54 protein-coding genes (2 of these 54 only partly in view) are annotated in these 55,715 nt (G+C 68.2%); 21 read left to right on the forward strand and 33 right to left on the reverse strand.

Features of this window, described 5'->3' with window-relative positions; genetic code table 11:
- Together AB0P21_RS15085 and AB0P21_RS15090 are read left to right on the forward strand one after the other, a co-directional pair.
- Positions 1–869, forward strand: partial view of an MsnO8 family LLM class oxidoreductase gene (locus AB0P21_RS15085; protein ID WP_363696975.1) — the 3' portion only. Its footprint begins 211 nt before the window's first position; 869 of the gene's 1,080 nt are visible here — the last part of the coding sequence; its start codon lies beyond the left edge, outside the window; its stop codon occupies positions 867–869.
- A gap of 55 nt (positions 870–924) precedes the next feature.
- On the forward strand, positions 925–2,385 hold the full coding sequence (locus AB0P21_RS15090) for an NAD-dependent succinate-semialdehyde dehydrogenase (RefSeq protein ID WP_363696977.1): 1,461 nt from the start codon (positions 925–927) through the stop codon (positions 2,383–2,385).
- Positions 2,386–2,415: 30 nt separating this feature from the next.
- Here AB0P21_RS15090 and AB0P21_RS15095 read toward each other — a convergent pair whose 3' ends face one another.
- Genes AB0P21_RS15095 through AB0P21_RS15110 form a run of 4 tightly spaced genes read right to left on the reverse strand, consistent with a single transcriptional unit; the run spans position 2,416 to position 6,415 of the window.
- Positions 2,416–3,642, reverse strand: a complete 1,227-nt coding sequence (locus AB0P21_RS15095) for a glutathionylspermidine synthase family protein (protein ID WP_363696979.1) — start codon at positions 3,640–3,642, stop codon at positions 2,416–2,418.
- Positions 3,642–4,043, reverse strand: coding sequence for a hypothetical protein (locus AB0P21_RS15100; RefSeq protein ID WP_363696981.1), 402 nt, complete (start codon positions 4,041–4,043; stop codon positions 3,642–3,644). Before AB0P21_RS15100 ends, AB0P21_RS15095 begins: the two co-directional genes overlap by 1 nt.
- A gap of 23 nt (positions 4,044–4,066) precedes the next feature.
- The gene (locus AB0P21_RS15105) at positions 4,067–5,428 is read right to left on the reverse strand and encodes an APC family permease (RefSeq protein WP_363696983.1); all 1,362 of its coding nucleotides are present in this window, start codon (positions 5,426–5,428) and stop codon (positions 4,067–4,069) included.
- A gap of 51 nt (positions 5,429–5,479) precedes the next feature.
- Positions 5,480–6,415: a polysaccharide deacetylase family protein gene (locus tag AB0P21_RS15110; RefSeq protein ID WP_363696985.1), complete on the reverse strand. Its 936-nt coding sequence runs from the start codon at positions 6,413–6,415 to the stop codon at positions 5,480–5,482.
- A gap of 57 nt (positions 6,416–6,472) precedes the next feature.
- Between AB0P21_RS15110 and AB0P21_RS15115 the strand changes: the two genes are divergently transcribed.
- Together AB0P21_RS15115 and AB0P21_RS15120 are read left to right on the forward strand one after the other, a co-directional pair.
- Positions 6,473–6,751, forward strand: a complete 279-nt coding sequence (locus AB0P21_RS15115) for a ribbon-helix-helix protein, CopG family (protein ID WP_363696987.1) — start codon at positions 6,473–6,475, stop codon at positions 6,749–6,751.
- Positions 6,751–7,161 (forward strand): type II toxin-antitoxin system VapC family toxin, encoded by a 411-nt coding sequence (locus tag AB0P21_RS15120; RefSeq protein WP_363696989.1) that lies wholly within the window; start codon positions 6,751–6,753, stop codon positions 7,159–7,161. The genes AB0P21_RS15115 and AB0P21_RS15120 overlap by 1 nt, the downstream gene beginning before the upstream one ends.
- On the opposite strand, the gene AB0P21_RS15125 is transcribed toward AB0P21_RS15120, so the two are convergent.
- The 5 genes from AB0P21_RS15125 to AB0P21_RS15145 form a co-directional block, all read right to left on the reverse strand.
- A complete protein-coding gene (locus tag AB0P21_RS15125; RefSeq protein WP_363696991.1) occupies positions 7,162–7,917 on the reverse strand; it encodes a 3D domain-containing protein in 756 nt (251 codons plus the stop codon).
- A 67-nt stretch (positions 7,918–7,984) separates the two neighbouring features.
- The gene (locus AB0P21_RS15130) at positions 7,985–10,483 is read right to left on the reverse strand and encodes a glycoside hydrolase family 2 protein (protein ID WP_363696993.1); all 2,499 of its coding nucleotides are present in this window, start codon (positions 10,481–10,483) and stop codon (positions 7,985–7,987) included.
- A 54-nt stretch (positions 10,484–10,537) separates the two neighbouring features.
- A complete protein-coding gene (locus AB0P21_RS15135; protein ID WP_363696996.1) occupies positions 10,538–11,149 on the reverse strand; it encodes an SGNH/GDSL hydrolase family protein in 612 nt (203 codons plus the stop codon).
- Between the two features lie 13 nt (positions 11,150–11,162).
- Complete coding sequence (locus AB0P21_RS15140) at positions 11,163–12,260, reverse strand: Gfo/Idh/MocA family oxidoreductase (protein WP_363696998.1); 1,098 nt, start codon at positions 12,258–12,260, stop codon at positions 11,163–11,165.
- Positions 12,257–13,003, reverse strand: a complete 747-nt coding sequence (locus AB0P21_RS15145) for a sugar phosphate isomerase/epimerase (RefSeq protein WP_363696999.1) — start codon at positions 13,001–13,003, stop codon at positions 12,257–12,259. Before AB0P21_RS15145 ends, AB0P21_RS15140 begins: the two co-directional genes overlap by 4 nt.
- Before the next feature lie 248 nt (positions 13,004–13,251).
- Between AB0P21_RS15145 and AB0P21_RS15150 the strand changes: the two genes are divergently transcribed.
- On the forward strand, positions 13,252–13,602 hold the full coding sequence (locus AB0P21_RS15150) for a DUF4279 domain-containing protein (RefSeq protein WP_363697001.1): 351 nt from the start codon (positions 13,252–13,254) through the stop codon (positions 13,600–13,602).
- A gap of 450 nt (positions 13,603–14,052) precedes the next feature.
- On the forward strand, positions 14,053–15,066 hold the full coding sequence (locus AB0P21_RS15155; RefSeq protein WP_363697003.1) for a LacI family DNA-binding transcriptional regulator: 1,014 nt from the start codon (positions 14,053–14,055) through the stop codon (positions 15,064–15,066).
- Between the two features lie 80 nt (positions 15,067–15,146).
- On the opposite strand, the gene AB0P21_RS15160 is transcribed toward AB0P21_RS15155, so the two are convergent.
- From AB0P21_RS15160 to AB0P21_RS15170, 3 genes are all read right to left on the reverse strand, one after another.
- The gene (locus tag AB0P21_RS15160; RefSeq protein ID WP_363697004.1) at positions 15,147–17,252 is read right to left on the reverse strand and encodes a molybdopterin-dependent oxidoreductase; all 2,106 of its coding nucleotides are present in this window, start codon (positions 17,250–17,252) and stop codon (positions 15,147–15,149) included.
- A 32-nt stretch (positions 17,253–17,284) separates the two neighbouring features.
- Positions 17,285–17,803 carry an AAA family ATPase gene (locus tag AB0P21_RS15165; protein ID WP_363697006.1) on the reverse strand — a complete coding sequence of 173 codons (519 nt, stop codon included), beginning with the start codon at positions 17,801–17,803 and terminating at the stop codon, positions 17,285–17,287.
- A gap of 73 nt (positions 17,804–17,876) precedes the next feature.
- A complete protein-coding gene (locus AB0P21_RS15170; RefSeq protein WP_363697008.1) occupies positions 17,877–18,476 on the reverse strand; it encodes a TetR family transcriptional regulator C-terminal domain-containing protein in 600 nt (199 codons plus the stop codon).
- Between the two features lie 75 nt (positions 18,477–18,551).
- Here AB0P21_RS15170 and AB0P21_RS15175 point away from each other — a divergent pair, with 75 nt between their 5' ends.
- From AB0P21_RS15175 to AB0P21_RS15185, 3 genes are read left to right on the forward strand one after another with little or no spacing between them, the layout of a single operon-like run.
- Positions 18,552–19,106, forward strand: coding sequence for a 2TM domain-containing protein (locus AB0P21_RS15175; RefSeq protein ID WP_363697010.1), 555 nt, complete (start codon positions 18,552–18,554; stop codon positions 19,104–19,106).
- Complete coding sequence (locus AB0P21_RS15180) at positions 19,103–19,750, forward strand: Pr6Pr family membrane protein (protein WP_363697012.1); 648 nt, start codon at positions 19,103–19,105, stop codon at positions 19,748–19,750. The genes AB0P21_RS15175 and AB0P21_RS15180 overlap by 4 nt, the downstream gene beginning before the upstream one ends.
- A gap of 7 nt (positions 19,751–19,757) precedes the next feature.
- Complete coding sequence (locus tag AB0P21_RS15185) at positions 19,758–20,405, forward strand: class I SAM-dependent methyltransferase (RefSeq protein WP_363697014.1); 648 nt, start codon at positions 19,758–19,760, stop codon at positions 20,403–20,405.
- 52 nt (positions 20,406–20,457) lie between these two features.
- Here the strand turns inward: AB0P21_RS15185 and AB0P21_RS15190 are convergent, their stop codons facing one another.
- Positions 20,458–21,120 carry a transglycosylase family protein gene (locus AB0P21_RS15190; protein WP_363697016.1) on the reverse strand — a complete coding sequence of 221 codons (663 nt, stop codon included), beginning with the start codon at positions 21,118–21,120 and terminating at the stop codon, positions 20,458–20,460.
- Between the two features lie 573 nt (positions 21,121–21,693).
- On the opposite strand from AB0P21_RS15190, the gene AB0P21_RS15195 reads away from it, so the two are divergent.
- On the forward strand, positions 21,694–22,293 hold the full coding sequence (locus AB0P21_RS15195) for a response regulator transcription factor (RefSeq protein WP_363697018.1): 600 nt from the start codon (positions 21,694–21,696) through the stop codon (positions 22,291–22,293).
- Here the strand turns inward: AB0P21_RS15195 and AB0P21_RS15200 are convergent.
- The 10 genes from AB0P21_RS15200 to AB0P21_RS15245 form a co-directional block, all read right to left on the reverse strand.
- Positions 22,272–23,987 (reverse strand): ABC transporter ATP-binding protein, encoded by a 1,716-nt coding sequence (locus AB0P21_RS15200; RefSeq protein ID WP_363697020.1) that lies wholly within the window; start codon positions 23,985–23,987, stop codon positions 22,272–22,274. The two genes, AB0P21_RS15195 and AB0P21_RS15200, sit on opposite strands and share 22 nt — an antisense overlap.
- On the reverse strand, positions 23,984–25,660 hold the full coding sequence (locus AB0P21_RS15205; protein WP_363697022.1) for an ABC transporter ATP-binding protein: 1,677 nt from the start codon (positions 25,658–25,660) through the stop codon (positions 23,984–23,986). Before AB0P21_RS15205 ends, AB0P21_RS15200 begins: the two co-directional genes overlap by 4 nt.
- Positions 25,657–27,624, reverse strand: coding sequence for a prolyl oligopeptidase family serine peptidase (locus AB0P21_RS15210; protein WP_363697023.1), 1,968 nt, complete (start codon positions 27,622–27,624; stop codon positions 25,657–25,659). The genes AB0P21_RS15205 and AB0P21_RS15210 overlap by 4 nt, the downstream gene beginning before the upstream one ends.
- A gap of 295 nt (positions 27,625–27,919) precedes the next feature.
- Positions 27,920–28,060: a SapB/AmfS family lanthipeptide gene (locus tag AB0P21_RS15215; RefSeq protein WP_270135876.1), complete on the reverse strand. Its 141-nt coding sequence runs from the start codon at positions 28,058–28,060 to the stop codon at positions 27,920–27,922.
- Positions 28,061–28,064: 4 nt separating this feature from the next.
- Entirely contained in the window at positions 28,065–30,632 is a 2,568-nt protein-coding gene (lanKC, locus tag AB0P21_RS15220) for a class III lanthionine synthetase LanKC (RefSeq protein WP_363697025.1), read from the reverse strand.
- Between the two features lie 241 nt (positions 30,633–30,873).
- On the reverse strand, positions 30,874–31,842 hold the full coding sequence (locus AB0P21_RS15225) for a hypothetical protein (protein WP_363697027.1): 969 nt from the start codon (positions 31,840–31,842) through the stop codon (positions 30,874–30,876).
- Positions 31,843–31,917: 75 nt separating this feature from the next.
- Complete coding sequence (locus tag AB0P21_RS15230) at positions 31,918–32,982, reverse strand: ATP-binding cassette domain-containing protein (protein WP_363697028.1); 1,065 nt, start codon at positions 32,980–32,982, stop codon at positions 31,918–31,920.
- Entirely contained in the window at positions 32,979–33,785 is an 807-nt protein-coding gene (modB, locus tag AB0P21_RS15235; RefSeq protein ID WP_363697030.1) for a molybdate ABC transporter permease subunit, read from the reverse strand. Before modB ends, AB0P21_RS15230 begins: the two co-directional genes overlap by 4 nt.
- A gap of 13 nt (positions 33,786–33,798) precedes the next feature.
- Entirely contained in the window at positions 33,799–34,578 is a 780-nt protein-coding gene (gene modA / locus AB0P21_RS15240; protein ID WP_363697031.1) for a molybdate ABC transporter substrate-binding protein, read from the reverse strand.
- Positions 34,578–34,973, reverse strand: a complete 396-nt coding sequence (locus tag AB0P21_RS15245) for a helix-turn-helix transcriptional regulator (RefSeq protein WP_363697032.1) — start codon at positions 34,971–34,973, stop codon at positions 34,578–34,580. Before AB0P21_RS15245 ends, modA begins: the two co-directional genes overlap by 1 nt.
- Positions 34,974–35,084: 111 nt before the next feature.
- On the opposite strand from AB0P21_RS15245, the gene AB0P21_RS15250 reads away from it, so the two are divergent.
- Positions 35,085–37,016, forward strand: a complete 1,932-nt coding sequence (locus AB0P21_RS15250) for an acyl-CoA dehydrogenase (protein WP_363697033.1) — start codon at positions 35,085–35,087, stop codon at positions 37,014–37,016.
- Positions 37,009–37,626 (forward strand): hypothetical protein, encoded by a 618-nt coding sequence (locus AB0P21_RS15255; protein WP_363697035.1) that lies wholly within the window; start codon positions 37,009–37,011, stop codon positions 37,624–37,626. Before AB0P21_RS15250 ends, AB0P21_RS15255 begins: the two co-directional genes overlap by 8 nt.
- A gap of 512 nt (positions 37,627–38,138) precedes the next feature.
- Here AB0P21_RS15255 and AB0P21_RS15260 read toward each other — a convergent pair.
- Positions 38,139–40,685, reverse strand: coding sequence for a bifunctional FO biosynthesis protein CofGH (locus AB0P21_RS15260; protein ID WP_363697037.1), 2,547 nt, complete (start codon positions 40,683–40,685; stop codon positions 38,139–38,141).
- Positions 40,686–40,775: 90 nt separating this feature from the next.
- On the opposite strand from AB0P21_RS15260, the gene AB0P21_RS15265 reads away from it, so the two are divergent.
- A complete protein-coding gene (locus tag AB0P21_RS15265) occupies positions 40,776–41,315 on the forward strand; it encodes a TetR family transcriptional regulator (protein ID WP_363698424.1) in 540 nt (179 codons plus the stop codon).
- Here AB0P21_RS15265 and AB0P21_RS15270 read toward each other — a convergent pair.
- The gene (locus AB0P21_RS15270) at positions 41,308–41,898 is read right to left on the reverse strand and encodes a TetR/AcrR family transcriptional regulator (RefSeq protein ID WP_363697038.1); all 591 of its coding nucleotides are present in this window, start codon (positions 41,896–41,898) and stop codon (positions 41,308–41,310) included. The two genes, AB0P21_RS15265 and AB0P21_RS15270, sit on opposite strands and share 8 nt — an antisense overlap.
- Positions 41,899–41,997: 99 nt before the next feature.
- Here AB0P21_RS15270 and AB0P21_RS15275 point away from each other — a divergent pair, with 99 nt between their 5' ends.
- Positions 41,998–42,438 (forward strand): OsmC family peroxiredoxin, encoded by a 441-nt coding sequence (locus tag AB0P21_RS15275; RefSeq protein ID WP_363697040.1) that lies wholly within the window; start codon positions 41,998–42,000, stop codon positions 42,436–42,438.
- Positions 42,439–42,569: 131 nt separating this feature from the next.
- The gene (locus AB0P21_RS15280; RefSeq protein WP_363697041.1) at positions 42,570–44,435 is read left to right on the forward strand and encodes an FtsX-like permease family protein; all 1,866 of its coding nucleotides are present in this window, start codon (positions 42,570–42,572) and stop codon (positions 44,433–44,435) included.
- Here AB0P21_RS15280 and AB0P21_RS15285 read toward each other — a convergent pair.
- Genes AB0P21_RS15285 through AB0P21_RS15305 form a run of 5 tightly spaced genes read right to left on the reverse strand, consistent with a single transcriptional unit; the run spans position 44,410 to position 48,474 of the window.
- On the reverse strand, positions 44,410–44,916 hold the full coding sequence (locus AB0P21_RS15285) for a DUF2867 domain-containing protein (protein WP_363697042.1): 507 nt from the start codon (positions 44,914–44,916) through the stop codon (positions 44,410–44,412). The genes AB0P21_RS15280 and AB0P21_RS15285 overlap by 26 nt on opposite strands.
- Positions 44,917–44,927: 11 nt before the next feature.
- On the reverse strand, positions 44,928–45,479 hold the full coding sequence (locus AB0P21_RS15290) for a TetR/AcrR family transcriptional regulator (protein ID WP_363697043.1): 552 nt from the start codon (positions 45,477–45,479) through the stop codon (positions 44,928–44,930).
- A 44-nt stretch (positions 45,480–45,523) separates the two neighbouring features.
- A complete protein-coding gene (locus tag AB0P21_RS15295; protein WP_363697044.1) occupies positions 45,524–46,732 on the reverse strand; it encodes an MFS transporter in 1,209 nt (402 codons plus the stop codon).
- Complete coding sequence (locus AB0P21_RS15300) at positions 46,729–47,178, reverse strand: MarR family winged helix-turn-helix transcriptional regulator (protein WP_363697045.1); 450 nt, start codon at positions 47,176–47,178, stop codon at positions 46,729–46,731. The genes AB0P21_RS15295 and AB0P21_RS15300 overlap by 4 nt, the downstream gene beginning before the upstream one ends.
- Positions 47,179–47,226: 48 nt before the next feature.
- A complete protein-coding gene (locus AB0P21_RS15305) occupies positions 47,227–48,474 on the reverse strand; it encodes a nucleotide disphospho-sugar-binding domain-containing protein (protein ID WP_363697046.1) in 1,248 nt (415 codons plus the stop codon).
- Positions 48,475–48,514: 40 nt separating this feature from the next.
- Between AB0P21_RS15305 and AB0P21_RS15310 the strand changes: the two genes are divergently transcribed.
- Positions 48,515–48,994 (forward strand): MarR family transcriptional regulator, encoded by a 480-nt coding sequence (locus AB0P21_RS15310; RefSeq protein ID WP_363697048.1) that lies wholly within the window; start codon positions 48,515–48,517, stop codon positions 48,992–48,994.
- Positions 48,987–49,472 (forward strand): isoprenylcysteine carboxylmethyltransferase family protein, encoded by a 486-nt coding sequence (locus AB0P21_RS15315; RefSeq protein WP_363697050.1) that lies wholly within the window; start codon positions 48,987–48,989, stop codon positions 49,470–49,472. The genes AB0P21_RS15310 and AB0P21_RS15315 overlap by 8 nt, the downstream gene beginning before the upstream one ends.
- On the opposite strand, the gene AB0P21_RS15320 is transcribed toward AB0P21_RS15315, so the two are convergent.
- Together AB0P21_RS15320 and AB0P21_RS15325 are read right to left on the reverse strand one after the other, a co-directional pair.
- Complete coding sequence (locus tag AB0P21_RS15320; protein WP_363697051.1) at positions 49,432–50,136, reverse strand: transporter substrate-binding domain-containing protein; 705 nt, start codon at positions 50,134–50,136, stop codon at positions 49,432–49,434. The genes AB0P21_RS15315 and AB0P21_RS15320 overlap by 41 nt on opposite strands.
- A 22-nt stretch (positions 50,137–50,158) precedes the next feature.
- Complete coding sequence (locus AB0P21_RS15325) at positions 50,159–51,799, reverse strand: GMC oxidoreductase (protein ID WP_363697052.1); 1,641 nt, start codon at positions 51,797–51,799, stop codon at positions 50,159–50,161.
- A 133-nt stretch (positions 51,800–51,932) separates the two neighbouring features.
- Between AB0P21_RS15325 and AB0P21_RS15330 the strand changes: the two genes are divergently transcribed.
- The 4 genes from AB0P21_RS15330 to AB0P21_RS15345 are packed head-to-tail and all read left to right on the forward strand — an operon-like array spanning position 51,933 to position 55,153.
- Positions 51,933–52,616, forward strand: a complete 684-nt coding sequence (locus AB0P21_RS15330) for a TetR family transcriptional regulator (protein ID WP_363697053.1) — start codon at positions 51,933–51,935, stop codon at positions 52,614–52,616.
- The gene (locus AB0P21_RS15335) at positions 52,613–54,178 is read left to right on the forward strand and encodes an MDR family MFS transporter (protein ID WP_363697055.1); all 1,566 of its coding nucleotides are present in this window, start codon (positions 52,613–52,615) and stop codon (positions 54,176–54,178) included. Before AB0P21_RS15330 ends, AB0P21_RS15335 begins: the two co-directional genes overlap by 4 nt.
- Positions 54,179–54,201: 23 nt before the next feature.
- Positions 54,202–54,840: a hypothetical protein gene (locus AB0P21_RS15340; RefSeq protein ID WP_363697056.1), complete on the forward strand. Its 639-nt coding sequence runs from the start codon at positions 54,202–54,204 to the stop codon at positions 54,838–54,840.
- A gap of 10 nt (positions 54,841–54,850) precedes the next feature.
- On the forward strand, positions 54,851–55,153 hold the full coding sequence (locus AB0P21_RS15345; RefSeq protein WP_363697058.1) for a thiamine-binding protein: 303 nt from the start codon (positions 54,851–54,853) through the stop codon (positions 55,151–55,153).
- On the opposite strand, the gene AB0P21_RS15350 is transcribed toward AB0P21_RS15345, so the two are convergent.
- Positions 55,154–55,715 carry the 3' portion of an SDR family NAD(P)-dependent oxidoreductase gene (locus tag AB0P21_RS15350; RefSeq protein WP_363697059.1) on the reverse strand. The gene runs 182 nt beyond the window's last position, so 562 of the gene's 744 nt are visible here — the last part of the coding sequence; its start codon lies off the right edge, out of view — the gene reads right to left on this strand; its stop codon occupies positions 55,154–55,156.

Genomic DNA, 55,715 nt, shown 5'->3' on the forward strand with positions numbered 1-55,715 from the left:
CGGTACTGGCCGCCAGGACCGACCGGATCCGGCTGGGATCGGGCAGCGTGCAGCTGACCAGCCACCGGCCGCTGGTGATCGCAGAGCAGTTCGCTGCGCTCGCGGCGGCGTACCCGAGCCGGGTCGACCTCGGTGTCGGCAAGTCAGCGGCAGTGCCGCCGAGTACGGCTGCTGCGCTCGGATTGAACGAGAAGGGCTGGGACAGCTTCCCCCAGCGGCTGGACGAGCTCTGCCGCTTCCTGCGGGACGGGTTGCCCGGCCGCGCTCCGGTGGGCGACGTACGGCTCGCACTGGCCGGCCTGCCGCCACCAGTCTTCGTGATGACCGACAACCCGTCCGGCGCGCAGGTAGCCGCAGCACGTGGGTTGCCGCTCTTCCTGACCCATCACAGCGCTCCCGCGTGCACGCTGGCGTCAGTAGCGGCGTACCGGGACAGTTTTGAGGCCACGGGACCGACAGGCAAGCCGTACGTCGGTGTGACGGTCGGCGTAGTCGCCGCGGACACCGAGGACGAGGCACTAGCCCGGCTGGCCGAGTACGTGCGGCTCAAGTCGCGACTGAAGACTGCGGTCAACAGGGCAACACCCGCTGAGCTCATGGAGTTGCTGGAGCCGCCACTGACCAGCCGTGAGCGGTTGAAGGCCGAGCGGCTGCTGGACGAGCCCGGATACGTAGTAGGCACCCGATCCGGAGTATCGGCAGGCCTGGCGTCGGTAGCGGCCAGTGCCGGAGCAGACGAGGTCATGCTGGTCCCGCTGGCCTTTGACGGGCTGGTTCGCTCCTCCATTCTCCGTACTGCGGCAGCCGGCCTGACCCGCGCTATTCGCAGCATCCCCCGGCACGCGCCGCACTTCGTCGCCACCGCCTAGCCTCCCGCAGTGATCGGCCTAAAGTGGGTCTAGCCGACTACTGAAAGGCAGGCCCATGTCGCGGGAGCAGGAAGTCGTCCAGAGCTGTCCGACCGAACTCTTCATCGCAGGCAAGTGGCGACCAGCAGAGGGCGGCAAGACTCTCGCCGTGGAAGACCCAGCCACCGGTACGACGCTCTGCCAGGTCGCCGACGCCAGTCCCGCCGACGGGCTGGCCGCACTGGACGCCGCCGTCGCCGCGCAAGCCGACTGGGCCGCCACTGCTCCCCGTGAGCGCAGTGAGATCCTGCGCCGTACCTATGAGCTGATGACCGAGCGAGCCGACGACCTGGCTCTGCTGATGACCCTGGAGATGGGCAAGCCGGTCGCGGAGTCGAAGGGCGAGATCGCCTACGCCTCGGAGTTCTTCCGGTGGTTCGCCGAGGAGGCGGTCCGGATCGAGGGCGGCTACCAGGTCGCGCCGAACGGCAAGGGCCGGCTGCTGGTGATGCGCCAGCCGGTCGGGCCGTGTCTGCTGGTCACGCCGTGGAACTTCCCGGCCGCGATGGGCGCCCGCAAGATCGGCCCGGCGGTCGCGGCCGGCTGCACGATGGTGATCAAGCCGGCCTCGCAGACCCCGTTGTCGATGCTGAAGCTGGCCGAGCTGATGACCGAGGCCGGCCTGCCGCCGGGTGTGCTGAACGTGGTCACCACCGAGGACGCCGGCGGCGTGATGGAGCCGCTGATCCGCGACGGCCGGGCCCGCAAGCTGTCCTTCACCGGCTCGACCGGCGTCGGCGTGAAGCTGATCGAGCAGGCCGCCGAGAAGGTGCTGAAGACCAGCATGGAGCTCGGCGGCAACGCGCCGTTCCTGGTCTTCGAGGACGCCGACCTGGACAAGGCGGTCGAGGGCGCGATGCTGGCGAAGATGCGCAACGGCGGCGAGGCCTGTACTGCGGCCAACCGGATCTACGTGCACTCGTCGGTGATCGATGCCTTCGCCACCAAGCTGACCGAGCGGATGTCGGCGCTCAAGGTCGGCCGTGGCACCGAGGACGGGGTCGACCTCGGCCCGTTGATCGACGCGAAGCAGCGGGACAAGGTGAAGGACCTGGTCGACGACGCCGTTGCCCAGGGCGCCGAGGTGCTGACCGGTGGAACGATTGCCGAGGGCAACGGTTACTTCTACCCGCCGACCGTGCTGACCGGTGTGCCGAAGTCGGCGCGGTTGCAGAAGGAGGAGATCTTCGGCCCGGTCGCCCCGCTGACCGCGTTCGAGACCGAGGACGAGGCGGTCGCGATGGCCAACGACACCGACTTCGGCCTGGTCTCCTACCTGTTCACCAACGACCTCGGCCGCGCGTTCCGGGTCAGCGAGCGGCTCGAGACCGGGATGATCGGCCTCAACCAGGGCATCGTCTCCAACCCGGCCGCGCCGTTCGGCGGCGTCAAGCAGTCCGGCCTCGGTCGCGAAGGCGGCACGGTCGGCATCGACGAGTACCTGGAGATCAAGTACCTGGCCGTGGCGATCGACTAGGGCGGGAATCGGGAGACACGCCCTAGCGGCCTACTCCTGCAGCCACTGCTGGATGGTCTCGTCGTTCGGCCGGGCCTCGCTGCCGATCGCGTGCGGGACGAACCGGGCGTAGTAGTCGGTGACCGGGCCGTCGGACTCGCGGACCATCATGCCGGCCGCGACTCCGTCGACGATCCAGCTGCCGATCACCGCCCGGTTCCCCTCGTACGACGGCAGCGGGCTCCACTCCTGGTAGACCATCGTCTCGGTGTCGTACGGGCCGTCGTGGACGTCGTCCTCGGTGGCGGTGATGGTGTGGATCCGGATGTTGCTGCCCTCGCGCCCGTGCAGCGGCTTGGCCACCCACTCCAGCAGGTCGCCCGGCGTCCCGAAGTACGCCGGCAGCAGGTTCGGGTGGTCGGGGTAGAGCTCCCACAGCACCGGCAGGATCGCCTTGGTGGACAGCATCGTCTTCCAGATCGGCTCGATCCAGCGCACCGGCTCGCGTTCCAGCCCGCCGACGATGTACTTGCCGAACTGGTCGTCGAGCATGTCCTCCCACGGGTAGAGCTTGAACGCGGTCCGGATCCGCCGGCCACCCCAGTCCACGAACGCGCGCTGCTCCGACTCCCAGCCGAGGTCCTCGATCTCGTGCCCGTACGTCGCCAGCCCGGCCATCGCCGCGGTGTCGCGCAGGTAGGCCACCGTCATCGCCTCTTCGCCGGTGGTCTCGGCGGCCGAGTTGAAGAAGTGCGCCTCGTTGCCCGGGAACGCCCCGGCCTGCCGCTTCTCGCTCCACCACTTGACCAGCCGGTCGTGCACGGAGTTCCACTGGTCGCCCTCGGGGAAGACGTCCTCCAGCCAGTTCCACTGGATCACCGCCGACTCCACCAGCCCGGTCGGGGTGTCCCCGTTGATCTCCAGCATCTTCGGCTCGACGCCGTTCCAGACCAGGTCGAAGCGCGCGTACACCGACGGGTCGTCGCGTTTCAGCGACTCCCGGACCAGCGGCAGCGTGCCGGACGCCAGGCCGAGCTGCGCGTCGCTGAAGCGATCACCGGACGCCATCACGGCGGCGGCGTGCTTGCACATCTCGTAGAGCTCCTCGGTGACGCGTTCGAGGTGCAGCACCTCTTCCATCGTCACCTCGTACCAGGCGCTCTCGTTCCAGTACGGCGTCTGGCTGCCGTCGGGCAGGTCCGTCATCGGGAAGACCAGCCCCTGCTCGACGACCTTGTCCTTCCAGCCCGGGCGGGGCTTGATCGAGTGTCGCCACATCAGCCGCCGTGACTCCCTTTGCTCGCCTTGCCGAAACCACCCCGCGAGATGGTGCCGATGTTGCCGCCCTTGGTGTCCAGGCCGCCGCGCTTGACCGTCGCCGTGCCGCCGGAGGAGTTGCGCAGGCCGGAGGTGGTGTAGCTGCCGTCGCTGGTGTTGTACCGGCCGCCGATCGGCGGCACGAAGGCGCCGCCCCGGGTGGCCATGTAGAACCAGAAGAAGCCCGAGCCGGACCCGTGGTACTCGCGCTCGTCCTTGCACTTGTCGTCGTCGGCGCGCTGCTGGGTCTCCGGGTCGACGCAGATCGCCTGGTAGTCCGACTGCTCGTCGTCGTTGCTGCAACCGGTCAGCGAGGCGGCGACCAGCGCGGTCAGTCCCAGCGTGATACCCACGCTGCGCATCCGCCTGCGAGATCCTGAGTGACTCATGCCTTGCCTTCCCCCTCGGCCGGCGGCTTCATCGAGAACATGATCAGCGCGCCCACCACCATCGTTACACCCACCACAACCAGCGGCCCGGTACCCACGTCCGAGACAGCCAGCACCAGTACTACGACGAACGACGCCGCCGCCAGCAGGGGGACGACCGCACGCTGCAGCACCCGGCCCCTGATCTCACCGCTGAAGTAGACCGGTACTGCGAGCGCAGTGGCGAGGTAGTAGATCGACACCAGCACGGAGACGGCGCCGACGGCGTCAGCCAGCAGGGCGTCCGAGGTGAGCACCAGCGTCACGTAGATGACCAGGCTGGCGACCGCGAAGACCAGGGTGGACACGCTGGGGGTGTGGAAGCGAGTGGAGATCCGGGCGAACTGTCCTGGGAACGCGTCGCGCCTTGCCATCGACAGCATGGTCCGGGCGGTCGGCAGGATCGTCGTCTGGGTGGAGGCGAGGGCCGAGACCAGTACTGCGCCGACCAGCAGCTTGCCGCCCGCAGTACCGAGTAGGTCGTTGCTGAGGACGTAGAAGAAGTCGTCGTCGGCGATGTCGGCCAGCGGGCCGACTCCTGCGTAGGCGACGGCGGACCACGCGACTACGGCGTACAGGACGATCAGGAAGCCGTTGGCGATGAGCGCAGCGATCGCAGGAGTGCGCTTGGGGTCGCGGGTCTCCTCGTTGACGCTGAAGGACGAGTCCCAGCCCCAGTAGAGGAACACGGCAACCAGTACGCCAGTTGCCCACGACCTCTCACCAGTGGCCGTCGACAACGGGATGCTGAGCGTGCCGGCCTCCTGGAAGGCGTTGATCGCGAACCAGAGCAGCGCGACTACCTCGATCGTCAGCAGCAGCGCCTGGGTCCAGGCGGCGACCCGGATGCCGCGGTAGGCGAGCACTGCCATCCCGATGATGAACACTGCGCCCAGACCGGCTTGTGCGATGCGGGAGTCGGCAGCGCCGTCTAGGCCGAACAGTAGATAGGTGTAGACCGAGGCGACCTGCGCCAGGTTGCTCATGACGAGCACGCAGGCCATCACCGTGGTCCAGCCGACCATGCGGCCGATCCCCAGGCCGAACGCCTTGGAGGTCCAGGGGAACGTGGTGCCGCAGTTGGGCTCGGTCCTGTTCAGCTCCCGGAAGCAGAGCGCGACCAGGATCACCGGGATCGCGGACAGGGCCAGTACCAGGGGAGTGGCGGCACCGACGTACGCGACGAGTAGTCCGACCGCCACAGCCAGCGAGTACGCCGGTGCGGAGGAGGAGATCCCGATCGCGGTAGACGTGCCCAGTCCCAGCGTATCCCGTCGCAGGCTGCGCCCACGGGACCGCGAATCAGCTGTCGTCGTCATCGTCCCCCCAGGGTGCCACCCCATGGGTCCGCAGTCCGGCAGGCGCCGTCGTCAGCCCTGCATGAGTTCGGTGACTGTGACGAACTCGAAGCCGCGCGTCCGCAGTCCGGTGATGATCGGGGTGATCGCCTCGTCCGTGTACGGCGCATTGTCGCCGCCGTGCATGTGCAGCACGACGATCGAGCCGTTCTGGACCTTGCCGAGCACCTGCTTGACGATCGGCTTGGGCGACTTGGCGAACCCGTCGGCCCCCGGTACGTCGAGGCCGACCGCTGTCACACCGGCCGCTGCGAGTTCGTGAAGGGCAGTGCCGTCGTAACAGCCGCCGGGGAACCGGAACCACCTGGTGGCATGGTCATCGAGCCGGTCGAGCAGGGTGACTGCCTTGCGCACGTCAGCGAGCATGTCCTGCGGCGCCACAGTGCCCAAGGTGTAGCAGTGCTTGGTGAAGCCCTTGTGGTCATAGGTGTGCGTGCCGAGCTCGAACAGCGGGTCGGCAGCCAGTTCGCGGGTGCGGTCGGGGTACTGCTCCATCCACATGCCGGTGAGGAACAGGGTGGCCGGGACCTGTTCCTTACGCAGCGTGGTGATCAGGGGCTCGTTGTAGTACGACTTCACCTTCCCGCGCTGCAGCCGCTTGCGCATGACCGCGGTGAGATCGGCATCGAAGGTGAGGGCGACCCGCTTCTTGTCCCGCGGGCCGTGCTGGACCACTGGCATCAGGTTGGTCTCATGCGACTCACCCGGTCGTTGCGTCGAGCTGGGGGTGCTCGGTGTGGGTGTGCTGGGTGGCGGCGTGCTCGGCGTCGGGCTGGGGGCCAGGGTGCCGATGGGCGGCGTACCGGTCGTTGCCTGGGCACCTGGCCCGCCGAGAGTCGGCGTACCGGCTGCTGTCCCGGGAGGCGCGGCGGTATCACCACAGCCGGCCAGTACCACCGACGCTGCCGCGGCAAGCGCAGCGAGCCTGATCCCCCAGTGAACAGTCACAGGCCACGAGTATGCCAGCGGTACCATTGGTGGTGCCACACGCGGTACCATTTGACCATGGCCGTGAATCTGAGACTCACTCCAGAGGTGGCATCAGCGCTGCAGGCTGAGGCCGATCGCACCGGAAAGTCGCAGCAGGAGATCCTCCGGGAGGCGGTCGCCCGTCATCTCCACCTGGTCGGTGGCGAAGAGGTCCCGGTCAGCGATCGCGACAGCGCGAGGGCGGCCCACCGAGTGATCCCCGCGCGAGTTGCCTACCGGAAGGTGACGCCGCGGCTTCGGCTTCCGAAGGACGTCGACAGCCTGGGGCTGCTCGATCGGGATGATCGCTTCTGATGCACATCTATGTGGACAGCAGTGCGCTGATCAAGAGAGTGGTCGCCGAAGCGGAATCCGACGCACTGGTGGAGTTTCTGGACGAGCACTACTCGCGAACGGATCTCCTGGCGTCTTCTTCGCTTGCCTGGGTGGAGGTCTCCCGCGTCGTACTCGCTCGGGTGAAGTCGGCGGACGACGCGGGAGAGCTGATCGAGGGAGCGATGTCCGGCATCGACGAGCGTCCGATGTCGGCCGATGTGATCAGCGTTGCCCGCCGGATCGAGCCGTTGATCCTGCGCAGTCTGGATGCGATCCATCTGGCGACGGCCGTGCTGATCGATGCGGACCTCGTTGTCACGTACGACGATCGGTTGGCTGACGCGTGCCGCCGGAACGCTCTCGCCGTTGCGATGCCGGGGCGCGACTAGCTACTCCACGACGAGGTTGAGGCGTTGGATTCCCCAATTGTCGGCGGCGGGGCCCGGGGGGAACCAGACGTCGACGATGTCGTCCTTGATCCAGCTGCCGATGTCGGCGGCGTAGCAGTGGCCGTAGCCGGGGACGTAGAGGCGGGTGCCCCACGGGATGATGCGGGCGTCGACGGCGCAGATGCCGGTGCCGGCGTTGTAGCCGAGGGCGGTCTGGGCGACGTCGTTGTAGGCCGAGACGCGGTAGTTGAAGGTCGTGCCCGCGGCGAGGGTGAAGGCGGCCAGGCGGTTGGCGGCGTTGAGCCGGAATGACGTGGTGATCTGGCCGATCGACGTGGCGGCGGTGTCTTCCTGTGACATCGCGTAGACCTGGTAGTGGGCGCCGGTGCAGGGTGAGGCGTCGGTGACCTGCAGGGTCGGCTGGCCCCAGTCGCTGATCCACTGCAGCGCTTGGCCGTTCTTGAAGGCCCGGTACGCCTTGGCGCCGGCTACCCGGTTGAAGGTGAAGGTCACCTTGCCATCGGTGCCTAGGCCGCCGTTGATGCCGGTCGGCGCGGGCAGGCGCCCGGCCACGCTGTACGCCGGTGCGACGGTGCCGTTGCCGTGACCGCCGGAGATCGGCCGGTCGGGGATCGGTCCGGTGTAGAAGTGCTGGCAGACAGGGAGTGCGGCCGAGGCGGTTGCCGGAGCGACCACCAGGGTGGCGATGCTCAGGAAGGCGACCGCGATCGCCTTGAAACACTGGGATTTGGGCATGGTGAACAGACCTCCAACGGGGGCGGAACCAGAGGTGTCAGCACCCAGTAGGAGGCCTGGCGATCAGTTAGTCAAGGAGTTGTCTTAAAGCCAGCAGGTCGTTGGCGGAGCGGAGTACCGGCTTGTCGATCGGCGTGACCGGAGCGGCCGCGCCGGTGACGTGGAAGGTGTGCGACTCGCCCGCGCTCAAGGTGACCAGGCAACTGTCGACCCGGGCCGCGGCGTCCAACCGGTCCGGGAACAGCGCGAGATCCTTGGCCAGCGCGGTCGCCGTCACGGTGACGTCGTACCCGTCGTCTGTCGGCGTGACCTGCGCTGAGTAGGGGGCGGCCTCGACCCGCAGTTGCGTGTCCTCGACGAAGTACCAGTACGCCGTACTGCCGTCCGCAGCCCGTACTTCGACGTACTCGCTCGTCGGGTCGCCCGGAGTGGCGACGGACTCGGGCAATGAGTTGAGTACCGCGTCGCGAGCGCCGACCTCCAGGACAAACGTCTCGCTGGCCAACGCCTCGCTCCCATTGGCCGTACTACGACGCGTCGCCGTCACCTCGGTGCTCCAGGCAACATCAGTATCGTTGTGTGCGGCAACTACAAGCTCGTCCTCGCGCGGCTGCACGGACAGCAGGCGATCGGAGTACACCCGCTTCAGCGTGTGCCACAAGGGCTTCCGGATGCCGTGGCCGTCGACAGCTGCCCAGGAGACGACCGGCCAGTTGTCGTTGAGCTGCCACACGATCGCGCCGGTGTTGAGCGGGAACAGGCTGCGGAAGTGTTCGATGCCATAGGCAATCGCCCGGGCCTGGTTGAGCTGGGTGGTCCAGTGCCAGTCGTCCATCGACCGCCACTTCGGCAGGTGGTCGCCGAGGCCGCGTTCGAGCTTGAGGTTGCCCTCGAAGGCCTTCTGGTGCACGAGCATCTGCTCGCCGTACGGGTCGAGCGGCTGGTCGTGCACGACACTCGTGAGGGTCGACCAGGCCGGCGGGCCCTGGAAACCGAACTCGGAGACGAAGCGCGGCTTGTACTTGCGGTAGGTCGAGTAGTCGACCTGGTTCCACACGTCCCAGATGTGCATGGTGCCGTTGCGCTCGTCGTTGGGGTGGATGTAGCGGTCGTAGGAGAACGGGCTGCCCGCGGAGTACGGCGTACGGGGGTCGAGCTCGGCGACGATGCGGGGGAGGAGGTCCAGGTAGTAGCCCTCGCCCCACGCCCGGCCGGCCAGCGGCTCGCGCCAGCCCCACTCGACGTAGCCCCAGATGTTCTCGTTGTTGCCGTTCCAGAGCGCGAGGCTGGCGTGGCTGCTCAGCCGGGTGACGGCTTCGCGGGCCTCCGCCTCGACCTCGCTCCACAGCGGCTCGTCCTCGGAGTACGCGGCGCAGGCGAACAGGAAGTCCTGCCAGACGAGTACGCCCAGCTCGTCGCAGACGCCGTAGAAGTCGTCGCTCTCGTAGATGCCGCCGCCCCAGACCCGGAGCAGGTTCATGTTGGCGTCGATCGCGTCCCGGATGCTGCGCTCGTAGGTCGCCCGGGTCTGCCGGGTGAACAGCGCGTCGTCCGGGATCCAGTTGGCGCCGTGGATGTAGATCGGTTTGCCGTTGACCGACAGCACGAACGGTCCGCCGTCCTTGTCCGGGGCAACGTTCATGGTGACGGTCCGGAAGCCGACCCGGCCTTGCCAGTCGTCCTTCTGGGCGCCGGCGACCACGGAGACGCTGACGTCGTACAGGGGTTGCTCGCCATGCCCGCGCGGCCACCACTTGCCGACGGCATCGATCGTCGAGCTGAGGTCTGTCTCGATGGTGCCAACGGGAACGGTCAGCCGGCTGGTGGTGCCGCCGGCCTCCACCAAGATGGTTGCCTCGTCACCGGGCTCGCCGTCACCTGACCAGGCGAGGGAGATCCGGGTGTCCAGTACACCGTAGTCGCCGTCCAGGCCGGCGAGCGGCCGGACCGAGTCGATCCGGACACCGGTCCAGGACTCGATCCGCAGCGGCCGCCAGATGCCGGCGGTCGCGACGTCGATCCCCCAGTCCCAGCCGAAGTTGCTGGCCATCTTGCGAATCGCGTTGTAGGGATGGAGATTCGTGTGCGGCCACATGCCGGACGCTTCCCGCAGCTGGTGGGCCGTCTCCACCGGCGAGGCGAACTCGATCACCAATTCATTGCTGCCAGCAACCAGAAGCCCGGTGATCGGGAACCGGTACGACCGGTGCTGGTTCCAGGTTTTGCCGAGCTCGGTGCCGTTGAGCGTCACCGTTGCTGCCGTGTCCAGCCCGTCGGCGACGAGCTCCTGGATGACGTGCTGGTCCGGCTCCCACTCGAAGGTGGTCCGGTAGCTCCAGCTGGTCTTGCCGATCCAGTGCAACTTGCCCTCGTTGTCCCCGTCGAACGGATCGGGGATGACACCGGCGGTCAGCAGATCGCTGTAGACCTCGCCCGGAACGGTCGCCGCGACGGGCGCGGTGAGCAACGCACTGTTCCGCTCCGGCACCGGGCCCTCCGCCGCCTGCACGGTCCAGGCGGCCCCACCCTCGGTGGTCAACGAAACGGTCCGGAGCGTAGATGTCACAGGAAGGCTCTCTCTGTCGGAACGGGTTACTTGACGAACTAAAGAAAGCCTATGTCAGCTGCTCAGGACAGTGCGCTGCCACAGGTCGGCGAGGAGTTGATGGCCGGCGGCGGTCGGGTGCACGCCGTCGTCGGCGAGGGCGGTAGCACCTACTGCCGCTGCTTGCCGGTTGAACTCCACATCGGCCGGCACCAACAGCGCGCCGTACTCCGCGGCGAGGCGCCGTACGACGTCGATCTTGGGGTCGAGGTCTTCCCGCCATAGGTGCTGCTCCTCCTTCACTGCCAGGAGAAACGGCTCGACCAGCACGAGCTGCGCGGTGTGAGTGACGCTGTCGAGCAGTTCGCGGTACGAGTGCTCGAATGCCTCGGCCGAGGTCGGGTCGTCCTCGTCGTACCGGCGCCAGGTGTCGTTGATGCCGATCAGCACCGAGACGAGGTCCGGCTGCTCCGCGATCACGTCGGTCTGCCAGCGCGCCGCGAGGTCGGCCGCGCGGTGGCCGGAGATGCCGGCGTTGACGATCCGCGGCCGCTGCGAGCCGAAGGCGTCGTACAGGTTCTTCACGTAGCCGTCGCCTAGTCCGGCCGGATCGCCTCGGCGGCCGCAGTCGGTGACGGAGTCCCCGGCGAACACGAAGGTCCGCCGGGGATCCAGGAGAGCTGTCACAGCAGGGTTGCCATCAGATCGTGGTGGCCTGCACGTCCCAGTCGTCCGGCAGGACGGGCGGGACCTCGACGGTGCTGGTGACGTCGACGAAGTTGCCGGTGTCGATCGACTCGGTGATCGACGACATCACGTCGACCACGTGGAACGCGAGCGCCCCGGTGGCCCGGTGCGGACGGTCCTCGCGGATCGCCCGAGCCATCTCCAGTACGCCGGTACCGCGCTCGGCGGTCGCCTCGGTGGTCTCGAGAACCTCCCAGTCCTCGGCGCCGCGGCGGCGGATCTTGATCTCACCGTCGAAGCGGTTCGGGTCCGGCACGGCCAGCGTCGCGTCCGACCCGGTGATCTCCACGAACCCGCCCCGCGACAGCGGCGAGTCGAAGCTGAAGATGCTCTGCGACGACTGCCCCGACTCGAACCGCGCGATCGCGCTGACGTGCGTCGGCACCGTCACGTCGAAGTCCGTGCCCTCCAGCGGGCCGGAGCCGATCGTGCGCTTCTCCCGCGACTTCGAGCCGATCCCGGCCACGGCCGCGACCGGGCCGAACAGCTGCACGAGCGTCGTCAGGTAGTATGGGCCGATGTCCCAGAGCGGACCGGCGCCTTCCTGGAAGAGGAAGGCCGGGTTCGGGTGCCAGGACTCGGGGCCGGGGGACTGCATCAGCGTCAACGCGGTCAACGGCGTACCGATGTCACCGCGCTCGATGATCCGGCGCGACTCCTGCAGGCCCGGGCCGAGGATGGTGTCGGGCGCGCAGCCGAGCCGCAGCCCCGCGTCCTTGGCGGTCTCGAGCAGCTTGAGGCCGCTCTCCTGGTCGAGCGAGAACGGCTTCTCGCTCCACACGTGCTTGCCTGCGGCAACGGCTGCCAGGGCGACCTCGACGTGCGCGATCGGGATGGTCAGGTTGACCACGATCTCCACGTCGGGGTGGCCGAGCACGGACTCGGGGCCGCCGTGGCTCTCGATCCCGTACTCCGCTGCCTTCGCCTCCGCCGCTTCCGGGCGCAGGTCGCCGATCGCGACCACCTTGAGGTCGGGGAAGCTCTGCATGCTCTTGATGTAGGCGTCGGAGATCACTCCGGCGCCGATCACCCCTACACCGACAGCGCTCATGCAACGTCCTCCCCGGTGAGGTAGGCGAAGCTCCCCGCGACGGCGTCGAAGATGTCGCCCTCGAAGTCGTCGAGCTCGACCACACGCAGGGTGCCCGGCGAGGCGGCGAGGATGTCGTTGACCGCGATGCTGCCGGCGCCGACCGCGACCTGCGCCTTGTTGTTCAGGGTGCCGTCGCCGTCCTTGATGTGCAGCGCCTTCACCCGGTCACCGAGCCGGGCGAGCAGCGCCGGTACGTCGGCCCCGCCGACCGCGGCCCAGTACGTGTCGAGCTCGAGGACGACGTCGTCGGACAGGTTGTCGGCCAGGATCTCCAGGCCGTGCACCCCGTCGATGACGGACTCCAGCTCGAAGTGGTGGTTGTGGTAGCCGACCGTGATGCCGTGGTCGGCCGCTTCCTTCGCGGCCTCGTTCAGCGCCGCGGCCGTCGCCAGGATGTCGTCCGCGGACTGCCAGCGCGCCGGGTCGACGTACGGGTCGATGACGGTGCTGATGCCGAGCTTCTTGGCCACCTCGAAGATCGGCCCGGACTCCTCCCGGAGCAGCCCCGCGTGCGTGGTGGGAGCCGACAGACCGTACTTGGGCAGCGCCTCGGCCAGCTGGTCGGCCAGGCCGACGACACCGAAGGGCTCGACCTGCCGGTACCCGATCTCAGCGATGCGGGCCAGCGTGGCGTCGAAGTCCTCCTCCAGCTTGTACCGGACCGTGTAGAGCTGTAAGGACAGGTTGTCCACTGCGACCATGTTTTTCTCTCCTCGTTTCAGGGTCTCCCGCTGCCCATGGAAGCCCCCGGACTGGACGTGCCGAACCGGTTAAGTAACTCGCCGCAGCCTATCCCAGCCTGCCCATCTCGACCACCCCGTAACCACCAGTCGAGCCACCTTCACCCCTTGAAGGCAAACGCTTACCGGCCGCTGGTGCCGACGTGGTCTCACAATGACTCCATGTTTGCTTGCTTCCCCCGCAATCCGATCCTCGGCCATCGAGTCCGATGAACGCCTTCAAGATGTACCTCCGGGTGACCAGCAGGGTGTTGCTGCCGGACGAGATCTCGGAGCGGCTCGGTGTCGAGCCAGACACCGCAAGGCCGATCGGGAGCACCTGGCGTCCCGAGGCGCCACCCAGGCCGCACACGTCATGGGTCCGCAACGTAGAGACGACTCACCCCAACCCGCGGCCCGAAGATCTGGAGCCCATGGTGCTCGGCTGGGGTCAGGAGTTCGCGCAGGCACTCGGCCAATTGGTCGACACCACCGACGCGACTGTCGCCCTCGATATCGTCCAGGACGTCAATGACCGCAAGGACCCCCAGCAAGTAGGCATTTTCTCAGCCCGGCCCTGATCGCCTGGCTGTCCACCGCGAAGGGCTACCTGGATATCGACCAGTACCTGGGTGACTGAGCCTCGCGTTGGTCGCGGGGAGTCGAGTACCTGCGGGTGGTCCGCCGCGAACGCTCCGCTCGGGCATCTCACGCCTAGGACCAGCGGTAAGCCGGCTCGCGACCTGAACCCCAGCGGTGGTCCGACCCTCTCTTTTCTTTCTCTTTCTGAATCTTTCTGCCGTTGTCTTTGGTCTTCTTTCTTGTGGTGTTTGGGTGGTCCTTAGCTGCCTCTCCGTGCACCTGTAGTTACTCGATCACGTTCCGTATCCAGACCGCTGCTGTTCGATCAAATGGCCACCCTCCGTGGTGGCAAGCGTTTACCTAGAGACGGGGAGTACACGGGAGCCGCAGAATGAGGGCCTACCGGACCGCCCGTCACGGTTCGGACCGCCCGTTCGAAGGAGGCCATCGTGCCCCGAATCACGATCAAGGAGATTGCCCGACGGGCCGGCGTCTCCAAAGGCGCGGTGTCGTACGCGCTGAACAACCAGCCGGGGGTCAGTGAGGCTACCCGGGCTCGGGTGCTCAAGGTCGCCGAGGAGTTGGAGTGGGTGCCCAATCGGGCGGCCCGGCAGTTGTCGGCCGCGCGCAGCGAGACGTTCGGTCTGGTGTTGGCGAGGACCGCCAAGACCCTGAGTGAGGAACCGTTCTACATGGGCTTCGTCGGTGGCGTGGAGTCCGTGCTGAGTGAGCGGTCGTACGCGCTCGCCCTGCAGGTCGTGCCCGATCTGGAGGACGAGATGGCGACGTACCGGAAGTGGGCTGCCGAGCGCAGGGTGGACGGGGTGCTGGTGGTCGACCTGCGGGTCGACGATCCGCGGATCCCCCTGCTGCGCAAGCTCGAACTGCCTGCGGTGCTGGTCGGGGATCCGGCGCTCGCGGACGGGTTGGCTTGTGTCTGGACCGACGGGACGACGGCGATGTACGCCGCCGTCGAGCACGTCGCGTCGCTCGGGCATCGGACGGTCGGCCGGGTGGCCGGGCCGCCTGATCATGGTCATGTCTGGATCCGCGACAAGGCGTTCGCGGCGGTCGGCCGGCGGTTGGGGCTGGACGCTCGGGTCGTCTACACCGACTTCTCCGGTGAGGGAGGAGCCGCGGCGACCCGGGAGTTGCTGACCGGCGCGGACCGGCCGACGGCGATCATCTTCGACAACGACCTGATGGCCGTCGCCGGGCTGGCGGTGGTCAACGAGCTCGGGCTGCGCTCGCCGGACGATGTCACGCTGGTCGCCTGGGACGACTCGACGTTGTGCCGGGTGACGCATCCGACGCTGACCGCGATGAGCCACAACATCGTTGCGTATGGGGCTGAGGTCGCGCATCGGTTGTTCGAGTTGATGGAAGGTGCGTTACCTGAGTCGCATCTGTACTCCACGCCTGCGTTGGTGGTCCGGGGAAGCTCGGGGCCGCCGCCCGCCTGAATGAACTCCGCGCTCGGCGGACTGCGTCCGCCGAGCGCGGAGGAAGGGTGAGGTGGGCGCGGAATAGGCGGGCTGGCTGGTCAGACGCCTGGCGCTGCTACCACCGTGACCGGTACGCCGTTGAGCGCCGCCGTGCCGGCGACGGGATCGGTGAAGGCGCTGTCGGTGATGTCGTTGGCGCTCACACCGGCCACCTGGTTGGCCACCGACAGGCGCGCGCCTGAGCGGTTGTGGCCGAAGCCGTGCGGCAGGCTGACCACGCCGGGCATCATGTCGTTGCTGGAGGCAACCTCTACTGAGATCGACCCGGCCGCCGAGGTGATCTTGACCAGCTGGCCGTCGGTGAGGTCGCGGGAGCGGAGGTCGTCCGGGTTCATCAGGAGCTGATGCCGCGGCTTGCCCTTCACCAGGCGGGCCGAGTTGTGCATCCAGGAGTTGTTGCTGCGCAGGTGCCGGCGGCCGATCAACAGCAGGCCGTCGTCGGCATCACCCGAGAACAACGTCGATAATGCCCGCGGGAGATCGTCGAGGATCATCGGTTGCGCGAGATCGATCCGCTTCGTCTTCGTGTAGAGAGCGCCGGGCAACGCCGGTTGCAGCGGGCCGAGGTCGACTCCGCCGGCCGACTTCCGCAGCGTGCGCACCGAGAGTCGATAGGGCCCGATCCGCAGACCCAGATCGACAATGCGCCGTGGTGACAGGCGAAGACGTAAAGAGGTGAGCGCCTTCGCGCGACCAGGCGGCGTACTGCGCAACAACGCCAACCCCAGTCCGCGCAAGATCTCCCAGTCGTGTCGCGACTCCGACGGCCGAGGCAGTACCGCGTCGTTCCACCGCGCCGTGTTCCGTACTGCGAGTGCATGAAACGCCAGGTCGTAGTGATCGCGTTCCAACGGCGGTGTCGGCGGCAGGATCACGTCGGCATGCCGGGTCGTCTCGTTGATGTACGGGTCCACGCAGACCATGAAGTCCAGCGTCTCCAGCGCCTCGTCGAGCCGCCGGCCGTTGGGCGTGGACAGCACCGGATTGCCCGCGATCGTCACCATCGCGCGGATCTGCCCGTCGCCCGGCGTCAGGATCTCCTCGGCCATCACCGACGCCGGCAACTCCCCGCCGAACTCGGGCAGCGACCGCACCCGGCTCTTCCAGACCCCGATGTGCCCGCGCCCGATCCCACGAAGCGTGTCGACCGCCGGCCGCGGGAACATCGACCCGCCCGGCCGGTCGAGATTCCCGGTGATGATGTTGAGTACCTGGACCGCCCACTGACACAGCGCGCCGAACTGTTGCGTCGAGACCCCGAGCCGCCCGTAACAAGCCGCCGTCTCGGCAGCCGCGAACTCCCGCGCGATCCGCCGGATGTCGTCCGCCGCGATCCCCGTCACCGCGGCCGCCCGCTCCGGCGTCCACTCGCGCGTCACCGACTCAACGACGGAAAGCCCATCCACGTACTCCGCCGGCGTCGCCGCGCCGTCCGCCAAGATCTGGTGAATCAATGCCAGCAGGAACGCAGCATCCGTACCGGGCCGGACGAAGTGATGCTCATCGGCCACCGCCGCGGTCTCGGTCCGGCGCGGATCGATCACCACGACCCGTCCGCCTCGCTTCTGCATCTCCTTGAGCCGCCGCCCGAACCCCGGCGCGGTCATCATGCTGCCGTTCGAGGCCAGCGGATTGGCGCCGAGCATCAGCAGGTACGACGTCCGGTCGATGTCCGCCACCGGCACCATCAACTGATGCCCGTAGAGCAGATGCACGGCGAGCATGTGCGGCAACTGATCGACCGACGTCGCGCTGAACCGGTTCCGCGTCTTCAGCAGCCGGACCACCGTCGGCATGTGCGTCATCGCGCCGACGCTGTGCACGTTCGGGTTGCCGAGATAGACGCCGATCGAGTTCCGCCCGGACGCCGACTGCACCGCGCGCAGTCGAGCGGCGACATAGGAGAAGGCCTCGTCCCACCCCAGCTCTTCCCAGCCGGTGGCAGTACGCCGTACTGGTTGTGTCAGCCGGTCGCGATCCTCCTGCAGGTCGCGCAGCGCCACCGCCTTCGGGCAGATGTGCCCGCGGGACAGCGGGTCCGCCTCGTCGCCGCGGATGTCGGTGACGCGTCCGCCCTCGACGGTCACGAGCACGCCGCAGATGGCCTCACACAGGTTGCACGAAGTACGCCGTACGGTCGCCATCCAGCCAAACTACTCCTGAGTAGCCGCGGCGACTACTCGAACTTCGCCTCGTCGAGTCGGCCGAGGATGGCGTCGACGGTCTCGTGCGGTGACAGGTCGGAGTTGTCCAGCCACAGGCCGCGGCGCGGGCTGAAGGCGTGCAGCTCGTAGTCGAGCTCGTCGACCGAATGCTCGTGGCCGTAGCCGAGCCGGTCATGGATCACGTCGGGCCGGGGTGTCAGCACCACCAGGTACCGCGGGCGGGTCTGGATGCCGTCGAGGAACTCCCGCAGCAGCTCGCCGATTACCACGTCCTCGAGTACTACGGTGAAGCCGCCCTCCGCGTACCCGTCGGCGACCTGGCAGGCGAGCCGGTACTGCAGCTTGAGCTGTTTCTGCGCCTCGGCGCCGTTCTCGATCGCCGACGAGGCCTTGCCGCTGACGATCATCCGGCGGAACACGTCACCGCGCAGATGGACGCCGTACTGGAACCGCTCGGCGAGCAATTGGGAGACAGTGGATTTGCCGGCCGCCATGATCCCGCTGACGACGATCACCCCCTCGGTCTCCATGAGGGGATCGTGCCACGCGGGACCGCCTTTTAGTCAGCCTTTGTCCATCTTCTTTGCCTGCTGGACAACAGGATCAAGGCTGTAGTTCCTGCAGGTGCGCGCGCAGGATCTCGCGAACTCGCTCCGGGGTGGAGTACCGCGGCTGGATGGCCGCGTGCATGGAGAGTCCGTCGACCAGTCCGTGCAAACGATCGATCTCCAGTTCGAGCGTCAGGTCAGGACGAAGTACGCCGGCCTCCGACAGCTTGTGCAGCAGCGTTTCGCACAGGCCGCGCAGCCCTTGGTGGACCGGGCCGAGCAGTTCGCGCAGGCCGCCGGCGCCGGACTCGGCCTGTGCCTGGGCGATGAACGAGAGCCAGATGTCGAACTCGGCCTGCCGCTCGGTGTCGAGCGGGATCACCTCCTCGAGATAGCGCAGGACGATCTCGGTCGGCGTACCGGTGGACTCGATCGCGCTGATCCGTTCGCCGACCCGGCGGGAGACCAGGTCCATCGCGAACTTGATCAGCCCGTCCTGGTCGGGGAAGTAGTAGCGGACGGCGCCGGCGGACCAGCCGGCCTCGGCGGCGACGGTGCGGACGGACGCGGCCCGGATGCCGTCGCGGCGGACCACCCGCCACAGCGCCTGGGCGATCTCCTCGCGGCGGGCGTCGTGGTCGACGATCTTTGGCATGGCTCTTTTTAGCACACCCGTGTTAGAGTCGCTGTATTAACACGACCGTGCAGAATAACTGAGAGGGAGAGTCCCGTGCTGCTCGCTGTGATCGCCGGCTGTGAGATCGGCTTCTGGGTCCTGCTCGCCGCCGGGATGGTGACGCGCTACCTGCTGCGGCTGCCACGGTTGGGGATGGTGCTGCTCGCGATGGTCCCGCTGGTGGATGTGGTGATGCTGATCGCCAGCGTGATCGACATCCGGTCCGGGGGAGAGCCGTCGGGCAAGCACGCGCTGGCCGCGATCTTCATCGGCGTCAGTGTCGGCTTCGGTCATCGCAGCCTGAAGTGGGCCGACGGCTGGGCGGCGTACAAGTTCGCGGGTGCGCCACGGCCGGTCAAGCCGAAGAAGGGCACCCGGGAGAAGGCGCTGCACGAGCGTCAGGGCTGGTACCGGCACGTGCTCGCGTACGTCGTGGGTGTCGGCGTGATGATCGCGCTGGGGCTGCTGTCCGGCAAGGGGTTCGACGCGCTGCTCGGCACGGCCTGGCCCTGGACCATCGTGCTGGTGATCGATGGGATCGTCTCGTTCAGCTACACCGGTGATGTCGACGAGAAAGAGCAGTCCGAAAGTCGTACATTGCGAGTATGACAACGGCGGCAGGACGGGTCTGGCACGGGATCACCGCACTCGTGGTCGCGATCGGTGTGGTGATGCAGACCATCACGGCGGCGACCTCCACCGGCGGCGAGGGGTTCTACAAGGAGAACCCCGAGCGGGTGCTCAACGTCTTCGCCTACTTCACGATCCAGTCCAACCTGCTGCTCGGCGTGACCTGCCTGTTGCTCGCTCTCGGAGCAGGCCGGCAGGAAAGCACCTTGTTCAGGACGCTGCGGCTCAACGGCGTGCTCTGCATCGCGGTGACGGGCATCATCTACCACCTGGTGCTGGCCGGCAGTGACGATCTGCAAGGCCTGGCCTGGGTCGGGAATCTCCTGGTCCACACGGCCACGCCGCTGCTCGGCGTACTGGGATGGCTGTTGTACGGCCCTCGTCGACAGACCAGCGGTCGGATCGTCGCCTGGTCGGTCGTCTTCCCGCTGCTCTGGATCGCGTTCACGCTGATCCGCGGCGAGGCCACCGGCTTCTATCCGTACCCGTTCACCGATGTCAGCCTGCACGGTTATGGACAGGTGCTCCTGAACTGTCTGTTCGTGGCGCTACTGTTCCTGGCTCTGGCTGCCGGGGCGACTCTTCTCGACCGCCGGATCGGGAGACAAACCGTCGAGAGGTAGTGCCCACGTGTTGGTGACGTCTCGCTCGTACCAGGAGTACGCAGCGATGTTCGACCTGTCCGAGCTGCCTGGATCGGTGCTCGACTGCTGTGCCGGTGGTTCGAGCTTCACCGCTGAGGCGGCGGCTCGGGGCGTCGACGCGGTCGCCGTCGATCCGGCGTACGCGTTGCCGGCGGCTGAGCTTCTCGACACCGTACGGCGAAGCCTCCCGGACAGCGCGCAGATCGTCGACGAGCACGCGAGCAGCTTCACCTGGAGTTGGTACGGCGACCCTGCTCGCAAGGACGATCTGCGGATCGAAGCGGCCGATCGCTTCCTGCAGGACGTGGCAGTGGCACCCGATCGGTACGTCGCGGGCAGCCTGCCGATGTTGCCGTTCGAGGACGGGCGCTTCGACCTGGTGCTGTGTTCGCACCTGCTCTTCACCTGGGCCGACCAGTACGGCCGTGACTGGCACCTGGCCGCGTTGCGTGAGCTGATCCGGGTCAGTCGCGACGAAGTACGGATCTTCCCGTTGGTCCAGCAGGGCGCCGGTGAACCGGTCGACTACCTGCCGGAGTTGCTCGACGCCGTACGACCGGTGCGCTCCGAGATCCGGAAGGTCCCGTACGAGTTCCAGGTCGGCGCCGACAAGATGCTGGTGCTCAAGCGCTGAACCGCGGCCGCGGGCGAGTTTCGGGGTCCGCCCGCGGGCCACGGTGAGGGGGTCAGCGCAGGTACTTGCCGCACACCGGCCACGGGGACGCGCCCCGCTGGGAGTACAGCTTCTTCGCCCGCATCAGCTGCTCGGCCGCCGACGCCTTGGCCGGGTTGCCGGTGCCGCCGACGCTGCGCCAGGTCTGCAGATCGAACTGGAACAGCCCGTAGTAGCCGGCCGGGTTCACGGCCTTCGGGTTGCCGCTCGACTCGCAGTTCGCGACCTTGGCCCAGGCACCGCTCAGGTTGGCCTTGCTGCCGGTCGAGGGGCGGTCGTCCGAGCGGGTCGCACGCGCCTTGCGGACGGTCTTCTTCACCGTCTTGGTCGTCTTCTTCACCGTCCGGGGCTTCTGCGCGGAGCCCTTCTGGGCGACGGCCCGCTTCTTCGTCTGCCGGACGGCGGTGGAGGGGGCGCCGTCGAGCTTGAGGGTCTGGCCGATCAGGATCAGGTCCGGGTTCTCGAGATTGTTCAGCTTGGCCAGCTGGTGCCAGTCGGCGCCGGTGGCCTGGGCGATCTCGGAGAGGGTGTCGCCGGCCTTGACCTTGTAGTCGGCGGCGAACGCACCTCCCGCGCCCGCGGCGGTGATCCCGGCTCCGAGGCCGGCGATGGAGAGGGTCCGGACGACCCGGCGGGTACTACTTCGACGGGGGCGGGCGTGTCGAGCTTTGGACATCAGAATTCTGCTCCTCATGAGCTGGGCATGGTGAACTTCTCCGACCCGGCATGACGCAGCCGCGCACTTGCCCCGAGAACCCCGGACCCGGGCAAGTGCGGCCGGGGCGAGGTGAAGGTGGTCATCACCTGGGTGCGTATGGCTCGGATCATCGGCCTGATCGCAGGGATCGGGCGCACCGGGCTCCGCAGTCTGGTGAGGTACCACTCCCTTCGGGGTGCAGGGGACGGTCATCCGGGCAGATCACAGGACAGCGTCCGAATGATCACGCGTAGGTAACGACGTGACCGGCCCATCGTGCCCAACGAATCGGCCGAATGCAAGAGCGATCTGGGGTTGGGCAGAAGATTTCGCAGACTTCGAAGATCCCGAAAACCCAACAACAGAACGGTTTCCCGCCTGGAAGAGGTCGTTTCAAGCGGCAGTTCTCACCCCTTGGACAAGCGCTTGCTTCAGGGCGCTGCCCGGATTGCCGCGTGCCCTCCGGGCGGTTCGCTCGTTGAGGGAAGGATGGGGCGCAGCGCTGCCTGGGCGGCCCCTGGTTGAGGCAATCGATGGTGATGGGGGCGAGCGGTGATCCGAGTAGTCCTCGGCCACCGCGGCACGATGGTGCGAAACGCACTGGCCGCGGTGTTGTCACGAGAGAACGACCTGGACCTGGTGGCCGAGGTGGAGTCCTCGGACGAAGTCCTGCGAGCGGTCGGCCGGCGGCCGCACGTGGTGGTGCTCGATCCGCAGCTGCCGGGCAAGGTCGGGATCGAGGAGCTGTGCCACAAGCTGACCGGCCCCGGAGTGCTGGTCCTGATCGACCACGAGGCGATCGCCGCGACCAGCCTGGCGCTGGTCAAGCAGGCTCCCCGGATCGGGCTGATCGCGACCGACTCGTCGACCGACCAGCTGGTCGAGGCAGTCCGCGACGTCGCCAAGGGGCTCCCGGTCGTCGATGTCCGGCTCGCGGTGGCAGCGCTCAAGGCGGGTGACAACCCGCTCACCGACCGCGAGTGCGAAGTACTGCGGCAGGTGACGACGGGGGCCACCGCGCAGGAGGTGGCCCGGACCCTGAGTCTGAGCGCCGGCACCGTGCGCAACTACCTGTCCCGGATCCTCTCCAAGACCGGGGCGCGGAGCCGGATCGAGGCCATCCGCAAGGCTCAGGACGCGGGCTGGATCTGATCCCGCTGCAGCTGGTCCCGGTTCTGTTCGAGTTGCGGCTGCCAGTGACCGAGGAGCTCGCGGTAGAGCGGTGAGCTGCGCAGCAGGGTCTGGTGGGTCCCGATCGCTGCCTTGTTGCCGTCCAGGACCAGGATGCGGCGGGCGCGCAGGGCCGAGCTGATCCGGTGCGCGATCACGATCAGGGTGCCGCCGCGCTGAGCGAAAGCCTCCTCGGCCCGCCGCTCGGACTCCGGATCGAGGAAGCAGGTCGCCTCGTCGAGCACCACCAGCGGCGCGGGCGACAGATAGGCCCGGGCGAGCGCGATCAGTTGCCGCTCGCCGGGCGACAGCTCGCTGGGCCGTACTCGCGCCCCGAAGCCGCCGAGCCGCTCGACCAGCCGGCTCGCGCCGACCGCGTCGACTGCCTGCAGCACCTCGGCGATCGTGGCGTCCGGCAGCAGATAGGTCAGGTTCTCCATCAACGGCCCGCTGAAGACATAAGCCTCCTGCGGAATCAGCACCCGCGACTCGGCCAACCGCTCCACCGGTACTTCGCTGGGCGGCACGCCCCCCAACAGCACCAGGCCGCTCGTCGGCGCGAGCATCCCGCAGACGAGGCCTGCCAGCGTCGACTTGCCGATGCCGCTGGGCCCGACGACAGTCAGGTGCTCGCCTTCGGAAACAGTGAGCTCCAAATCCTCGAGCACCGGATCCGCGGCCGGGCCATAGGCAAAGGTCAGACCGCGCAGCCGCAGTTGGTACCCGTTGACCTCGTCCACCGGACGCGGTGTGGCAGCCGGCGGCGCGGAGTCGAGAATGCGGCCGAGTGTGATGACGTACCGCAGCCCGCTCTCCCCGAGCGCACCCATCACCGTGCTCAGCGCGGGCTGCAGACCGACCAGCACGTAGGTGAGCCCACCGAGCAGCGTTCCTGTACTGATGCCGCGGCCGACCAGCCAAGGACCGGCTCCCAGCAGGATCAGCAGCGGAGCCCAACCGCCCACCGCGAAACACAGCGTCCGCAACGCGGCCACCTTCGCCAGCGAACGCTCTGCCGCTGCCTGCGCCTCGATCGGCTTGCCGACCAGCTTCTCCGCGAAATCCTCGGCTCCGGTCGCCGTGATGTCCCGTACGCCGCTGAACGTCATCCCGGCAGCCGTCGCCAACTCCTCGTCAGCCTGCAAGGACGCGCGCACCCGATCCGCGGCCATCCCGAGCACACCCAACGAGAGCAGAAAGCCAATCAGGAAAGGCGGTACGACGAACGCCGCCACCAGGGGCGCCAACGACAACAGACCAACCAGTACGCCGAGCAGCGTGACCGCGAAGTTCCGGATCACCAGGACCAGCCCGGCGAAGGTGTCGCGGACGATCTCGACCTGCCGGTTCAGGCGCGCGACGGCGGCCTCGTCGCCGGTTCGCAACGCGCCGCTGACGACGCGGCGTACGAGGTCGTCTCTGAGTGGCTCGACCAGGTTGCCGAGCCGGCCGTAGACCTGGTGGGAGCCGGCCGCGCCGAGGCAGGCCGTCGCGACCAGACCGCCGAGCCAGGCGATGCCCTGCCAGGCGCGTCCATCCAGGAAGTTGTCGGTGGCGTGGGCGACGGCGACGCCGTAGATCGCGGTCGGGAGGATGTCGGGGATCGACCAGGCGGCTAGCTTGAGGGTCGAGCGGTTGCGGAGGGCCGCGGCGCCGTAGCGGAGTTCGCGCCTCATCCGAACACCTCGCGGTACGCCGGGTCCTGCCACAGTTCCTGGTGCGAAGCGGCGCCGCGGACCCGGCCGCTGTCCAGCCAGACGACGAGGTCGGCCCGGGCGGCGGTGGCGGTCCGGTGCGTGACGATCAGCCGGGTCCGCTGGTACCGGTCCTCGGTGAGGGTCTTGCTGATCTGCATCTCGGTTGCTGTGTCGAGGCTGGAGGTCGCGTCGTCCAGCACCAGCAGGCGACTCGCGGGCCAGGCCCGGGCCAGCCCGAGCCGCTGCCGTTCGCCGCCGGACATAGGGGCCTTAGGCAACGGGGTGAAGTAGCCGTCAGGGAGCCGGCTGACGAAGTCGTGCGCGTGTGTCGCGCGGGCTGCCGCGAGGGTGCGGACCGGGCCGACGGCGTCGTGTGAGATGGCGTCGCCGATGGTGGTGCCGACCAGGGTCGGCCGCTCGAACGCGCAGCCGACCGCAGTACGGAGGGCTTGGTGGTTGAGGGCCTGGAGCGGGACGCCGTCCAGCAGGACCTGGCCGAAGTGGGGGTCGCGGAGGCGGGCGGCCAGGCCGGCCAGGACCGACTTGCCGGCGCCGCTGGGGCCGACGACGGCAATGGTCGCGCCGCCGGGGAGTTCGAGGTGGATGTCCTGGAGCAAGGCCGAGTCCTCGCCGAAGACGGTGACGCCGTCGAAGGTCAGGCGGCCCGGGCCGAGCGGCAGTGGCAGGGTGCCGTGGGCGACGGGAGTGATGGCGAAGACCTCGGCGGCGCGCTGGATGCCGGCGCGGGCGCGGGCGATCTCGCCGATCACGCCGGTGAGGCTGCCGAGACCCGCGCCGAGTACGGCGTACTGGCTCGCGGCGAAGAGTTCACCCGCGGTGATCCGTCCGTCGACGAGTTGGAGGCCGCCGACCGTGAGGACCGCGACCAGCACCAGCGGGCCGACGATCGCGGCCTGGGCGCCGGAGCGGGCCAGGATCTTCCAGGTTTCCAGACCGTGTTTGTGCAGATCGGGGAGGAAACCGAGGATCCGGCGCTCTTCGCGGGCGGTCGTGCCGGCGGAGCTGATCGTGCGGAGACCGGCCACTGCTTCGGTCAGCAGGGCGGAGATCCGGCCCTGCGTTTCCTGGTAGGCGAGGCTGATCTCGGCGGTGCGGCGGGCGAAGACGAAGAGCACGCCGATGACGAGGATGATGCCGCCGAAGAACGCCGCGGCAAGCCACGGGTCGATCAGGGCCAGCAGGACCAGGCTGCCGATCGGTGGCGCCATCGCGGCGACGGTGGTGACTGCCGCGGGACCTGCTTGGGCGGCGTCCGAGACGTTGCCGGAGACGCGGCTGACCAGGTCGCCGCTGTCGAACTCGCGGCTGCCCTCGGGGCCGCCACGCAGCACCTGGCTGACCAGGCGATGCCGCAGCCAGGCAGTCGTTCCGGCAACACAGGCGGTGCCCGCGAAGGCGTCGACCAGACTGCAGATGATGCCGACAGCAACCAGTACGACGGCGATCGTGAACCACCGGCCGTAGTCGCCGCCGGCGATGATCGCGTCCACGGCGTGGCCGAGTACAGACGGCAGCGCAAGCGCCACGCCGCTGCCCGCCAAGGCGGTCACAGCGATCAACGGCAACCACGCCCTACCGTGCCGGGCAACCGCCTTGAAGGTGGTGGGTGCGGGGCTGTAGGTCGACGTCATCGGTGCAGGCCGGTGTGGTGGGCCAGGAAGGCGAGCATGTCGGCGGCCAGGCCGATGCCTTTACTCGCCGAACCGCTGGCGTGGCCTGAGTCGTGTTCCAGGCGGAGCAGTACGGGGCGATCGCCGTCGGTGGCGTGCTGGAGTGCAGCGCACATCTTCCTTGCATGCAGGGGATCTACGCGGGTGTCGCTGCCGAAGACGGTGAACAGGGTAGCTGGATACTTCACGCCAGGCTGCACTCGGTGGTACGGCGAATAGGACAGCAGCGTCGCCAAAGCAGCGGGATCCGAGGCTGACCCGAACTCGGGCACCCAGCTCTTGCCGAGCCCGAACTGCTCGTAACGCACCATGTCGAGCAGCGGCGCCGAGCACACCGCGGCCGCGAAGAGCTCGGGTCGTTGGGTGATCGCAGCGCCGACCAGCAGGCCGCCGTTCGACTCGCCGCACAGCGCGAGCTGTTCCGGTGTCGTCCAGCCTTCCGCGATCAGCGCCTCGGCGGCCGCGAGGTAGTCGTCGAAGACGTTCTGCTTCTGGTCGAGCATGCCGGCCTTGTGCCAGTCGTCGCCGTGCTCGCCGCCACCGCGCAGGTTGGCCGTCACGAACACCCCGCCGGCCTCGACCCAGGCGAGGGTGAACGCGGAGTACGTCGGGGTCAGCGACTGCCCGAAACCGCCGTACCCATAGAGGATCGTGGGTCGCGGTCCATGATCGCCCGGCTTGCCGACGACCAGCATCTGCAGCGCGGTGCCGTCGGTCGAGGTGTAGTCGACCTGCCACGACTCAGCCTCCGGTACGCCGACCGCGCCCGGCGGCGGCGACCACAGCGTCGTACCGGCCGTGTGGGTGTCGTAGACGTAGACGGCACTCGGCGTGACGCTGTCGGTGTAGGAGAACCAGACCTGGTGCCCGCCCTCCGGCCGGGTCGCCAAGGAGCCGACCGAGCCGACGCCGGGCAGCGGAACGTCGCCGAGTGGGCGGCCGGTGACCAGGTCGTGGATCGCGATCTCACCGACCGCGTTCCGGGTCCGGCCGACCAGCACCACCTTGTCGAGAATCGCCAAGCTGCTCAGCGGTGCCGATGGGTCGGCCGGGACGTAGTCGTGCCAGACCAGCGGGTCTTCGGGGTCGCCGACGCAGATCTTGCCGGTCGGCGCATCGCGCGTCGTCACGACGTACAGGCGGCCCTCGCGGCTGACGGACATCACTGTGATCGCGTCGACGCCCTGCTGCACAACGGTCGGCGGCCCGTCCTGAGTGAGGTCGGCGAGCCAGAGGTCGTTCGCCGGGCCGCGGGACGCCGAGATGGTCAGCCAGCGGCCGTCCGCACTCAGGTCCAGCCCGTACGACGCTTCGTCGGTGAGCACCCGAACATCGTCGGGCAGGCCGATGTGGTGGTGAAGTACCTGCCGGAATCGCACGTAGTAGAAGGACTTGCCGTCCGGCAACCAGGCGATGGGCGAGTAGCGGCAGCCGTCGATCGGGGGTTCCACCAGCTGGCCGGTGGCGACGTCGAGAACGTGCAGGACCGACTGCTCGTCGCCGCCGCGAGAGATCTGGAAGGCGAGCAGGGCTCCGTCGGGGGAGGGCTGCCAGCTGTCGAGAGTGGTGTGGCCGGTCGGGTCGAGTTGCTGCGGATCGAGCAGTACGACGTCATCGAGGTACAGGACCGGGTGTTCCTGCTCGGCGGAGCGGCGTACGACGAAGCAGCGGTCGCCGCGCCAGACCGGGGTGGAGACCGAACCGACGCTGGACAGTGCTCGGACCCGGCCGCGGAGCTTGTACCGATCGGGGAGCGTGGTGGCGTGGTTCAGCCAGAGCTGGTCCTGGGTGGCCTGCCACGCTTGGGACTGCGGGGTCGAGGCGTCTTCCAGCCAGCGGTACGGATCAGGGATCGCGTGCCCGTGCAGGTGGTCGATGAGCGGCAGACGCTCGGCGTCGGGGTAGCTCAGGTCGAGATGTTGCACGGGTGCATCCTCCCGTCGGGGAAAACAGGTTCGGCCCTGGGTGGGAATGCTGCCCACCCAGGGCCCCCGGAACCTAGTGCCCCGAGTCCGAAGTTCTTTGACGTGGGTGGCGCCCAGGCACGCACCTCGCGGCACTTGAGAAGCATCCACGATGCTGCGCATCGAGGACGCTTCTCAAGCACCCCGATGCACGCACCTGACCACCACCCACTGTCAAACAACTTCGAACTCGGGACACCAGGGCTACGCCGCCTTGGTCATCACTCTCACGTCCGGCGGCGTCGCCTCAGTCCGATCAGTGGCAGAGCAGAAGGCTCAGGTTGCTCGGACGCTGGGAACCGCAGCCGAGAACGGTCAGCGTGGAACCACCGTGGTGGTGGCCGCCGCCGTGGCCGTAGCCGGGGGTCTCCAGACCCTGAAGGTCGAGAAGTGCCATGTGTTTACACCTCCTTCGAAGTGAGTAGGGATGGGGACTCGGACCACTGGGGAGGTCCGAGGAACGGGAGGGTGACCCGCTGCTCGTGCAGCGCGGCACCGAGGGCCAGCAGGACGCCGGCCGATCCGGTGGCCAGGTCCATCGAGAGACGGAGCAACTGGTTGCCGGGGTACGCGAGGCCGCCTTCGAACGGCATCGCGTGCCAGCCGAGTCCCCGCACCAGGTCGTCGGTGTCCAGGTCGCCGCCCACGGAAGGAGCGGCGAGCAGGAGACCGGCACGACCCATGAACAGGCCTGGCTGGACGTAGTAGGAGCAGCGGGTGACCCGCCGCAGCGCATCGAGCTGCGAGGCCAGCTCCGACTCGGGCCGGAGCTCCAGGAAGCGATGCAGGACGAGGGCGATACCGACCGAACCCTCTTCCAGATAAGGGAGAGTGCGCCAACCCTGGTTGACCTGCAAGGTGCCGTCGGGCGTCTGGACGCAACGCCGCAGGTCCTGCTGGAGGGCGATCTCGGCGAGGTCCAGCAGCCCGGTGTCGCCGGTCAGCTCGTAGGCCTCGAGGAAGAGCAGCGCGGGACCGGACGAGCCGTACATCAGCCCGGCTTGCGGCTTGCCCTCGCCGCTGGTCTCCGGTACGTCGGTGACGTCGCCGAGCCGGTCCGCGACCAGGTCGACCACGTGGATCGCCTTGGCGCGCAGTACGGGCTCGCCGGTGAAGTGCAGCAGGTTGAGCCCGATCCCGGCCAGGCCGCTGTGCAGCCCGAGCTCACGGGATCCGAGGTCGTCGGCCAGGGTGCGCTCGATCAGGTCGAGGGCGTCCTGCTCGTGACCCAGCTCGTTGAGGACGTGCGAGATGCCGTGCAGTCCGTCGTACAGGCCGGGACCGATCTCACTGGTGAGCGCGTGCTTGCGCAGCCAGTCCTCGTACTCCGGGAAGCGGCCGGCGCCGGTCTGGTGGAGTGCGTAGAGCACGCCTGCCGCGCCGGAGGCGAGGTTCACGCCACCGCCGGGCTGGAACTGGGCGATGTCGCCGGGGAACAGGCGATCGTCGCGCTCCGGCGTGGCACTGGCAACGATTGCCTTGCTGAGCGCGGCGCGGACCTCGGTCCACTCGGCGCGGCCCGGGAGAGCCAGTGACTCCATCTCGGGGTCGCTGGTCAGGTCGGGTCCGACGATCGTGCGCACCGCCGCGTCGAGCGACTCGCGCGGGACCGGGAAGGTCTCGGCGATCATGTCGGCGAGCTGGAAAGCCTTGCCGGGATGGAGATTCAGCAGCATCGTGGTCTGCGGCGCGAACAGGCCGAGGGTGATGCAGGCCAGCGCGTAGAGGTCGACATCCGGGCCTTGCCGGTCGCCGGGAGCGGCGTACCCGGGATGGGCCAGCGCCGATCGGGCCTGGTCCTCGGCGAGGGTTGCGACCTCGAAGTCGATCAGGACCATCCGGTCGCCGTTGCTGATCAGCACGTTGTCCGGGTGCAGGTCGCAGAAGACGACGCCGCGGCCGTGCAGCTGTGCGACCGCTGCCTGGACGTCGGCGACCATCTTCGCGGCCCATGCGGCGTACTCCGCCAGCTCGGCCTCGGTCGCGTCCGGGTGGGTCAGCGGGTAGCGGCTGACCAGTTCACGCTGGAGCGGGTTCGCGTCGACGAACTCCTGGACCAGGAAGTGATGGTCGCCCAGCTCGAAGTAGTCGTGCACCTTCGGGACCACGTCGAGGCCCTCGAGGCGCTGCAGGATGTCGCGTTCGTGACCGACCCGGGCGACCGCGTCGCGGCCGCTCATGTCCAGCCCGGCCAGCGGCCGGCCTTCCTTCAGGACGACCTTCGCGCCGGTCTCGTTGTGGTGGCCGAGGTAGACGCCGCCGCCGTTGGAGAACTGGATGACGCCTTCGATGGTGTACGCCAGCTCGTTGGTGGTGACCGCGTTGCGGGCGTCCAGGTGCTCCTGCAGGAACGGCGGCAGGGCGATCCACGGCGGCATCGAGAAGGTCGGGCCCCGGTGGTCCGGCACCAGCCGGCCGGTGTCGTCCTCGAGTGCGAGGACGCGCTCGCCACCCTCGTTCAGGGTGTAGCGGCTGATGAAGGCGCCGTACCGGACGAACAGCGGGCCTTCGGCGTACCGCAGATCGCTCAGGATGTACGGGCCGCGGACGCCCTGCAGCAGGCCGTCGAGCTCCTTGAGGGCCAGCTCCAGCTGGGCCTCGTCGGCCGGATAGATGGTGACCAGCTTGCCGCTCGAGCCGCGCGGGGCGGACTTCGAGTTGACCATCAGCATCACGGGCTCGTTGCGCAGGAACTTGAACGCGATGCCGCGGGGGACGCAGTAGTCCCACACCACGGCGAGCGTCTGCTCGGCGTCCTCGAGGCCGGAGGAGACGTGCACCTTCCAGCCCTGGGCCGGCAGTTCGAGACCGTCCGGCGCGTAGTGCATCCAGGTCTCGCCGGGGACGTGACTCCAGCCGGCCGGGACCGGTCGGGCCGTCAGGGCGAAGTCCGGGTGCTCGGCCCCCCGATTGGCCGGGGAGTCGTAGAAGCGCCGGTCGGCCAGACAGTAGAGCTCGTAACTTTCCATCGCGGTGCGTCCCCCCTTCTCGTTCGGTGTGCCCGGCACATCTTGGGCAACGGAAGGAGGGCTGGCGTAGTGCATGACGTCACCACTAGACCGTGAAGAACTCATGCCCTACGAGTGGGTAAATAACCACTCTTTGTTACACCGTGGTCACTTTGAGCGGTGAATGTGTCGTTACATCATGTCAATTCGTGGCGGTGACGTAACAGGGCGTAACTTGCCCACTGGATTGTCGTAGTCGCGTTCACTGCGCGGACCGGTGCTGCTGACTCGCGAAGTAGGCGACCTTGCGGGCCCGCATCACCTCACCCAGCGGGCGGTGGTCGACCAGGGCGTTCCAGGGGTCGAACTTGGCCGCCTCGACCTCTTCGCCGAAGGCCGGCTCGGGGTGCTGGCGCGGGATCGTCAGCCGGCCGACGGTCAGATAGGGCGCGTCCCAGTTGACCGAGGCGTCCTCGATCGGGGTGCGCTGCTCGTCGGTGAAGAACTGCACCTGGAAGTCGTGGACCAGCGGGCCCTGGGCGATCCGCTGGTAGATGTCGGTGGCCCAGTCGTCGCTCGCCTGGGTGTTGACCCGGTCCGACGCGGCGGCCAGCTTCACGCGGACGGCGTACGGGCCGAAGGCGAGCGGGGCCGCGGTGAAGAAGTCGTGGGTGGCGAAACCGCTGAACGGCTCCTTGAGGGCTGCCTGGACGGTCTTGAGTTGCGGGATCAGGCCGGGGTTCTTGAGCAGCCGGAGCAGGATCCTGCCCGGCGTACTGCCGCCGGTGGTGACGACCGTGGTGAAGTCCTCGCTGGTCGCCGAGCTGAAGTGCTCGTGGTTGATCATCGCGAAGTCCTGCGAGACCGCCTCGCCGCCGAGCGCGGCCCGGCCGGTCACGCCGAGGACCTTGATCGAGAAGCCGCGGATGTCGGGGGTGCTGTCCGGGGCGCGGTTGAAGCCGCCGTTGGACAGCCGGATCCAGGCGTCGTACTTGTTCTTGATGGCGAAGATTCCCTGCTTCGCGTACTCCGGGAGGTCGTCCGGGACCTCGAGCGTCGCGCGGAGTGCGGCCAGTTGCTTGCGGTGCAGCGCGCGGCCGCCGCCGAACTTCTCGTCCTTGCGGGTCTGCATCTCGGCGAAGGCCTGGCCCTGCCGCTCGTGCCGCTCGGCTTCCCCCGGGTCGATCACTTCACGCCACTCGGTACTCGGCTCGGCCACGACATCTCCCATCGGGTGGATCCAGCGGTCCCGACCAGTATCCGCTCTCACGAAAGTTGCGCCAGGCAACTGCTCGTTCGGTAGGAACTAGGCCGGGTAGGTCTGGATCTCGGTAGCCTTCAGCGTCGCGTGCAGGAGCTGCCCCGGCGACAGCTGAAGCTCCGCCACCGCGGCCGTGGTGATGTCCGCCAGCAACGTGCCGGGCGCAGGTGAGCTGTGCGGCACCAGCCGGACCCGGACCGTATGGGCGTGCTGCTCGATACCCGCCACCCGCATTGGCCAGGTGTTGCGCGGCGTACCGGTGGGTCGCTCGGGGTAGAGGCTGACGGCCGACGGCGGGAAGGCGACGTGGACCTGCCCCTGGGCGGGCGAGGCGATGGTGATCGAGCCGCCGGTGTCCAGGGCGACGTGGGTGCCCTCCGCAGTACCGCGGTACAGGTTGAGACCGACGAGCTGGGCGACGTACTCCGTCCGCGGGCGGCGGGCGATCTCGGTGGGTGGGCCTTCCTGGACGATCTGGCCGTTCTCGATGATGACGAGGCGGTCGGCGAGGACCATCGCGTCGAGGGGGTCGTGGGTGACCAGCAGGGTGCGGCCGTAGAAGCGGTGGAGGTGGTCGGCCAGTTCGGCGCGGACATGCAGTGTGGTGCTGGCGTCCAGGGCGGCCAGGGGTTCGTCCAGGAGGAGCAGTTCGGGGGAGGTGGCGAGGGCGCGGGCCAGGGCCACGCGTTGCGCCTGGCCGCCGGAGAGGGAGCGGGGACGGGTCTTCGCGTACTGCGTGAGGCCGACCGTCTCGAGCCAGCGAGCGGCTTCGGCGCGGGCGGTGTGTTTGTCGGTGCCGCGGGCGCGGAGGCCGAAGGCGACGTTCTCCAGGGCGCTGAGGTGGTTGAAGAGCAGGTAGTCCTGGAACACGACGCCGATCGGGCGACGGTCGGCCGAGCGGAAGACGCGAGGAGGCGCGTCCCAGAGGTCGTCGGCCAGGCGGATCTGGCCGGTGGTGATCGGGAGCAGGCCGGCGATGGCGCGCAGGGCGGTGGTCTTGCCGGCGCCGTTCGGGCCGAGCAGGGCGACCACCTCGCCGGGTTCGACGGTCAGGGCGAGGTCGAGGTGGAAGGCGTCGCGGGTGACGTGCAGGTCGGCGTACAGGGTCATCGGAGACCACTGATCCAGCGCTCGCGCAGGCACGCCAGTACGACGACCGAGACGGCGAGCAGGACGATGCTGAGTACGACGGCGACGTCGGGGTCGGTCTCCAGGGCCAGGTAGACGGCCAGCGGCATGGTCGTCGTGCGGCCGGGCAGATTGCCGGCGAAGGTGATGGTGGCGCCGAACTCGCCGAGGGCACGAGCCCAGCACAGTACTGCGCCTGCGACGATGCCCGGCGCGATCGATGGCAGGGTGACGCGGCGGAAGGTGAGCCAGCGGCCGGCGCCTAGCGTCGCGGCGGCCTCCTCGTACCGCGGGTCGGCGGCTCGGAGGGCGCCCTCGACGGAGATCACCAGGAACGGCATCGCCACGAATGCCTCCGCCACGATCACACCGGCGGTGGTGAACGGCAGCGAGAAGCCGAACCAGAGGTCGAGGTGCTCGCCGATCAGGCCGCGGCGGCCCAGTACCAGTAGTAGGGCGACGCCGCCGACTACCGGCGGGAGGACGAGAGGCACGGTCACCAGTGCGCGGATGAGGCCGCGGCCGGGGATCTCAGCCCGGGCCAGCAGCCAGGCGAGAGGGATGCCCAGGATCAGGCAGAGCACGGTCGCGCTGCTCGCACAGAGCAGAGAGAGCTTGAGGGCCTGGCCGACGCCTTCGCTGAACAGGCGCGAGGGCAGCGTCGACCAGGGCGCCTGAGCGAGCAGGCCGATTAGAGGTACTAAGAGAAAGGCGAGGCCGAGGAGAGCGGGCAGCAGTAGGACGACAGGCAACCGCCCACCGATTCGCTGCCGCCGTGCTCTCACAGGTGCAAAGGTCTCACGGGGCTTCGAAGCCGGCGGCGGTCAACACCGTCTTCGCTGGCGCGGACAGGACGTAGTCGACGAAGGCCTTGGCGCCGTCGGCGTTCTTCGCCTTGGTCAGGGTCGCGATCGGGTACGTGTTGACGGCCTTGTCGGCCTCCGGGAACTCGATGCCCTCGACCTTGTCCTTGGCGGCCAAGACGTCGGTCTGGTAGACGAGCGCCGCGTCGACCTCGCCAAGGCTGACCTTGGTGAGGGCTGCCTTGACGTCCTTCTCCAGGGTGTCCGGCTCGGCGGTCAGCTGCGCGGCGTCGAAGACCTTCTTGGCGGCCGCGCCGCACGGGACCTCGACCGCGCACAGGGCGATCTTCTTGTCCTTGACGGTGAAGTCCTTGAGGCCGGTGATCTTGCCGGGGTTGCCCTTCGGGACCGCGATCTCCAGCTTGTTCTTCACGAACGTGGTGGCGGTGCCCTTGTCGGTCACGTCGTCCATGTTCTTCGGGGCCGCCGAGGCGAAGACGTCCGCGGGCGCGCCCTGGTTGATCTGGGTGGCGAGCGCGGAGCTGCCGGCGAAGTTGAAGACCACCTTCACGCCGGGGTGCGCGGCCTCGAAGTCCTTGCCGAGCTGGGTGAAGGTGCCGGTCAGCGACGCCGCCGCGAAGACGGTGACCGTGCCCGACAGGTTTGCAGTACTGGCGGACGGTGAGGAGGAGGCCGCCGGGGTGTCGTCGCCGCAGCCGGCCAGGGTCAGGGCGGCGACAGCGGTCAGGGCGGTTGCGACGGTACGGCGGAACATCAGGCCTCCGGGATCTCGACGACGACATGGGTTGACTTGATGGAGGCGACGGCGATCACGCCCGGCTCCAGGCCGAGCTCGTCCGCCGCTTCCCGGCTCATCAGCGAGACGACCCGGAACGGCCCGGCCTGCATCTCCACCTGAGCCATCACGCCGTCCTTGACGACCCGCGTGACGATGCCGCGCATCCGGTTCCGGGCGGACGCGGCGGTGGTGTTGCCCGGCTCGGGCGACTCCGCCAGCCGCTGCGCGAAGGCGGCCAGCTGGGCGCCCTCGACCGCCATCCGCCCGCTCTCCTGTACTGCGGGCAACCGGCCCTGCTCGATCCAGCGCCGCACGGTGTCATCGCTGACTCCGAGCAACGCGGCCGCCTCACTGATCCGCAAATTCGGCACAACCGGCATCCTATCGCCGCAACTGCGTATCCGACCCGGCAATTTCGCTAACGCTCCGCCAACGTGAGCGTCGTTACGGCTCAACCAGCGGGTCCGGCATAGGTTTGGGCCATGAGTGCGACGGGGCTGCGCGAGTATCTGGACGGGCCGCACAAAGCGGCACGGGATCTGGTCCGGGACGGGCTGGCGGCCAACGCCGGGCTGCTCGACGCCGGACTGGAGCTGACCCGGGCGGAGTACCGGGACAAAGTGCTCGCGGTACTGCAGGAGATCACCGCCGACGGGCAGACCGGGCGTGGCTTCCCGAAGGAGTACGGCGGTCAGGGTGACCTGGGCGGTTTCCTCGCCGGGTTCGAGACGCTGGCCTTCGGTGACCTGTCGCTGATGATCAAGGCCGGAGTCCAGTTCGGCCTGTTCGCCGGCGCGATCCTGCACCTGGGCACCACCCGGCACCACGAGCAGTACCTGAACGACGCGATCGAGGGCCGGCTGCTCGGCTGCTTCGCGATGACCGAGACCGGGCACGGCTCCAACGTCCAGGCGCTCGGTACGACTGCGACGTACGACCCGGCGACCGAAGAGTTCGTTATCCACACCCCGACCGCGGCGGCCCGTAAGGACTACATCGGCAACGCCGCCCGGCACGGCCGGCTGGCCGCGGTCTTCGCGCAGCTGGTCGTCGGCGGTGAGACCCACGGCGTGCACTGCCTGCTGGTCCCGATCCGTACGCCGGACGGCGACCCGCTGCCCGGCGTCACGCTGTCCGACTGCGGCGCCAAGCTCGGCCTGAACGGCGTCGACAACGGCCGGATCGTCTTCGACCAGGTCCGGGTGCCGCGCACCGCGTTGCTGGACCGCTACGCCCAGGTCGATGCGGAAGGCAACTACAGCAGCGAGATCGAGAACCCGGACCGGCGCTTCTTCACGATGCTCGGCACGCTGGTCCAGGGCCGGGTCTCGGTCGGCGGCGCGGCGATCAACGCCAGCAAGGTGGCGATGACGATCGCCATCCGGTACGCCGATCGCCGTCGCCAGTTCGGTGCGCCGGGCAGCGCGGACGAGTCGTTGCTGCTGGACTACCGGATGCACCAGCGTCGCCTGCTGCCGTTGCTGGCCCGGACCTACGCCCTGCACTTCGCCCAGGCGGAACTGGTCGAGGAGTTCGTCCGGATCTTCGGGAACGACGGTGTGAAGGACGAGCACGACCAGCGCGCGCTCGAGGCTCAGGCGGCGGGCACGAAGGCGCTCGGGACTTGGCACGCGACCGAGACCATCCAGATGTGCCGCGAGGCCTGCGGCGGCGCCGGGTACCTGGCGGAGAACCGCCTGTCGACCCTGAAGGCGGACACCGATGTGTTCACCACCTTCGAGGGTGACAACACGGTGTTGCTGCAGCTGGTGGCCAAAGGTCTGCTGACCAACTACCGGGAGTCGTTCGGCAAGCTCGACCCGCTCGGGATGGCGCGGTTCGTCGCCGGGCAGGCGGTCGAGGTCGCGGTCGAGAAGACGGCGCTGCGGACCCTGATCGAGCGGCTGCGCGACGCAGTACCGAACCGGAACGACGACAACGATCCCGATGCCGGTCTGCGGGACGACGCGTATCACTGTGGTCTGCTCCGGTTCCGCGAGGAGCACATGCTGGCCGGGGTGGCGCGGCGGCTGAAGCGGGGGATCGACGACGGGGTGGACCCGTTCGAGGCGTTCAACCGGTGCCAGGACCACGTCATCGCGGCCGGGCGGGCCCACGTCGAGCGGGTGGTGCTGGAGGCGTTCCTGGCCGCAGTACAGGCTGCGCCGGAAGGTACTGCGCGGGATCGGCTGAAGGAGTTGTACGACCTGCACGCGCTCGCGACGATCGAGGCGGAGCGGGCCTGGTACATCGAGCACGGGCGGTTGTCGGGGGCCCGGTCGAAGGCGATCACGGCACTGGTGAACGAGCTCTGCGCCACCGTCCGGCCGTACGCCGGGGAGCTGGTGGACGCGTTCGGCGTACCGGGCGCAGCGGTCGACGTGCCGATGGTTGTACCGTTTCAGCATGAGTGAGCCGATTGAGCCCGCATCGGCCGCTGAGGCCGCCCGCGAACTTGCGAAGGTTCTGCTGGAGCAAGCCGACGCGCTGGACCTGCACGACCTGCGGGCCACCACGGCGATCGAGAACGTCCGGGTCCAGGCCCGGGTGCTCGCCGACGCCGTGCACGAGCGGGGCTGGGGCGACATCTTCCTCGGGATCGACTCCTACGACCCCGACGAGCTGGACGACCTGCCACTCGGACCGGACGACTTCGACGACCCGAGCGACTACCGCGAGATGGTCGAGCGCGGTGAGATGGACGAGCTGGACGAGGCGCTGCTCCCGGAGAACGGGATCCGGCTCAGCTACCAGGCCCGCTACGACTTCGTCGTGACGGACCCGGAGGCGTTCGTCGCCTATGTCCGCAGTCGCGCGGACGAGGCGCAGAACGACGAGGTGATCGACGACATCGAGGACGCCCGGTCGGCGTTCGAGCTGCTCGGCTACCTCGACGGGCTCGGCTCCAAGGACTACGACGCGGTCGGGCTCACCCCGGCCGGCGGCGAGGAGTCCCACAAGGTGGTCGAGTTCTCGCTCTGGGATCTGGACCCGACCCGCCGCGACGACACCTTCCCGTACTGATCGTTACCAGCTGATCGTTGCTCCGGCCCCCTAATTGGGGTGGTCGGGCAACAACTGGTTGAGCGCTGGACTGTTGTTGCGTGAGGCAACTTCCGCGGCGACACGCTACCGATGAGTACGGAAAGCGACGCCGTATACACACAGCGTCGCCCTGTCCTAGATCAATGCAAATGTTTAACCAGCCTCATGGCGGCGCAGAGCCACCCCGTGACAACGTTCAGTTGTCAGCAGCGGACGGGTTGCTGGCAAAGGCTCCAGGCGGAACCGCCGCTCCCGTCCGCGACCGGACTGTTCCTCCCCTGCCGGTTGCGGAATGAGATGGCGGATCCTCCCTCCTTCGGGCCGCTCGCCCTCTCGGGGCACAGCAGGACGCCGGCCATGTCGCCGGGGCGCCGGTCGCCAGTGAGGTGGTGACCGACGCCCGACATGGCCGGCGTTTCTTTTCCCCGAAGTACTGGTTGGAATCTGGGGACCAGTACTTCGGGGAGAGAAAACCCTTGCAGGGTTGAGGTCTAGGCCAGTTCGAGCTCGGTGTGCGCGCTCCGCGGGATCTCGCCGTACGTCGTGGTGCGCTGCCGGGCCGGCCGTCCCGCGGCGGTCGCCATCTGGGTCAGCTCCTCGATCGACTTGCGGGAGCCGTGCTTCGAACCGGCCATCCGGCTGATCGTCTCCTCCATCAAGGTGCCGCCGATGTCGTTCACGCCGCCGTTGAGGACCGCCACGCAACCGTCGGTGCCGAGCTTCACCCAGGAGCACTGGATGTTGTCGATCCGGCCGTGCAGCATGATCCGCGACATCGCGTGCACCGCGCGGTTCTCGTCGTACGTCGGACCGGGGCGGGCCACGCCGGCCAGGTAGATCGGCGAGTTGGTGTGGATGAACGGCAGCAGCACGAACTCGGTGAAGCCACCGGTCTGGTCCTGAACCTCGGCGATCGTGCGCAGGTGCTGCACCCAGTGGTGCGGCGCGTCCACGTGGCCGTACATCATCGTCGAGCTGGACGGCAGGCCCACCTTGTGCGCGGTCGTGATCACCTCGATCCAGCTTGCCGTCGGCAACTTTCCCTTGGTCAGGATCCAGCGCACGTCGTCGTCCAGGATCTCGGCCGCGGTACCGGGGATGCTGTCCAGGCCGGCCTCCTTGACCGAGATCAGGAAGTCCTCGATCGACAGCCCGGTGCGCACCGAGCCGTTGACGATCTCCATCGGCGAGTAGGCGTGGACATGCATCTGCGGGACCCGGTCCTTGATCGCCCGGACCAGGTCCGCGTACGCCGTACCGGGGAGGTCGGGGTGGATGCCGCCCTGCATGCAGACCTCGGTCGCGCCGATCACCCAGGCCTCTTCGGCGCGCTGTGCGACCTCGTCCATCGAGAGCGAGTACGCGTCGGCGTCGGTGCGGCGCTGGGCGAACGCGCAGAACCGGCAGCCGGTGTAGCAGACGTTGGTGAAGTTGATGTTCCGGTTGACGACGTAGGTGACGTCGTCGCCGACCGTTGCCTTGCGCAAGTCATCGGCGATCTTCGCCAGCTGGTCGAGCGCCGGACCTGTTGCCGTCATCAACGTCAAGGCCTGCGAATCGGACAGCCCAGCAGGATCACGCTCGGCGGCGGCCAGCGCTTCCTTGACATCTCCTTGAATTCTTTCCGGTGCTACGCGGTTCTTGACGTCCTCGCGCAGTACGTCCCAGTCGCCGTACGCGGCGTCGAAGTCCGAGCGGGTCTCCGTGCGACGACCCTCGGTGTCGATCGCGGTGTGCAGGTCGGTGCGTCCGACGCTGTCCCAGCCGCCGTCGGGCTCCTGCCAGGGCAGGCCCTTCGGGAAGGCAGCCTCGTTGGCCAGCCCGGTCTCCGGGTCGACGAGCGCCTCGACGTGCGAGATCAGACGCGGGTCGAGCCACGGCTCGCGCAGGTACTCCGGGTGCGCGGTCAGCCTTTCGCGCAAGGTGAAACCGGCGTCCGTGGTGACCTTGGCCAGGTCGTCGATCTGCGGCCAGGGGCGCTCGGGGTTCACGTGGTCCGGGGTCAGTGGCGAGACGCCGCCGAAGTCGTCGACCCCGGCGTCGAGCAGTAATCGGGCCTCGGCCAGGTCGACCAGATTCGGCGGGGCCTGCACCCGCATCCGCGGGCCGAGCACGATCCGGGTGGCGGCGATCGCGGCCAGCCATTCGTCCAGCGGGACGTCGGCGTCGTTGCGCATCGCGGTGTCCGGCTTCACCCGGAAGCCCTGGATGATGACCTCCTGGATCCCGCCGTACTGGCGGGCGATCTTGCGCAGCGCGAAGATCGAGTCCGCCCGCTCCTCCAGGTTCTCGCCGATGCCGATCAGCAGGCCGGTGGTGAACGGCACGTTGGAACGGCCGGCGTCCTCCAGCACTCGCAGCCGGATGGTCGGGTCCTTGTCGGGGGAGCCGTAGTGCGGCTGGCCCTTCTCCTCGAACAACCGGCGCGAGGTGGTCTCCAGCATCATGCCCATGCTCGGCGCGACCGGCTTCAGCCGCTGCAGGTTCTGCCACGACATGACGCCCGGGTTGAGGTGCGGCAGCAGACCGGTCTCCTCGAGCACCCGGATCGACATCGCCCGGACGTAGTCGAGCGTGCTGTCGTAGCCGGCCTCCTCGAGCCACTGCTTGGCCGCGTCCCAGCGCTCCTCCGGAGCATCGCCCAGGGTGAACAGCGCCTCCTTGCAACCGAGGGCTGCGCCCTGCCGAGCGACCTCCAGCACCTCGTCCGGACTCATGTACGGCGCGTGCACGCGGCCAGGTGTGGTCGCGAAGGTGCAGTAGTGGCAGCGGTCCCGGCACAACCGGGTCAGCGGGATGAAGACCTTCTTGGAGAAGGTGATGATTCCGCTCCGGCCGGCGTCGGCCAGTCCTTGGTCGCGGACCCGGGCGGCGGTCGACATCAGCTGTTCGAGCGCGGGACCGGTGGCCGAGAGCAGGACTTCGACCTCGGTCGGGTCGAGCGTCTTGCCGTCGTCGGCCCGCTTCAGCGCGCGCCGCAGAGCGGTGCTGATCGGGGCGTTCGGGGGAGTGGCCGAGGGCTGATCAGGAGCAGTCACGCCTAGAAGCGTAGGCGGCCTCCGGACGGGATTCGGCCGATTTCGAGGGTCAAAAACAATTAGTACGTCTGTCCTGTTAGTTTGAGTTTTGTGCAGGATGGGCGGCGGGTCCGGGGGCAATTGCGGCGGGTGGAGCTGCTGACCGCGACGCTGGCGGTGATCGAGCGAGCCGGGGTCGCCGGGGTCAGCCATCGGGCGGTGGCCGCCGAGGCGGGCGTCTCGGTGGCGTCGACGACGTACCACTTCGCTTCGCTGGACGAGTTGCTCGTGGCGGCGCTGACCTGGGCGGCCGAAGACCTGGCTGCTGAGCTACATGAGCGGGTGAACGAGATGGGTGCGCGGCCGGCCGATGAGCTGGCGCGGTTGATCGAGCACTGTCTGGTCTATCGCCGCGGACGCACGCTGGCGGAGTACGAGCTGTACTTGATGGCCGCGCGCCGACCGGCTCTGCGGGAAGCGGCGGCCGCTTGGCTGGAGCCTCTCACGCAAATCGCGCGGAACTTCACCACTGATCCGCAGAAGGCCAGTCTGCTGGTGGCGGCCCTCGACGGCATCCTGCTGCAGTCCTTGATCGGCGCCAGGCCCTATAACCACAACGACTTCACGGCGCTGCTGACACACCTCAGGTAGCAGCGGCCACCACGGCGTTCATGGCGGTGGAGAGCGCGGCTTCGACCCGGGACGCGTCGCCGAGGTAGCCGGCGATGAGCGCGCCGTCGCGGAGCATCAGCAGCTGGTCGGCCACGGCGTCGGCCGGTTTGCCGCGGGTGGTCCCCAGCCGGATCGCGAGAGCGCGGAAGTAGGTCCACCACCAGTTGCGCTGCTCGTCGACCAGCCGGCGGACCGGGTGGGTGACCTCCACGTACTCCGCGCCGGCGTTGATGAACGGGCAGCCGCGGAACCCTGGCTGGCAGCTCGAATCGGCCAGCAGGACGGAGATCGCCTTCAGCACGCGCCGCGGGTCCTCGTCCTGGGCGGCGGTGGTGAGGGCGATCCGCTCCCAGTCGGCGCGCCGCTCGAGGTACGCCATCACCAGGTCGTCCTTGGTGGGGAAGTGACGGTAGAACGTCGCCTTCGTCGTACCGACGCCGGCGATGATCCGGTCGGCACTGATCGCCCGGATGCCCTCGCTGTAGAAGAGGTCGCTGGCGCACTCGATCAACCGGTCCCGCATCGGGACGGCGCGTTCGGTGGTGCTGGCTTCGTTCGTCATCTCCGTCACTATCCCATCTTCACCTGCCGGCTTGACGTTGGCAAGAGTAACTAGTTAGTCTACCTGGCATCGACCACCTTTGTTCCCAGGGAGACTGACATGCCTACACGTACCGCGCGGACCGCCTGGAACGGCACGCTGCAAGAGGGTTCCGGCCAGATCGAGCTGACCAGCTCGAAGCTCGGCACCTACGACGTCTCGTTCCCGAAGCGCGCGGCCGACGACGCCGACGGCACCACCAGCCCCGAGGAACTGATCGCGGCGGCGCACTCGTCCTGCTTCGCGATGCAGTTCTCCGCGCTGATCGCCGAGGCCGGCGCCACCCCGATCGCGCTGGACATCAAGGCCGACGTCGACCTCGGCCCGGACCCGGCCGGCGGCTTCAAGCTCACCGGCATCCGGCTGACCGTGCGCGGCGAGGTCGACGGTTTGGACGACGCGGGGTTCGCGAAGGTCGCGGCCGAGGCGAAGGCCACCTGCCCGATCAGCAAGGCGCTGACTGGTGTCGAGATCACCCTGGACGCAGCGCTCGAGAAGTAGCCAACCGCGGCTGCGCCGGCTGCTCCTTCCACTGCTTTCTACGTCTGAGGTAGCGCTTGCGCTACCTCAGACGGGCGTTTGGGGGAGGGCGCAACGGCGGTAGCAGCGGTTGGCTGGGAGACATGCTGAGGATGTCTTTGGGTGCGGTCCGCGATCGATGGCAGCTGTTTGCCGGAGCCGTGATCGCGGTGGCGCTCGGCGTCGGGCTGGTGCAGTCGGCCCTGCAGGTGATGGCGGCGACCGGCGAGCCTCAACTGCCGCCCGGACTGTCCGGGATCGAGCGGGCTCATATCCGCGACGGCTACGCAGGCGCCGCGACGCTGCTCGGGATGACAGTGATGCTCGCGGTCTTCCTGACCGTCTTCATCGTCAGCACCACCTTCCGCTTCACCGTCGTCCAGCGGCGACGCGAACTCGCGCTGCTTCGCCTGGTGGGTGCACAGCGCGGGACTCTCCGCCTGATGCTGCTCGGCGAGGCCGCACTGCTGGGCGTACTCGGCACAGCGATCGGCATACCGATCGGTGTCCTGGGCACCTATGCGCAGTCAAAACTCCTTATTCACTTAGGAATGCTGCCCACCTGGTTCACAGCGCCGTGGGATCCAGGTGCCCTGTACGCCGCCGCGATCGTCGGCGTGAGCACCGCGTTGGTCGGCGTCTTCGCGGCCGCGTGGCGGGCGTCCCGGATCACCGCGCTGGAGGCGTTGTCGGACCTGCCTGAAGCTCAGCCCGTGATGACCGGCTGGCGCTGGTTCTGGGGCTTGTCGGCTGCCGGGTTCACCGTGCTGCTGGTGATCGTGGGACAGGCGGCCGCTGATCTCGTCGCGGGGCTGATGATCGCGCTCCTGGTGATGGTCAGCGGTTCGGTCGCGTTGAGCCAGCTGAGCCCGATCGCCGTACCGTGGGTCGGCCGGCTGCCCGCCCTCGTACTACACGGCAGCCTGGTGGCAGACCTCGCGCGCTCCAACGTCCTGCACGCCGTACGGCGAAGCGCCGCGACCGCCGCTCCGCTGATCGTCCTGGTCGGACTCCTGGTCGGACTGTGGGGAACGTTCGGCTCGCTCGCCAAAGCCGTCGGCGAGGAGCAACGCCAACTCGTCACGGCCGACCTGGTCGTCGGCGGCCAGGTGGCTCCCGCGCCGGATCTAGCGGTCGCCTCGCCGCAGACCACCGTGCCGATCACCGTACGACGCAAGACCAGCACCGTGTACTCGGAAGCGATCGGCATCGACCCCGTCGCCTGGCAGCAGACCCACAAGCTCCATCCCCGCAAGGGCTCCCTCGACCGCCTGACTGGAGCGACCATCGCGATCGGACCAGGGATGAGTGCCGAAGGCTACAAACTCGATTCGGTGCTAACGGCAACCATTGGTAAGCGCGTGGTCAAGCTGACGGTAGTGGCGATCCTGCCCGAGACGCTCGATGTCGGCGACAACTTCTTCGTCCCGCGAGCGCTGACGTCGAGCGGCCGGACGGAGACCCTGATCAAGGTTGCCGATGGCAGCGATCAGGCGGTGGTCGCACAACGGTTGGGTGGCACGGTGCAGTCGGTTGCCGAGTGGGCGGAAGGTCGCGGCAAACAACAGCAGAGCGGCAACACGGGGATCTTCGCAGTACTGATGGGGCTGGCCGGTGTCTACGCCGCGGTCGCCGTGGTGAACGCGATCGTGATGGCAGCAGCCGATCGGCGCCGCGAGTTCGCTCTCGCGCGAATGGCCGGTCTGACCAGAGCCCAGGTGATCACCGTCGCCCTGATCGAATCGCTGACCGTCGTCCTGATCGGCGTACTCCTCGGCTGCGTGGTCGCCGCGGCCGCGCTGGCCGGCGTCGCCTCCGGTACTGCGAACACCTACGGCGTCGTGGTGCTCGCCATTCCTTGGCGCCTGATCGCGCTCATCCTGGCCGGTTCGCTGGTCGTCGTCGGCGCAACAGCGGCCGGTACGGCGTGGACAGCGACCAGGGCGCGCCCGATCAGCCTGCTCGGCGGCCGCGAATAGCTGAGCGGCACATGACGTGCATGATCACGTGATGGAAGGGGCGGATCAGTTCGAAGTACAGGCGTCCGGCCTTGCGGAGGTAGCGGACGAGGGTGACGACCTTGAAGCGGCGGACCGGGCCGGAGTCGTCGACGATGATCGCGAGGTGGGCGACCAGGTGGTTGTCGGTGATCTTGAGCAGGAGGTAGTGCTCCTCCTCGCCGCGGTCGACGGTGAAGAAGGAGACTGAGTCGCCGGGGGTGAAGGAGATGTCCTCGGGGCGGAGCCGGGTGGTGGGTGGCATGCCGGTCATCTCGAGTCGGAGCAGACGGGCGATCGGCACCCGGATGGCGAACAGGATCCGGCCCGGGAAGGATCCGTTGCCCAGGGCACCGGCAACGAACTCCCGCAGGGTCACGTCGCCGGTCGCGGTCTTCACGTCGATGACGTCGGCGGTCGGGAGCAGGTCGGTCAGCTCGGGGAGATCGGTGTGGGTCGGCATCGAGGGCTCCTTCAGGTCAGGAACGGTGCGCCGGTCGCCAGCGTGAGAGTGGTGGCGTAGAGCGCGCGCAGCTCATCGGCCGGCACCGGTGGGACCACCTGCTCGGCGCCGATCAGGATGAGATAGAGGAGCCGGGCCAGGTGATCAGGCTCCTTGACCGAGCCGATTCCGCGGCAAAGCTCTTGCAGATAAGCGGTTCTGGCTTGGTCGACGCGCTCTTGCGCCGCCCGCGCCTCGGGGTCCTGCAAGGCCCAGGCCCGTACTGCGATCTCGAGCCGGACGTTGTCGGCGTCGGCCAGCACCAGCTCCATCAGCTCGGTGAGCTTGGTCGCCGCATCGGCCTCGGGGTGCCGCTCGACGGTGTCGATCAGCCGGGTGGTGAAGCTCTTCTCGAAGTGCTCGAGCAGGGCGGTCCGGAAACCGCCGGTGCCTTTGAAATGGTGGTAGTAGGAGCCTTTGCTCAGCCCCAGCTCGGTCGTCAACCGCTCGATCGTCAGCGCGGGAGAGCCCTCGTCGGCCAGCACCTTCAAGCCGGCGTCGAGCCAGTCCGCCTTCGTCACCATGCCCGGAACATACCATACCGTTTGGTATGGCTACTAGTAGTTGGTCAGGCGTCCGCGACGGTAAGGGCAGTGGCCTCGGTCTCGGAGTGGGCGGTAGGAGTGCGGAGGTGAGCCAGTGGCTTCCAGCCGGTGGCGAGGACGCCGACGGCCAGCAGTACGGCGAAAGCGCCTACGTAGAAGGGGACCTGGATGTTGATCTCCTCGCCGAGCTTCCCGGCCAGCCAGGGTGCGACCGCGCCGCCGGAGAACCGCACGAAGCTGTACGCCGCTGAGGCGGTGCCCCGCTCGACCGGCGCGGCCGCCATCACGGCCTCGGTGATCAGGGTGTTGTTGACGCCGAGGAACAGGCCGGCCACGATCACGCCGATCGCGAGTACCGGGCGGTGGTGGGCATAGATGCCCATCACGGCGAGATCGATGGCGAAGAGCAGCAGGGATGCCATCACCACCGGCAGGGTGCCGAAGCGGCGCTGAAGGCGGGGAGCGGCGAACACCGAGGTGAGCGCCAGGCCGATGCCCCAGCCGAAGAAGATCAGCCCGATCTGCCGGGCCGACATCTCCAGCGGGAACGGCGTGAACGCGAGCAGGGTGAAGAAGCCGAAGTTGTAGAGCAGGGCGGTGACGGCGACGGTGGCCAGCGAGCGGTGCCGGAGTGCCTTCAGCGGCTCGAGGATCGACGTACGCCGGGGAGCGGGCGGCGAGGCGGGCAGCAGGAACGCAGTGGCGGCGAGGGCGATCGTCATCAGGACGGCGACGCCGAAGAACGGGCCACGCCAGGAGATCGTGCCGAGCTCACCGCCGACCAGCGGGCCGGCCGCGATCCCGACGCCGAGCGCCGCTTCGTACAGGATGATCGCTTGCGCGACCGAGCCGCTGGCGGAGTTCACGATGGTGGCCAGGGCGGTGGCGATGAACAGGGCGTTGCCGAGTCCCCAGCCGGCCCGGAAGGCGACGATCATGCCGATCGAGTTCGACAGTCCGGCCAGCGCGCTGAAGACCACGATGATGGCCAGGCCGATCAGCAGGGTGCGCTTGGCGCCGATCCGGCTGGAGACCGCGCCGGTGATCAGCATCGCGACGCCGATCACGGCCATGTAGCTGGTGAACAGCAGCGAGACCTGCGACGGGCTCGCGTCCAGCTGCTCGGCGATCGGTTTGAGGATCGGATCCACCAGACCGATGCCCATGAACGCGATCACACACGCGAACGCGACGGCCCAGACGGACTTGGGTTGCTTCAGGAACGAGTTCACCGGGTGCTCTCCTCCGAGGGCTCGAGAGTGAGAATTTGGTGCATGACCGCGACCGCGGCCGTCAGGGTCTCCAGGTCGGCCGGCGGGAGTTGGCTCAGCCGGCCGGCAATGGCAGCACCGGCCTCGTGGCGGGCCCGGTTGAGCTCGTCGAGGCCGGCCGGGGTGAGGCTGATCAAGCTGGCGCGCGAGTCGGCAGGATCGGCCTCACGGCGTACCCAGCCGCTGTCTTCCTGGCGCTGGACGAGATTGGACATCGTCGGCTGCGAACACCGGTCGGCCTTGGCCAGCTCACTGATCCGAGTCGGCCCGAGCTCGTCGAGCCGCCCCATCAGCCGCATCGCCGCGTGCGGCAAGGCGCTCACATCGCGACTGGCGAGTCGGGCCAGCCGGGCCGCGGCGACGACGACGTCGACGCCGAGCTGCGAAAGATCTGTCGAAGCGGTCACGTGGAACCACATTACATAGGAATGCTATGCATATCCAGTGCTGGTGAGTCAGCTCACCAGTGCGATGGCCTTTGCGGCGTCGGCGGGGCCGTTGGCTGCGGCGTACAGCTTCTGGATCTGTACTGCGGCGTCGCGGTGGGCGGGGTTGTCGAGCATCTGGGCGGCGAGGGTCGCGAGGTTGGTGGTGGGGGTGGCGTGGCGGGCGGCGCCGAGGCGTTCGACCAGGGTGATGTTGAGGTCTTGTTCGATGTGGAGGGGGATGCCGAGGAGGGGTGTGCCGCTGGCCATGGCGGTTTGGACGCTGCCTTGGCCGGCGGTGGTGATGGCCAGGTCGACTTGGGGCATCACGAGGTGGCTGGGGAGAGTGGCCTCGATCATGACCTGGGGAGTGGCCAGGTCGGCCAGGTCGTGGATGGTGCCGGCGACCAGGATTCGTGCGTCGAGGGTGCTGAGTGCGGTGATGGCGGCGCGGACCTGGGTGGGTGGGGTGGAGGTCATCGCGAGGTAGATAGTCGGGCCTGGGCGGTTGAGGAACTGCTGGACTCGGGCGGGTAGCGGGAGGTCGAGGTGCGCGAAGAGGGGGCCGATCGCTTGCAGGCGGGAGCTGGGGCGGTAGCCGACGCTGCGGTCGGGGGTCCAGGCGGCTAGGTCGGCGGCGGGGATGCCTAGGACCTCGGGGACTTCCGGGACTAGTGAGAGGTCGCCCAGTAGGAGGGCGGAGAGGCTGGGAACGCCTTCTACGCTTAGGGATTCGGCGACGCGGTTGAAGCCTCCGCAGTACCCGGTGGTGCGGTTTGTGGTGCGGTTGATGAGGAAGCGGCTGAGCCACTGGGGAGCGCGCTTGAGGCGCGGGTCGACCGGGTGGGTCGGTGCGGGGAGGAGGCGGCGTTCGAAGACCGGTGGTACGAAGCTTCCGGCGTGTTCGGTGACCAGGTGGACGCCGGCCAGGCGGGAGGACAGCAGGGTGGTGAGGGTGAAGCCGGTGACCGCGACGGTGATGCCGTGGGTGCGGAAGTACTCGCCCTCCGTCTGCGCGTAGGACCGGAGCTCGGCGTCGTCGTACATGCTCTGGCTCGGGTCGCCCAGGCCGATCGCCGAGCTGACGAAACGCGCTGCCCGTTCCGTCGACAGGCCGGGACCCAGTACGTCGTACGGGACGCCGGCCAGGAGTCGTTCGTGCGGGCCGCCGTGGGTGGCGACGCGGACCGGCAGGCCGAGGTCGGTCAGGGCGCGATGAAGCTCGAGCATCCGCGAGGTCTCGGACAGGTAGGCGCAGTGTGGCAGTAAACAGATCACGATGTTGCCCCCTTCGATATTGATAGGTAATATATTGCCTATGTCACCACGGGACAAGACTGGGAAGCTGCTGGGGATCGGCGCGGAGTCGCAGCTGGAGCCGTCGGTCCGCGCGTTCCGGACCACGCTCACGCTGGCCCAGCGGCTGCGCTACGCGATGGACGAGCGGTTGCGCGAGGACGGCCTGACCACTCAGCAGGCCGCGCTGATCACGGTCGTCGTTGCCGCCGGCAAGCCTTCGCTCGCCGAGGCCGCGGCAGCGTTGGGCAGCACTCATCAGAACGTCGCCCAGATCGTGGCCGCCTTGGTGCGCAAGGATCTGCTGCAGGTCGAGGCGGACCCGGCCGACAAGCGGCGCAAATTGCTCTCAGCAACCAATCACAGCGCGGCTTACTGGAAGCAGCGCGACCAAGGTGACTTCGCGGCGGTGGCGGACTGGTTCGGCGATCTCACGCCGGCTGAGCTCAAGACTTTCTGCGAGCTGTCCGACCGAGTGATCGCGAGGCTGGCTGATGGTTAAAGCGGTGCTCGGGAGCACGGCCTTCTTCTTCGCGGCGCCGTGCGTGGTGGCCGGCCTGATTCCCTGGTGGATCAACGGCTGGGAAGAGCCAAGGTTTTGGCCGGCACTACTGGTGGTGATCGCCGGCGTGATCGTTGTGGTGCGTGCCTTCGTCCGCTTCGTGCGGGAAGGCCGAGGCACCCCGGCGCCGATCGCGCCGACCGAGCAGTTGGTGGTCGGCGGCGATTTCCGCTTCGTCCGCAACCCCATGTATGTCGGCGTGGTGTCGGCCGTTCTGGGCCAGGCGTTGCTCTTCCTCGATCCTCGGCTGCTCGCCTATGGGGTCGGGGCGTGGCTGGTGATGGCCTCCTTCGTCCGCTGGTACGAAGAGCCGTTACTGCGCCAGCGCTACGCCTCGCAGTACGACGAGTACCGCGAGGCCGTGCCGGCGTGGATTCCTAGGGTGCGACCGTGGCGTCGGACTGGCCGGCGCGGCTGAGCGACTCGGCGACGAAGCCACTGGCCTTCAGTTCGTCGACCAAGTTCTGAAGAAACTGGACGGTCTCCGGCCGGCGGGTCTTGGTGGTGCCAACGGCCTGCTGGATCTGCATGAAGCGTTCCTGGATCAGCCGGACGTCGGCGTTGGCCGCGACGTACTTGGTGAGCGGCTGGCGGATACCGGCGGTGGCCTCCAGGTTGTCGGCACGGAAGAGCTCGATGCCGTTGGCGCCGCGGACCAGAGTGGCGTGCTGCAGGGTGCGGGTCAGGTAGAGGTCGTAGGCCGAGCCTTGGTTGACGCCGATCCGCACGCCTGGGGCGTCCACCTCGGCGATCGTGGTGAGCGGCGAGTCCGACGGTACGGCGTACACACCTTCAATCAGGACGTACGGCGAAGTGAAGGCGACCTCTGCCGCTCGCGCCGGTTCGATCGCGAGAAAGCAGAGGTCGGCCGCACCCGACGTCATCGCCTCGAACGACTTCCGTGCCGCGTCGAAGCACAACATCTCCACCGGTACGCCGAGCCGCGCCCCGATCTCCCGGGCGAGGTCGACCGTGACGCCGGTCGGCTCGTCCGGGGTGCCCTGGGCGAGGACGACATTGCCCAGGTTGATCGAGGCACGCAGTACGCCGGTGGGGGCCAGATCCGCGGAAACAGAGGTCATGAGGCCCGAGCGTATAACCGTGCTACTTGCGCAGATCGGTGGCGATCACCCGGGCGACGTTGCGCTCGGCAAGGGCGGTGATGGTGACGAACGGGTTGACCCCGATCGACCCCGGGATCAGCGATCCGTCGGTCACGTAGAGGTTCTTGTAGCCCCGCACCCGGCCGTAGTCGTCGGTTGCCTTGCCCAGCACGCAGCCACCGAGCGGGTGGTAGCAGAAGTCCGCCGCGAACTCCCGGTTGCCACCGAACAGATCCCGCCGGTACGTCGTACCGGTCGCGCGGTTGATCCGGTCGAACAGGGCGCGGGCGGCCTTGATGGACGGGTTGCTCTGGGTCGCGGTCCACCGGAGGTCGGCCCGGTCGGTGCGTGAGTTGTAGCTGAAGCGCCCGCGCTCGGGGTTGACCGTGATCGCCAGGTAGAGGCTGGCCCAGGTCTCGATGCCGACCGGCAGTGGCGCGATCTCCGCGAACGCGGGATGGATCGGGTCGTCCCAGTTGTCGATGGCAAGCGTCGGGATGGTGGACTGGAGGAAACCGGTCGGGTCCCACAGGTGGTTGGCCCGCGACGTCATCACGTTGCCGTTGGTGCCCCAGCCGCTGCCGATCGCCGCGGAGAGGTTGGGCAGGGCATCGGTTTCGCGGGCCCGGAGCAACAGTTCGGTGGTGCCGAGACTGCCGGCGCCGAGGAACAGGTGCTTGCAGCCGAGCTCCCGGCGGTCCAGCTGCTTGCCTTTGGCATCGATTCGCTCGATGGTGAGGACGTAGCCGGAGCGGTCCTGGCGGATCGCGGTGACCCGGGTGAGGGTCTGGATGGTCACCTTGCCGGTGCCGACCGCGTTGGCCAGATAGGTCTTGTCGAGGCTCTGCTTGCCGTGGTTGTTGCCGTAGATGACCTCGCCGGCCAACGCGGACCGGGGTACCTCGCGACGCTCTTCGCGTTGCAGGTAACGGAAGTCGTAGACGTTCGGGACCACGGTGGTCTTGAAGCCGGCTTGGTGCGCGTGCCGCCGGGAGACCCGGGCATAGCGGTAGACCGGGGTCTTCTCCAGGTAGCGCGGGTCGATCGTGTTGACGCCGAGCATCCGGTTGGCCAGCGGGAAGTAGCGCTGGTACATCTGCTGGGCGTCGACCTGGGGCAGCACCTTCTCGAAGTACGAGCGGCGTGGGGTCGGGGCCATTCCGCCGTTCACCAGCGAGCCGCCGCCGACTCCGCGGCCGACGTAGACGCCCATGTTCGGGAAGTCGACCCGGTCGAGCACTCCGGCGTACGGCGTACCGATGTCGCGGTTGACCACGTCGAGCCACAGGAAGGTGTCGAGCGGCGCCTTGGTGCGGCGGTTGAACCACATCGAGCGGGAGTCAGGGCTGAGGGTGGAGCAAAAGACTTTGCCGTCCTTGCCGGGTTTGTTCCACAGTTGACCCATTTCCAGCATCGTCGTGCTGATCCCGGCCTCGCCGAGTCGCAGCGCGGTGACGGCCGAGCCGTAGCCGGTGCCGATCACGACGGCGGGGACGAAGTCGCGCTGGGCCGGGGTGGCGGCGGTCGCGGCGCGGTCGGTGGTGATCTTGGTGAGGCCGAGGGCGGCCGCGGAGGTGAAGGCGGCCAGGCCGGCGAAGCGGCGGCGGGACATAACGGACGGATGGTTCTCGAAAAGGCGCATCGACGCACCGTAGTGGCTCGGACGCCTGGAGTGACAGGGCAGGTGAGCAGCGTCACGCAGACAAGCGTGCAGCCCTGCAAAGTTGCAGTAATAACAATTTGCACGGACTGCAAGTTTGAGTATCGTGGAGCCCGTGATCGAAACAGAGGACAGCGCTCCGGCGCCCGGCCGGCGTGAGCGCAAGAAGCGTGAGACGCGGGCAGCGCTGATCGCGGCCGCGCTCCGGCTGGCCGTCGAGAAGGGCCCGGACGACGTCACCGTCGAGGAGATCAGCGAGGCCGCGGACGTCTCGGTGCGGACCTTCTTCAACTACTTCCCGAAGAAGGAGCACGCGATCCTGGGGCGCGACCCCGAGGAGACCGAGCGGGCCGTCCGGCGGGTGCGGGAGGCGCCGGCCGAGCTGTCGCCGCTGGGCGTGATGCGGGTGGTGCTGTCCCAGGCGCTCGACGACCTGGACAACGTGGACGACCACGAGAGCTCGATCGCCCAGCGGATCGGCCTGATCATGCGGTCGCCGGCGCTGCTGGCGCAGTTCGTCATGCTCGGCGCGGAGGACGAGCGGTTGCTCGCCACCGCGCTGGCCGAGCGGATGGGCGTGCCCGCCCCGGCGGTGCTGCCGTCGCTCGTCGTCGCCGCCAGCACGCTGGCCGTGCGGGTCGCGATGGAGCAGCGCAAGAGCGGCTCGGACCGCCCGCTGCGGGAGCTCGTCGACGAGGCGTTCACGCTGCTGGCCGACGGCCTCGATCGCAGCTACGACCGGACCGGGAGCAGCGCGCCCGGCACACCTGAAGATTCCGATGAGAAGGGTCAAGCATGACAGCGACCGACGCGGCGGCCGAACCGATCGCCCAGCTCACGCCGCGGCAGACGGTACAGGCCATCTCCGGCTTGATGATGGGCATGTTCGTGGCCATCCTGGCCGGCACCGTGGTGTCGACCGCACTGCCACGGATCATCAGCGACCTCGGGGCGAGCCAGTCGTCCTACACCTGGGTCGTCACCCTAGAGCTGCTCGCGATGACGGCCACCGTGCCGTTGTGGGGCAAGCTCGCCGACCTCTACAACAACAAACTGCTGGTCCAGCTCTCGCTCGGGTTCTTCGTGATCGGCTCGCTGGTGGCCGGTTTCGCGCCGAACATCGAGGTGCTGCTGGGCAGCCGGGTGCTGCAGGGTCTCGGCGCCGGCGGCCTGACCGCGCTGGTGCAGATCGTGATGGCGGCGATCATTCCGCCGCGCGAGCTCGGCCGGTACTCCGGCATCTTCGGCGCGATCTTCGCCTCGGCCACCGTCGGCGGACCGTTGCTGGGCGGCTTCCTGGTCGACTCGCCGCTGGGCTGGCGGGCCTGCTTCCTGGTCGGCGTGCCGTTCGTACTGGCCGCGATCGTGCTGCTGCAGCGCACGCTGAAGCTGCCGACCGTACGCCGGGACGTGAAGATCGACTGGTGGGGCGCGTTCCTGATCACCGCCGGTGTCAGCACGCTGCTGGTCTGGTCGTCCTTCGCCGGCAGCAGGTTCGACTGGGTCTCCGGCTGGAGCTTCCTGCTGGTCGGCGCGGCGCTGGTCGCGCTGTTCGCCGCGGTGATGGTCGAGCGCCGGCACCCGGAGCCGATCATCCCGATGGACCTGTTCCGCAACCGCACGGTGACGCTGTCGATCGTGGCCAGCGCGCTGGTCGGGGTGGCGATGTTCGGCGGATCGGTGTTCCTGGCGCAGTACTTCCAGATCGCGCAGGGCTACTCGCCGACCAAGGCCGGCCTGATGAGCCTGCCGATGATCATCGGCATGATGGTCGCCTCGACGATCGCGGGTGGGCTGATCACGAAGTACGGGAAGTGGAAGGTCTACCTGGTCGTCGGCAGTGTGCTGCTGCCGATCGGGCTGGCGTTGTTCGGCACGATCGACGCGCACACCTCGAAGTACCTGCTGTGGGCGTTCATGATCGTGCTCGGTGTCGGCATCGGCCTGGTGATGCAGAACCTGGTGCTCGCCGCGCAGAACGACGTACCGGCGCGTGAGCTCGGCGCAGCCACCTCGGCGGTGAGCTTCTTCCGCAGCATGGGCGGCACCATCGGCGTCAGCGTGCTCGGCGCGGTGCTGGCCAACAAGGTCACCGAGACGCTGAACCCGGGCGGCGCCTCGTCCGGTGGCAGCAACGCAGTACCGAATCTCTCGGAGCTGCCCGAAGCCGCTCGCACCGTGGTCGAGAACGCGTACGGCGCGGCGACGGCCGACCTGTTCATGATGTCGGTGCCGTTCGCGGTGCTGGCGCTGGTCGCCGTCGTCTTCATCAAGGAGAAGCCGCTGCAGACCACCTCAGGCGCCGAACGCCGCGCCCACGAGGAGGCCGCCGAGAAGCTCAGCGGCGTCCAGGACGAATGACGATGCCCTGATGGAGACCTGCAATGGACCACGAAGCCAAGCGTGCTCGACTCGAAAGGGTGGTGGCCACGCTCGTCGGTGAGCGTCTGGTCGGCATCACCTACTCCGACCTCCCCGCCGAGCCGCCCTGGGCGAGGGGGTGGGACTTCGGTGACTGGCACCACGCGGTGATGGGAGTGAATCTCGTTCTCGAGAGTGGACCCGCGTCGATTACCTGGACCGATACCTTCGAGCCTTATGGCTTGGAGGTCTTCCGGGCGCCATTGGCCATCACCTTCGTCTCGCAGGACTACTCACATGTGGATACCTGGGACGCCGGAAACCATCCGGAGTGGAGAGGGCGAATCGGCGCTTCGATCTCGGCCGCATCGTTGTCTTGGTTACATGTCGAGACGGGCCCGGCCTGCCGCGTCAGTGACGGGGTGCAAGTTAGAGACGGGTACGAGGTTGACATGCCGGTGGGGCTGCGGCTGGACTTCGGGGCGGCGGGTGCTCGTCCGGTCTGGTTCGTGGCGGCCGTGCCGAACATCGATGAGCCCGACGAAGCACAGGTCGGCTGGGACGAGATCATGGTCGTGTTCGCCGCCGACAAGCTGCGACGGCTCAACTTCACCGACCAGCCGTTCCTCGCCGGGTCGGACAGCCCTGAGGTGCCACGATGAAGGAGACACCATGCTCGTAGCGTTCTCGGTCGCGCCCGCGGTTTCGACCCAGGAGGACGGGTCCGTGTCGGACGCCGTCGCCGCTGCCGTTCGGGTCGTGCGTGAGTCAGGGCTGCCGAACCAGACGGATTCGATGTTCACCACCTTGGAGGGCGAGTGGGACGAGGTGATGGCGGTGGTGAAGCAGGCTGTCGAGGCCGTCGCCGCGGTCTCGCCTCGGGTCAGTCTGGTGTTGAAGGCTGATATCCGGCCCGGGTACACGGGGCAACTCGCCGCCAAGGTGGAGCGGATCGAGCAGGCGCTCGCCGACTGATCAGTGGCTGTTGAGGGCCTGGACGGTCTCGGCGTACCGGCCTTCGCGCTCGGCTTTGCGGAGGAAGCCGACCCGCTGGACGGTGACCTCGGTGACGTCCGGCTGGTCGGTGAGGATGCTGATCGTCTCGTCCAGGTACTCGTCCAGCGGCATCGCGCGCTCGTCGTTCTGCTGGCCCATCAACGCTGTCTGTACGGCCGGCGGGATCACCTCGATCACCTGGACGCCGGTGCCGGCCAGCTGGATCCGCAGGCTCTGCGTGTAGCTGTGGATGGCGGCCTTCGTCGCGTTGTACGTCGGCGTGAGCACCAGCGGGACGAACGCGAGTCCGGACGAGACGGTCAGGATCGCCGCGTCCTGCTTCGCCTTGAGATACGGCGTGAACAAAGCCAGGGTGCGGATCGTGCCGAGCAGGTTCGTGGTGATGATCGCCTCGGCGGTCGGCAGGTGGCCGGGGTCCAGCAGGTTCTCGGGGCGCATGATCCCGGACATCGTCAGGATCGCGTTCAGTTCCGGGTACTGCGTGGTCACCTGGTCGTAGGCCGCCTGGATCGAGGCGGGG

Origin of the sequence: Kribbella sp. NPDC056861 (assembly GCF_040687575.1) — a bacterium.
Taxonomy (GTDB): domain Bacteria; phylum Actinomycetota; class Actinomycetes; order Propionibacteriales; family Kribbellaceae; genus Kribbella.

Coding starts and splice junctions, on each gene's coding strand:
- AB0P21_RS15205 (WP_363697022.1), bottom strand. CDS start 25,660: ATGACGTCGACCTACAGCCCCGCACCCACCACCTTCAAGGCGGTTGCC.
- AB0P21_RS15275 (WP_363697040.1), top strand. CDS start 41,998: ATGCCTACACGTACCGCGCGGACCGCCTGGAACGGCACGCTGCAAGAG.
- AB0P21_RS15285 (WP_363697042.1), bottom strand. CDS start 44,916: ATGCCGACCCACACCGATCTCCCCGAGCTGACCGACCTGCTCCCGACC.
- AB0P21_RS15150 (WP_363697001.1), top strand. CDS start 13,252: ATGAACGCCTTCAAGATGTACCTCCGGGTGACCAGCAGGGTGTTGCTG.
- modA (WP_363697031.1), bottom strand. CDS start 34,578: ATGTTCCGCCGTACCGTCGCAACCGCCCTGACCGCTGTCGCCGCCCTG.
- AB0P21_RS15115 (WP_363696987.1), top strand. CDS start 6,473: ATGGCCGTGAATCTGAGACTCACTCCAGAGGTGGCATCAGCGCTGCAG.
- AB0P21_RS15145 (WP_363696999.1), bottom strand. CDS start 13,003: ATGGTCGCAGTGGACAACCTGTCCTTACAGCTCTACACGGTCCGGTAC.
- AB0P21_RS15215 (WP_270135876.1), bottom strand. CDS start 28,060: ATGGCACTTCTCGACCTTCAGGGTCTGGAGACCCCCGGCTACGGCCAC.
- lanKC (WP_363697025.1), bottom strand. CDS start 30,632: ATGGAAAGTTACGAGCTCTACTGTCTGGCCGACCGGCGCTTCTACGAC.
- AB0P21_RS15255 (WP_363697035.1), top strand. CDS start 37,009: ATGAGTGAGCCGATTGAGCCCGCATCGGCCGCTGAGGCCGCCCGCGAA.
- AB0P21_RS15140 (WP_363696998.1), bottom strand. CDS start 12,260: ATGAGCGCTGTCGGTGTAGGGGTGATCGGCGCCGGAGTGATCTCCGAC.
- AB0P21_RS15290 (WP_363697043.1), bottom strand. CDS start 45,479: ATGGTGACGAAGGCGGACTGGCTCGACGCCGGCTTGAAGGTGCTGGCC.
- AB0P21_RS15280 (WP_363697041.1), top strand. CDS start 42,570: ATGTCTTTGGGTGCGGTCCGCGATCGATGGCAGCTGTTTGCCGGAGCC.
- AB0P21_RS15270 (WP_363697038.1), bottom strand. CDS start 41,898: ATGACGAACGAAGCCAGCACCACCGAACGCGCCGTCCCGATGCGGGAC.
- AB0P21_RS15190 (WP_363697016.1), bottom strand. CDS start 21,120: ATGTCCAAAGCTCGACACGCCCGCCCCCGTCGAAGTAGTACCCGCCGG.
- AB0P21_RS15315 (WP_363697050.1), top strand. CDS start 48,987: ATGGTTAAAGCGGTGCTCGGGAGCACGGCCTTCTTCTTCGCGGCGCCG.
- AB0P21_RS15120 (WP_363696989.1), top strand. CDS start 6,751: ATGCACATCTATGTGGACAGCAGTGCGCTGATCAAGAGAGTGGTCGCC.
- AB0P21_RS15250 (WP_363697033.1), top strand. CDS start 35,085: ATGAGTGCGACGGGGCTGCGCGAGTATCTGGACGGGCCGCACAAAGCG.
- AB0P21_RS15170 (WP_363697008.1), bottom strand. CDS start 18,476: ATGCCAAAGATCGTCGACCACGACGCCCGCCGCGAGGAGATCGCCCAG.
- AB0P21_RS15200 (WP_363697020.1), bottom strand. CDS start 23,987: ATGAGGCGCGAACTCCGCTACGGCGCCGCGGCCCTCCGCAACCGCTCG.
- AB0P21_RS15325 (WP_363697052.1), bottom strand. CDS start 51,799: ATGCGCCTTTTCGAGAACCATCCGTCCGTTATGTCCCGCCGCCGCTTC.
- AB0P21_RS15105 (WP_363696983.1), bottom strand. CDS start 5,428: ATGACGACGACAGCTGATTCGCGGTCCCGTGGGCGCAGCCTGCGACGG.
- AB0P21_RS15225 (WP_363697027.1), bottom strand. CDS start 31,842: ATGGGAGATGTCGTGGCCGAGCCGAGTACCGAGTGGCGTGAAGTGATC.
- AB0P21_RS15320 (WP_363697051.1), bottom strand. CDS start 50,136: ATGACCTCTGTTTCCGCGGATCTGGCCCCCACCGGCGTACTGCGTGCC.
- AB0P21_RS15125 (WP_363696991.1), bottom strand. CDS start 7,917: ATGCCCAAATCCCAGTGTTTCAAGGCGATCGCGGTCGCCTTCCTGAGC.
- AB0P21_RS15340 (WP_363697056.1), top strand. CDS start 54,202: ATGGACCACGAAGCCAAGCGTGCTCGACTCGAAAGGGTGGTGGCCACG.
- AB0P21_RS15090 (WP_363696977.1), top strand. CDS start 925: ATGTCGCGGGAGCAGGAAGTCGTCCAGAGCTGTCCGACCGAACTCTTC.
- AB0P21_RS15230 (WP_363697028.1), bottom strand. CDS start 32,982: ATGACCCTGTACGCCGACCTGCACGTCACCCGCGACGCCTTCCACCTC.
- AB0P21_RS15160 (WP_363697004.1), bottom strand. CDS start 17,252: ATGGCGACCGTACGGCGTACTTCGTGCAACCTGTGTGAGGCCATCTGC.
- AB0P21_RS15180 (WP_363697012.1), top strand. CDS start 19,103: ATGACAACGGCGGCAGGACGGGTCTGGCACGGGATCACCGCACTCGTG.
- AB0P21_RS15165 (WP_363697006.1), bottom strand. CDS start 17,803: ATGGAGACCGAGGGGGTGATCGTCGTCAGCGGGATCATGGCGGCCGGC.
- AB0P21_RS15310 (WP_363697048.1), top strand. CDS start 48,515: ATGTCACCACGGGACAAGACTGGGAAGCTGCTGGGGATCGGCGCGGAG.
- AB0P21_RS15100 (WP_363696981.1), bottom strand. CDS start 4,043: ATGCGCAGCGTGGGTATCACGCTGGGACTGACCGCGCTGGTCGCCGCC.
- AB0P21_RS15345 (WP_363697058.1), top strand. CDS start 54,851: ATGCTCGTAGCGTTCTCGGTCGCGCCCGCGGTTTCGACCCAGGAGGAC.
- AB0P21_RS15335 (WP_363697055.1), top strand. CDS start 52,613: ATGACAGCGACCGACGCGGCGGCCGAACCGATCGCCCAGCTCACGCCG.
- AB0P21_RS15095 (WP_363696979.1), bottom strand. CDS start 3,642: ATGTGGCGACACTCGATCAAGCCCCGCCCGGGCTGGAAGGACAAGGTC.